General features: G+C 64.0%; 49 protein-coding genes, 1 tRNA gene, 1 pseudogene and 2 riboswitches (2 of these 53 running past the window's edge). Of the genes and pseudogenes, 23 read left to right on the forward strand and 28 right to left on the reverse strand.

What is annotated here, in order from left to right:
• Positions 1-281, forward strand: partial view of a cupin domain-containing protein gene (locus GGD63_RS07690; protein WP_183240478.1) — the 3' portion only. The gene continues 247 nt to the left of window position 1, outside the view; only the last 281 of its 528 coding nucleotides appear in the window; its start codon lies beyond the left edge, outside the window; the stop codon is at positions 279-281.
• Positions 282-430: 149 nt separating this feature from the next.
• Here GGD63_RS07690 and GGD63_RS07695 read toward each other — a convergent pair whose 3' ends face one another.
• Entirely contained in the window at positions 431-1,681 is a 1,251-nt protein-coding gene (locus GGD63_RS07695) for a NupC/NupG family nucleoside CNT transporter (protein ID WP_183240479.1), read from the reverse strand.
• A 159-nt stretch (positions 1,682-1,840) separates the two neighbouring features.
• Here GGD63_RS07695 and GGD63_RS07700 point away from each other — a divergent pair, with 159 nt between their 5' ends.
• Positions 1,841-3,079, forward strand: a complete 1,239-nt coding sequence (locus GGD63_RS07700; protein ID WP_183240481.1) for an MFS transporter — start codon at positions 1,841-1,843, stop codon at positions 3,077-3,079.
• Positions 3,080-3,289: 210 nt separating this feature from the next.
• Here GGD63_RS07700 and GGD63_RS07705 read toward each other — a convergent pair whose 3' ends face one another.
• The 6 genes from GGD63_RS07705 to GGD63_RS07730 form a co-directional block, all read right to left on the reverse strand.
• Positions 3,290-4,048, reverse strand: a complete 759-nt coding sequence (locus GGD63_RS07705; protein ID WP_183240483.1) for an SDR family oxidoreductase — start codon at positions 4,046-4,048, stop codon at positions 3,290-3,292.
• A gap of 25 nt (positions 4,049-4,073) precedes the next feature.
• Complete coding sequence (locus tag GGD63_RS07710; RefSeq protein WP_057740901.1) at positions 4,074-4,832, reverse strand: proteasome-type protease; 759 nt, start codon at positions 4,830-4,832, stop codon at positions 4,074-4,076.
• A gap of 218 nt (positions 4,833-5,050) precedes the next feature.
• Entirely contained in the window at positions 5,051-5,458 is a 408-nt protein-coding gene (locus GGD63_RS07715) for a carboxymuconolactone decarboxylase family protein (RefSeq protein ID WP_183240484.1), read from the reverse strand.
• 91 nt (positions 5,459-5,549) lie between these two features.
• Positions 5,550-6,392, reverse strand: coding sequence for a transglutaminase family protein (locus tag GGD63_RS07720; RefSeq protein ID WP_183240486.1), 843 nt, complete (start codon positions 6,390-6,392; stop codon positions 5,550-5,552).
• Positions 6,393-6,521: 129 nt separating this feature from the next.
• On the reverse strand, positions 6,522-7,466 hold the full coding sequence (locus tag GGD63_RS07725; protein ID WP_183240488.1) for an alpha-E domain-containing protein: 945 nt from the start codon (positions 7,464-7,466) through the stop codon (positions 6,522-6,524).
• A 4-nt stretch (positions 7,467-7,470) separates the two neighbouring features.
• Entirely contained in the window at positions 7,471-8,889 is a 1,419-nt protein-coding gene (locus GGD63_RS07730; RefSeq protein ID WP_183240490.1) for a circularly permuted type 2 ATP-grasp protein, read from the reverse strand.
• Between the two features lie 222 nt (positions 8,890-9,111).
• On the opposite strand from GGD63_RS07730, the gene GGD63_RS07735 reads away from it, so the two are divergent.
• The 3 genes from GGD63_RS07735 to GGD63_RS07745 all read left to right on the forward strand — a co-directional run bounded on the left by GGD63_RS07735 (position 9,112) and on the right by GGD63_RS07745 (position 11,178).
• Positions 9,112-9,849 (forward strand): molybdopterin-binding protein, encoded by a 738-nt coding sequence (locus GGD63_RS07735; RefSeq protein ID WP_183240492.1) that lies wholly within the window; start codon positions 9,112-9,114, stop codon positions 9,847-9,849.
• 27 nt (positions 9,850-9,876) lie between these two features.
• On the forward strand, positions 9,877-10,404 hold the full coding sequence (gene gpt, locus GGD63_RS07740; RefSeq protein ID WP_183240494.1) for a xanthine phosphoribosyltransferase: 528 nt from the start codon (positions 9,877-9,879) through the stop codon (positions 10,402-10,404).
• Positions 10,405-10,560: 156 nt separating this feature from the next.
• A complete protein-coding gene (locus GGD63_RS07745; RefSeq protein WP_183240496.1) occupies positions 10,561-11,178 on the forward strand; it encodes a hypothetical protein in 618 nt (205 codons plus the stop codon).
• A gap of 19 nt (positions 11,179-11,197) precedes the next feature.
• On the opposite strand, the gene GGD63_RS07750 is transcribed toward GGD63_RS07745, so the two are convergent.
• Positions 11,198-12,220, reverse strand: coding sequence for a methionine synthase (locus tag GGD63_RS07750; protein WP_183240497.1), 1,023 nt, complete (start codon positions 12,218-12,220; stop codon positions 11,198-11,200).
• A 146-nt stretch (positions 12,221-12,366) separates the two neighbouring features.
• Here GGD63_RS07750 and GGD63_RS07755 point away from each other — a divergent pair, with 146 nt between their 5' ends.
• The 3 genes from GGD63_RS07755 (at position 12,367) to GGD63_RS07765 (ending at position 14,784) form a co-directional block, all read left to right on the forward strand.
• Complete coding sequence (locus GGD63_RS07755; protein WP_183240499.1) at positions 12,367-13,068, forward strand: glutathione S-transferase N-terminal domain-containing protein; 702 nt, start codon at positions 12,367-12,369, stop codon at positions 13,066-13,068.
• A 130-nt stretch (positions 13,069-13,198) separates the two neighbouring features.
• Positions 13,199-13,807 carry a 2-hydroxychromene-2-carboxylate isomerase gene (locus tag GGD63_RS07760; RefSeq protein ID WP_183240500.1) on the forward strand — a complete coding sequence of 203 codons (609 nt, stop codon included), beginning with the start codon at positions 13,199-13,201 and terminating at the stop codon, positions 13,805-13,807.
• Positions 13,807-14,784, forward strand: a complete 978-nt coding sequence (locus GGD63_RS07765; RefSeq protein ID WP_183240502.1) for an NADPH:quinone oxidoreductase family protein — start codon at positions 13,807-13,809, stop codon at positions 14,782-14,784. The genes GGD63_RS07760 and GGD63_RS07765 overlap by 1 nt, the downstream gene beginning before the upstream one ends.
• A 164-nt stretch (positions 14,785-14,948) precedes the next feature.
• Here the strand turns inward: GGD63_RS07765 and GGD63_RS07770 are convergent, their stop codons facing one another.
• The 9 genes from GGD63_RS07770 to GGD63_RS07810 form a co-directional block, all read right to left on the reverse strand.
• Positions 14,949-15,839 (reverse strand): crotonase/enoyl-CoA hydratase family protein, encoded by an 891-nt coding sequence (locus tag GGD63_RS07770; protein WP_183240504.1) that lies wholly within the window; start codon positions 15,837-15,839, stop codon positions 14,949-14,951.
• Positions 15,840-16,142: 303 nt separating this feature from the next.
• Positions 16,143-17,564, reverse strand: a complete 1,422-nt coding sequence (locus GGD63_RS07775; protein ID WP_183240506.1) for an amidase — start codon at positions 17,562-17,564, stop codon at positions 16,143-16,145.
• The gene (locus GGD63_RS07780) at positions 17,557-18,729 is read right to left on the reverse strand and encodes a M20 aminoacylase family protein (protein ID WP_183240508.1); all 1,173 of its coding nucleotides are present in this window, start codon (positions 18,727-18,729) and stop codon (positions 17,557-17,559) included. Before GGD63_RS07780 ends, GGD63_RS07775 begins: the two co-directional genes overlap by 8 nt.
• A 13-nt stretch (positions 18,730-18,742) precedes the next feature.
• Positions 18,743-20,248 carry a M81 family metallopeptidase gene (locus tag GGD63_RS07785; RefSeq protein WP_183240509.1) on the reverse strand — a complete coding sequence of 502 codons (1,506 nt, stop codon included), beginning with the start codon at positions 20,246-20,248 and terminating at the stop codon, positions 18,743-18,745.
• 253 nt (positions 20,249-20,501) lie between these two features.
• Positions 20,502-22,151 (reverse strand): ABC transporter ATP-binding protein, encoded by a 1,650-nt coding sequence (locus GGD63_RS07790; RefSeq protein WP_183240511.1) that lies wholly within the window; start codon positions 22,149-22,151, stop codon positions 20,502-20,504.
• Positions 22,152-22,307: 156 nt separating this feature from the next.
• Positions 22,308-23,195, reverse strand: a complete 888-nt coding sequence (locus GGD63_RS07795) for an ABC transporter permease (RefSeq protein WP_183240512.1) — start codon at positions 23,193-23,195, stop codon at positions 22,308-22,310.
• 18 nt (positions 23,196-23,213) lie between these two features.
• Positions 23,214-24,155 carry an ABC transporter permease gene (locus GGD63_RS07800; protein ID WP_018647027.1) on the reverse strand — a complete coding sequence of 314 codons (942 nt, stop codon included), beginning with the start codon at positions 24,153-24,155 and terminating at the stop codon, positions 23,214-23,216.
• A gap of 183 nt (positions 24,156-24,338) precedes the next feature.
• Positions 24,339-25,640, reverse strand: a complete 1,302-nt coding sequence (locus GGD63_RS07805) for a D-amino acid dehydrogenase (RefSeq protein WP_183240514.1) — start codon at positions 25,638-25,640, stop codon at positions 24,339-24,341.
• Between the two features lie 68 nt (positions 25,641-25,708).
• Positions 25,709-25,813: riboswitch (glycine riboswitch) on the reverse strand.
• 3 nt (positions 25,814-25,816) lie between these two features.
• Positions 25,817-25,921: riboswitch (glycine riboswitch) on the reverse strand.
• A 95-nt stretch (positions 25,922-26,016) separates the two neighbouring features.
• Positions 26,017-27,147 (reverse strand): M20/M25/M40 family metallo-hydrolase, encoded by a 1,131-nt coding sequence (locus GGD63_RS07810; RefSeq protein ID WP_183240516.1) that lies wholly within the window; start codon positions 27,145-27,147, stop codon positions 26,017-26,019.
• 269 nt (positions 27,148-27,416) lie between these two features.
• Here GGD63_RS07810 and GGD63_RS07815 point away from each other — a divergent pair, with 269 nt between their 5' ends.
• From GGD63_RS07815 to GGD63_RS07825, 3 genes are all read left to right on the forward strand, one after another.
• Complete coding sequence (locus GGD63_RS07815; RefSeq protein WP_183240517.1) at positions 27,417-29,024, forward strand: ABC transporter substrate-binding protein; 1,608 nt, start codon at positions 27,417-27,419, stop codon at positions 29,022-29,024.
• A gap of 224 nt (positions 29,025-29,248) precedes the next feature.
• A complete protein-coding gene (locus GGD63_RS07820) occupies positions 29,249-30,856 on the forward strand; it encodes an ABC transporter substrate-binding protein (RefSeq protein WP_183240519.1) in 1,608 nt (535 codons plus the stop codon).
• Positions 30,857-31,089: 233 nt separating this feature from the next.
• Positions 31,090-32,682: a glycosyltransferase family 39 protein gene (locus tag GGD63_RS07825; protein WP_246785411.1), complete on the forward strand. Its 1,593-nt coding sequence runs from the start codon at positions 31,090-31,092 to the stop codon at positions 32,680-32,682.
• 206 nt (positions 32,683-32,888) lie between these two features.
• Here the strand turns inward: GGD63_RS07825 and GGD63_RS07830 are convergent, their stop codons facing one another.
• Positions 32,889-34,091 carry a multidrug effflux MFS transporter gene (locus GGD63_RS07830; protein WP_409334045.1) on the reverse strand — a complete coding sequence of 401 codons (1,203 nt, stop codon included), beginning with the start codon at positions 34,089-34,091 and terminating at the stop codon, positions 32,889-32,891.
• A 199-nt stretch (positions 34,092-34,290) separates the two neighbouring features.
• Complete coding sequence (locus GGD63_RS07835; protein ID WP_183240523.1) at positions 34,291-34,875, reverse strand: TetR/AcrR family transcriptional regulator; 585 nt, start codon at positions 34,873-34,875, stop codon at positions 34,291-34,293.
• Between the two features lie 88 nt (positions 34,876-34,963).
• Here GGD63_RS07835 and GGD63_RS07840 point away from each other — a divergent pair, with 88 nt between their 5' ends.
• The 3 genes from GGD63_RS07840 to GGD63_RS07850 all read left to right on the forward strand — a co-directional run bounded on the left by GGD63_RS07840 (position 34,964) and on the right by GGD63_RS07850 (position 38,520).
• Positions 34,964-35,743, forward strand: coding sequence for a crotonase/enoyl-CoA hydratase family protein (locus GGD63_RS07840; RefSeq protein WP_183240525.1), 780 nt, complete (start codon positions 34,964-34,966; stop codon positions 35,741-35,743).
• Between the two features lie 210 nt (positions 35,744-35,953).
• Positions 35,954-37,231, forward strand: a complete 1,278-nt coding sequence (locus GGD63_RS07845) for a hypothetical protein (protein ID WP_183240526.1) — start codon at positions 35,954-35,956, stop codon at positions 37,229-37,231.
• Positions 37,228-38,520, forward strand: coding sequence for a hypothetical protein (locus GGD63_RS07850; protein WP_183240528.1), 1,293 nt, complete (start codon positions 37,228-37,230; stop codon positions 38,518-38,520). The genes GGD63_RS07845 and GGD63_RS07850 overlap by 4 nt, the downstream gene beginning before the upstream one ends.
• Positions 38,521-38,522: 2 nt before the next feature.
• Here the strand turns inward: GGD63_RS07850 and GGD63_RS07855 are convergent, their stop codons facing one another.
• The gene (locus GGD63_RS07855) at positions 38,523-40,055 is read right to left on the reverse strand and encodes a hypothetical protein (protein WP_183240530.1); all 1,533 of its coding nucleotides are present in this window, start codon (positions 40,053-40,055) and stop codon (positions 38,523-38,525) included.
• Positions 40,056-40,360: 305 nt separating this feature from the next.
• On the opposite strand from GGD63_RS07855, the gene GGD63_RS07860 reads away from it, so the two are divergent.
• Positions 40,361-41,320, forward strand: coding sequence for a hypothetical protein (locus tag GGD63_RS07860; protein WP_246785382.1), 960 nt, complete (start codon positions 40,361-40,363; stop codon positions 41,318-41,320).
• A 271-nt stretch (positions 41,321-41,591) separates the two neighbouring features.
• Positions 41,592-41,768 (forward strand): hypothetical protein, encoded by a 177-nt coding sequence (locus GGD63_RS07865; RefSeq protein WP_183240531.1) that lies wholly within the window; start codon positions 41,592-41,594, stop codon positions 41,766-41,768.
• Positions 41,769-41,904: 136 nt separating this feature from the next.
• Here GGD63_RS07865 and GGD63_RS07870 read toward each other — a convergent pair whose 3' ends face one another.
• Positions 41,905-43,701: a DUF4209 domain-containing protein gene (locus tag GGD63_RS07870; protein WP_183240533.1), complete on the reverse strand. Its 1,797-nt coding sequence runs from the start codon at positions 43,699-43,701 to the stop codon at positions 41,905-41,907.
• 88 nt (positions 43,702-43,789) lie between these two features.
• A tRNA-Leu gene (locus GGD63_RS07875) sits at positions 43,790-43,878 on the reverse strand.
• Positions 43,879-44,050: 172 nt separating this feature from the next.
• Here GGD63_RS07875 and GGD63_RS07880 point away from each other — a divergent pair.
• Complete coding sequence (locus tag GGD63_RS07880; protein WP_183240535.1) at positions 44,051-44,479, forward strand: twin-arginine translocation pathway signal; 429 nt, start codon at positions 44,051-44,053, stop codon at positions 44,477-44,479.
• A 222-nt stretch (positions 44,480-44,701) separates the two neighbouring features.
• Here the strand turns inward: GGD63_RS07880 and GGD63_RS07885 are convergent, their stop codons facing one another.
• Both GGD63_RS07885 and GGD63_RS07890 read right to left on the reverse strand, forming a co-directional pair.
• The gene (locus GGD63_RS07885; RefSeq protein WP_183240536.1) at positions 44,702-45,904 is read right to left on the reverse strand and encodes an FAD-dependent monooxygenase; all 1,203 of its coding nucleotides are present in this window, start codon (positions 45,902-45,904) and stop codon (positions 44,702-44,704) included.
• A 19-nt stretch (positions 45,905-45,923) separates the two neighbouring features.
• Complete coding sequence (locus GGD63_RS07890) at positions 45,924-46,169, reverse strand: zinc-finger domain-containing protein (protein ID WP_007602543.1); 246 nt, start codon at positions 46,167-46,169, stop codon at positions 45,924-45,926.
• A 307-nt stretch (positions 46,170-46,476) separates the two neighbouring features.
• Here GGD63_RS07890 and GGD63_RS07895 point away from each other — a divergent pair, with 307 nt between their 5' ends.
• Together GGD63_RS07895 and GGD63_RS07900 are read left to right on the forward strand one after the other, a co-directional pair.
• Positions 46,477-47,613, forward strand: a complete 1,137-nt coding sequence (locus GGD63_RS07895; RefSeq protein WP_183240538.1) for a hypothetical protein — start codon at positions 46,477-46,479, stop codon at positions 47,611-47,613.
• A gap of 165 nt (positions 47,614-47,778) precedes the next feature.
• The gene (locus GGD63_RS07900; protein WP_183240787.1) at positions 47,779-48,534 is read left to right on the forward strand and encodes an alpha/beta fold hydrolase; all 756 of its coding nucleotides are present in this window, start codon (positions 47,779-47,781) and stop codon (positions 48,532-48,534) included.
• A gap of 103 nt (positions 48,535-48,637) precedes the next feature.
• Here GGD63_RS07900 and GGD63_RS07905 read toward each other — a convergent pair whose 3' ends face one another.
• A complete protein-coding gene (locus GGD63_RS07905; RefSeq protein ID WP_183240539.1) occupies positions 48,638-49,996 on the reverse strand; it encodes a hypothetical protein in 1,359 nt (452 codons plus the stop codon).
• 275 nt (positions 49,997-50,271) lie between these two features.
• Here GGD63_RS07905 and cysE point away from each other — a divergent pair, with 275 nt between their 5' ends.
• Positions 50,272-51,096, forward strand: coding sequence for a serine O-acetyltransferase (cysE, locus tag GGD63_RS07910; RefSeq protein ID WP_183240541.1), 825 nt, complete (start codon positions 50,272-50,274; stop codon positions 51,094-51,096).
• Between the two features lie 121 nt (positions 51,097-51,217).
• Entirely contained in the window at positions 51,218-51,436 is a 219-nt protein-coding gene (locus tag GGD63_RS07915; protein ID WP_007602550.1) for a DUF3126 family protein, read from the forward strand.
• Between the two features lie 366 nt (positions 51,437-51,802).
• Here the strand turns inward: GGD63_RS07915 and GGD63_RS07920 are convergent, their stop codons facing one another.
• The 3 genes and pseudogenes from GGD63_RS07920 to GGD63_RS07930 all read right to left on the reverse strand — a co-directional run bounded on the left by GGD63_RS07920 (position 51,803) and on the right by GGD63_RS07930 (position 54,689).
• The gene (locus GGD63_RS07920; protein ID WP_183240542.1) at positions 51,803-52,144 is read right to left on the reverse strand and encodes a cupin domain-containing protein; all 342 of its coding nucleotides are present in this window, start codon (positions 52,142-52,144) and stop codon (positions 51,803-51,805) included.
• Between the two features lie 193 nt (positions 52,145-52,337).
• Positions 52,338-54,123: pseudogene (locus tag GGD63_RS07925) on the reverse strand (adenylate/guanylate cyclase domain-containing protein).
• 266 nt (positions 54,124-54,389) lie between these two features.
• On the reverse strand, positions 54,390-54,689 hold the full coding sequence (locus GGD63_RS07930) for a hypothetical protein (protein WP_183240544.1): 300 nt from the start codon (positions 54,687-54,689) through the stop codon (positions 54,390-54,392).
• 813 nt (positions 54,690-55,502) lie between these two features.
• Between GGD63_RS07930 and GGD63_RS07935 the strand changes: the two genes are divergently transcribed.
• Complete coding sequence (locus tag GGD63_RS07935; protein ID WP_183240546.1) at positions 55,503-56,246, forward strand: class I SAM-dependent methyltransferase; 744 nt, start codon at positions 55,503-55,505, stop codon at positions 56,244-56,246.
• 315 nt (positions 56,247-56,561) lie between these two features.
• A protein-coding gene (locus GGD63_RS07940) for an ABC transporter substrate-binding protein (RefSeq protein WP_183240548.1) crosses the window boundary here: on the forward strand, positions 56,562-57,149 show its 5' portion. It continues 297 nt past the right edge of the window; only the first 588 of its 885 coding nucleotides appear in the window; its start codon is at positions 56,562-56,564; its stop codon lies beyond the right edge, outside the window.

Genomic DNA, 57,149 nt, shown 5'->3' on the forward strand with positions numbered 1-57,149 from the left:
ATGGCCTGGCGCAGGCGCATGTGATCCGGCTGCAAGGCCCCTGCGATCCGGCGGAGGTCTCGAAGCTGCATTTCCACGACGTCGAATTCCAGATGGTCTACGTGCTCAAGGGCTGGGTGAAGACCTACATGGACGGGCAGGGTGAGACCTTGATGAAGGAAGGCAGCGCCTGGACCCAGCCGCCGAGGATCAAGCACATGATCCTGGACTATTCGGACGACGTCGAGTTGCTGGAGGTGATCCTGCCGGCGGAGTTCAAGACGGTGGAGCTGAAGGCGTAAGTTGACGCGCGGTCGCGCGTTGTCGTTCTCCGCCGTCATTCCGGGGCGCGCCTCTTGGCGCGAGCCCGGAATCTATTTCACCCCGGGTGCTGCGGCCAGATGGATTCCGGGCTCGCGCTACGCGCGCCCCGGAATGACGGCGGAGAGAGCTAACTCAACACCCCCACCACCGCCCCCATCAGGCACGTCGTCAGCGTCCCCGATACGATCGACTTGAGCCCCAGCGCGTTGATCTCCTCGCGCCGCTCCGGCGCCATCACCCCCAAGCCGCCGATCATGATGCCGAGGCTGGCGAAATTGGCGAAGCCGCACATCGCGTAGAGCATGATCAGGCGCGAGCGCGGATCGAGCGTATCGCCTGGCAGCTTCGAGAGGTCGACATAGGCGATCAATTCGTTGAGCACGGTCTTGGTGCCCATCAGGCTGCCGGCCGTCACCGCCTGGTCCCACGGCAATCCCATCAGCCAGCACACCGGCGCCATGACGAGGCCAAGCAGGCGCTGCAGCGAGATCGCGGCGCCGCCGATGTTTGGCAACAGGCCGAGGATGGCGTTGACGAGATAGACCAGCGCCACCAGCACCAGCAGCATGGCGACGATGTTGAGCAGCAATTCGAGGCCCGCGCTCGTGCCTTTCACGATCGCGTCCATCGTGCTGGCGACGTCCATCTCGGGATCCTCCAGCGTACCGCCGGTGCGCTTGTCGGAGGTTTCGGGCACCATGATCAGGCTGACGAGGATCGCGGCCGGCGCGCCCAGTACGGAGGCGATCACGAAATGCGCGGCCGCATCGGGAATGAGCGGCGCCAGGAGCGTCGCATAGAGCACCAGCACGGTGCCGGCGATGCCGGCCATGCCGCCGGTCATCACCAGAAACAATTCGCTGCGGGTCATCTGCGCCAGATACGGCCGCACGAACAGCGGCGCCTCGACCATGCCGAGGAAAATGTTGGCGGCGGTCGATAGCCCGACCGCGCCGCCGACGCCGAGCGTGCGCTCCAGCAGCCAGGCCATGCCGCGCACGACCGGCGGCAGCACGCGCCAGTAGAACAGCAGCGTCGTCAGCACGCTCATGACCAGCACGATCGGCAGCGCCTGGAATGCGAGGATGAAGTCCGCGCCGGGCACCTTCAGGTCGAAAGGCAGGGTGCCGCCGCCGATATAGCCGAACACGAAGGCGGAGCCGGCGCGCGAGGCCGCCGAGATGGCGCCGACCGCGTCGTTGATGGCACCGAAGCCATGGGCGACGATCGGCAGCTTCAGCAGCACGACCGCGGTGACGAAGGTCGCGGCGAGGCCGATCGCCGCCTGGCGCAGCGAGACCGCGCGGCGATTCTCTGCCAGCGCGAAGGCGATCAGCAGCAATGCGAAAATGCCGAGTGCCGATTGCAGGCGAAGCATGATGTCCCCAAACCCCCAATGATTATGGCCGCGCGTGCGTTGCAAAGGCAATGCCGACAGGCCACGGAAGTGTCCCGTTGTTGACAAGCGGACCCGTCTCAGCCACGCGGAGGCCCATCGAGATCAGGGGGCGGACAGTCCGAGGTGACCGAAGCGGCGATGCCAGAGCAGCCAATATCCCAAAATCCGCCGGTCAGTGCCGGCGCGCTCATCGCCCACCGCGCCTTCCTGTTCTTCGTCCTCTCGCGCAGCCTGTCGCGCTTCTCCAGCCAGATCGCTGCGGTCGCGATCGGCTGGCAGATCTACGATCTCACCGGCTCGGCCTTCGACCTCGGGATGGTCGGCCTGGTGCAGTTCCTGCCCACCGCGCTCCTGGTGTTCGTCGCCGGCCACGCTGCCGACCGTTTCGAGCGCAAGCGCGTGGTCCAGCTCTGCCAGCTCGTGGAAGCGGCGACCGCGCTCTATCTCGCGACCATCACCTATCTCGGCGCGGTCAGCGAGGTGCAGATCTTCATCGCGACTTTCGTGCTCGGCATTGCCGGCGCGTTCGAGAGCCCGACCACCGCGGCGCTGCTGCCGCTGATCGCGCCGCAGGGATCGCTCCAGCGGGCCACCGCGGTCGCGAGCGGTGCGGGGCAGGTCGCGACCATCGCCGGTCCCGCGCTCGGCGGTTTCGCCTACGCGATCGCGCCGCATCTCGCCTACGCCGTGATGCTGCTGTTCTGGATTGTGGGGATGATCCTGACCGGCTTCATCCGGCCGCGGCCGCAGGCGCTCGCCAAGGACATGGACCACGCGGATAATATCTTTGCCGGGGTCCGCTTCATCCGCAGCAATCCCGCCATTCTCGGCACCATCTCGCTCGACCTGTTCGCCGTGCTGTTCGGCGGCGTCACCGCGTTGTTGCCGATCTATGCTCGCGACATCCTGCAGACCGGCCCGGTCGGCCTCGGCGTGCTCCGTGCGGCGCCTGCGGTCGGTGCGCTGCTGATGACCATGGTGCTGGCGCGCCATGCCATCTCGCGCCATGTCGGCCTGCGTATGTTCCAGGCCGTGATCGTGTTCGGCCTCGCCACCATCGTGTTCGCGCTGTCGTCGTGGATGTGGCTGTCGGTGCTGTCGCTGGCGATCCTCGGGGCCGCCGACACGATCAGCGTCGTGATCCGCTTCTCGCTGGTGCAGCTGTCGACGCCCGACGAGATGCGCGGCCGCGTCGGCGCGGTGAACTTCCTGTTCATCAACGCCTCGAACCAGCTCGGTCAGTTCGAGAGCGGCCTCACGGCCGCCCTGTTCGGCACCATGCCCGCCGCCGTGCTCGGCGGCGTCTGCACCGTCGCGGTGGCGCTGCTCTGGATGAAGTTGTTCCCCAGCCTGCGGCAGGTGGAGAGTTTGGAGTAGGGGAAGGTCTCTCCCCCGTCATTGCGAGGAGCCCTTGCGACGAAGCAATCCAGAATCTCGCCGCATTTGACAGCCTGGATTGCGTCGCTGCGCTCCCAATGACGATTGTAGAGGCAGGGCGAGGACTTAACTCGCGTCACCCCCGCAGCCGAGCAACAGCAGGCGCCTCTTGACGCCTACTGTGCATGGGGTTGTTTTCGCAGCTTTTGTTCAGCCGCGTCCGACGAACGGCATCTTGGTCGCCATCACGGTCATGGTCAGCACGTTGGCATCGAGCGGCAGGCCGGCCATGTAGGCGACGGCATCGCCGACCGCCTTGGCGTCCATGCGCGGCTCGTGCTTGGTGGTGCCGTCGGGCTGCAGCACGCCGGGGCCGTTGACCATGCGATCGGTCATCGGGGTTGCGGCGTTGCCGATGTCGACCTGGCCGACTGCGATGTCATACATGCGGCCGTCGAGGTTGCTGGCCTTGGTGAGGCCGGTGATGGCGTGCTTGGTCGAGGTGTAGGCCGCCGAGAACGGCCGCGGCGCGTGCGCCGAGATCGAGCCGTTGTTGATGATGCGGCCGCCGCGCGGGGTCTGGTCCTTCATGATGCGGAAGGCGTGCTGGGTGCACAGGAACGGGCCGGTGAGGTTGGTGTTCACCACCGCCTGCCACTGCTCGAGGCTGAGGTCCTCGAAGTTCACGGCGGGCGCGCCCATGCCGGCATTGTTGAAGAGCACGTCGAGGCGGCCATAGGTCGCCTTCACCTTGTCGAACAGCGCGGCGATCTGGTCCGGCTTGGTCATGTCGGCGGTGACGCACAGGCTCTTTCCCGCGGGGCCGAGCTTTGCGGTCTCCTCGAGCATCTCCATGCGGCGTCCAACCAGCACCACGGTGAAGCCGGTGTTCATCAGTGCCAGCGACGCCGCGCGCCCGACACCAGTGCCGGCGCCCGTCACCACTGCGATCTTTTTCGCTTCACTCATCGTTTCCTGCCTTTTCTCTGAAGCTTCAGGTTTTGGGTTCTTTTTCGTTCTTGTAGGGCGGACGCGGGATGTTCTGGTGCGCGGCGCGTAAGGCCGCCGACCAGCGCGAGCGCAGATCGTGGAAATAGGGCTCGCCCGCCTCGATGCGGTGGTTGAGATCGGCCTCGCAGGCGTCCGTGCGCACCACCAGCACGTCGATCGGCAGGCCGACGCCGAGATTCGACCGCATGGTCGAGTCCATCGAGATCAGGCCGGTCTTCAGCGCCTCGTAGAGTTCGACATCGTAATGCATCGCGCGGTCGAGCACCGGCTTGCCGTATTTATGCTCGCCGATCTGCAGGTAGGGCGTGTCGGTGGTGCATTCGATGAAATTGCCGGCGGTGTAGACCATGAACAGGCGCATGCGCGCGCCCTTGATCTGGCCGCCGAACAGGAACGAGACGTCGAAGGAGACGTCCTCGGATTTCAGCGCCGGCCCTTCGGTCGCATGCACCGCCCGGATCGCCCGGCCGATGCGCTGGGCGGCCTGGAACATGGTCGGCGCGTTCATCAGCGTCTCGATCTCGCCCGTATTGGGGTCTTCGAGGCCTTCGGTCAGCGTCGACAGCACCGACTGGCTGATGGCGAGGTTGCCGGCGCTGGCGATCGCCATGATGCGGTCGCCGGGCTTGGAGAAGATATGCAGCTTGCGGAAGGTCGAGACGTTGTCGAGACCGGCATTGGTGCGGGTATCGGCGATCATCACCAGACCGTCCCGAACCAGGATTCCGCAACAATAGGTCATTTCCAGTCCCCGAACGCGTTTGCGCGGAATTACTAGCGAATTTCAGGGGCCGCTCCAACCCCCGATTCCCGCGGGGGGAGGTGTCATTCCGGGGCGCGACGAAGTCGCGAGCCCGGAATCCATTCATCCACTAACCTTGTCGCCTGATGGATTCCGGGCTCGCGCTGCGCGCGCCCCGGAATGACGGGAGGAAACGGTCTAGCTCTCCCGCTCGGCCCTCAATCCGCGGCATCGGCGAGAAACGCCGCATCGACGGGAACGCCGAGGGCCGTGACCAGCCGGTTCGTTTCCGCGGCCATGCCGACGATGGCGAGCAGCTCGCCATATTCGGCCGCGGTCATGCCCTTGGCCCGGGCGCCCGCGGTGTGCGAATGGATGCAATAGCTGCAGCCATGCGCCACGGAAACCGCGACGTAGAGCATTTCCTTGACCTTGGGGTCGAGTGCGCCCGGCGCCATCACCTCCTTGAGGCTTTCCCAGGTCCGCCGCAGCGTCTTCGGATCATGCGCCAGCGCGCGCCAGAAATTGTTGACGAAATCCGACTGCCGCACCTTGCGGATGTCGTCGAAAACGGCGCGCGCCTCAGCGGAGAGCTCGTCATCTGAAAGCAGCTTTACGGTCGCCATGGGGGGCCTCTCAGGGTCTGATCCGACCCTGCGATTGTAGCACCCACATGGACTCGGCGCGGCATGCGCCTCGTGATGAGCGCCGTTGCGCTCAGCCCTGCCGCTGCGACTGCGATTGCCCGCCGCGGCCGGCCTGCTCGACCTTGACCGCGACCGTCAGCGTTTCCGCGCCGCCGCCATAGCGGGTGCCGCGGACGGGGGCGGCGCCGAGATAGTCGAGGCCGATGGCGACGCGGACATGGGCGTCCGTGGTGCAGATGCAGTTGGCGGGATCGAAGCCGACCCAGCCGAGATCGGGGACATACGCCTCCGCCCAGGCATGGCCGGCATCCTGGTGCACCGTACCGTCGGAGCGCAGGAAATGGCCGGAGACGAAGCGCGCCGGCACGCCGCCGGTGCGGGCGCAGGCGATGAAGATATGCGCATAGTCCTGGCAGACGCCGCGCTTGAGCGTGAACGCTTCCGCCGCCGAGGTGCCGCTGTTGGTCGGGTCCTCGTCGAAGGTCATGTGGTCGCTGATCTCGCTCATCAGCGCGTGCAGGAAGCCGAGCGTGTCGCTCTCGGCCTCGCTGCGCAACTGCCGCGCGACCGCCGCCATCGCCGGATTGACGGAGGTGAGGTCGGTGGCGCGCAAGAACATGCCGGCCGGAAAACGCTCGTCGGCGCCGCGCAGCACGCCGCCGGTGTCGTGGGTCTCGATCAGCCCCTCGGCGGTGATCTTGATGTCGCCGACGGTCCCGCAGGACAGCACATGGGTGACGTTGCCGAAGGCGTCCTCATGGGTGTCGAGCTTGGTGTCCGTGGAGACGTCGATCTGCCACTCCGCCACATATTGTCCGTCATGGCTGCACGGCGTCATGCGCAGGATCTGGATCACGCTGGTGGCCGGCGGCTCGTAGCGATAGGTCGTGGTGTGCAGGATTCGCAGGCGCATGGTGGACCATTGTTCTGGCGTCATTCCGGGGCGATGCGCCGGCATCGAACTCTAGTGCGCAATTGCGCACTTGAGAATCTCGAGATTCCGGGTCTGGTCCTTCGGACCATCCCGGAATGACGGCGTGTATCAGATCAAATACTGCTTCGTGATGATTTCGCCCAGCCTGGAATTGTCCGCGATGAATTCCTGAATGAATTCATGCACGCCATGCTGGAAAATGTCGTTCATGTTGCTGTGTTCCAGCCGGTTGCGGATGCCGCGGGCGTGGCGCTGGGCCGGGCCCTGGCGGCCATAGGCGACGCCGATCTGGTCGAGATTGCGCACGAGATTGCCGTAGCAGCTGGCCAGCGAGCGCGGCAGCGTGTCGTTGAGGATCAAAAGATCCGCGATCAGCCACGGCTTCAGCGTCTCGCGATAGACCCAGTGATAGGCCGTCAGCGCCGAGACCGAGCGCAGGATCGAGCTCCACTGATAGAAGTCGAGCGGGCCGCCGACATGCTCTTCCTCGGGCAGCAGCACATGGTACTTCACATCGAGGATGCGCGCGGTGTTGTCGGCGCGCTCGATGTGCACGCCCATGCGCGAGAACCAGTAGGCGTCGTTGCGCAGCATGGTCCGGTAGGCCGAGCCGTCGAAGCGCAGCGAGGTCTCCTGCACGAAGCGCAGGAATTTGGCGAGATCCTCGCGCGTCGAGGTGCCCTTGCTCCAGACCTCCTGCAACTCGATCCAGGCCGAGTTGATGGTGTCCCACATCTCGCTGGTCAGCGCGGTGCGCACCGAACGCGAGTTCAGCCGCGCCGCCTCGATGCAGTTCCGGATCGAGGAGGGATTGTTCGGCGAGAACGAGAGGTATTCGACGACGTTGTGCTCGTTGGCTTCCTCATAGGTCTGATAGAAGCTTGCGGCGACGCCGGCGGTGAGAAGCGCCGAGTCCCATTCATTGGTTTTGCCGATATAGGCGGCAGGAAGCGCGGTAACGCGCAGCGTCGCATCGATGGTGCGCGCGAGATATTCGGCCCGTTCGACGTAGCGGGCGAGCCAGTAGAGGTTTTCGGCGGTACGCGACAGCATCTCTCTACTCGTCCAGAATCCAGGTGTCTTTGGTGCCGCCGCCCTGGCTCGAATTCACCACCAGGGAGCCTTCCTTCAGCGCGACGCGGGTGAGGCCGCCCGGCACGATCGTGGTGCTCTTGCTGCCGGTGAGCACGAAGGGGCGAAGGTCGACGTGGCGCGGCGCAAGGCCGCTTGCGGTGCAGGTCGGGCAGGTCGAGAGCGCCAGCGTCGGCTGGGCGATAAAACCTTCCGGCTCGCGCTTGAGCTTTTCGCGGAAGGCCTCGATGGTTGCCTTGGTCGCGGCCGGGCCGATCAGCATGCCGTAGCCGCCAGAGCCGTGCACTTCCTTGACGACGAGCTCGCTTAAGTTATCGAGCACATAAGCGAGGTCCTTCGGCTCGCGGCAGCGCCAGGTCGGCACGTTCTTCAGGATCGGCTCCTCGCCGAGATAGAATTTCACGATGTCAGGCATGTAGGAGTAGATCGCCTTGTCATCGGCGATTCCGGTGCCGACGGCGTTGGCGAGCGTGATGTTGCCGGCCGCATAGGCCGACATCAGTCCGGGCACGCCGAGCACGGAGTCGGGGCGGAAGGTGAGGGGATCGAGGAAGTCGTCGTCGACGCGGCGGTAGATCACGTCGACCCGCTTCACGCCCTCGGTCGTCCGCATGAACACTTCGTTGTTCTTGACGATGAGGTCGCGGCCCTCGACCAGCTCGATGCCGAGCTTGTCGGCCAGGAACGAGTGCTCGTAATAGGCGGAGTTGTAGACGCCGGGCGTGAGCAGGGCGACGGTCGGCTCGCCCGAGGCGCTTTGCGGCGCGACCGAGCGCAAGGCCGCGAGCAGCTCGTCCGGATAGCGCTCGACCGGCGCAACCCTGTGGCGGGCGAACAGGTCCGGAAACAGCCGCATCATGATCTCGCGGTTTTCCAGCATGTAGGACACGCCGGAGGGCGTGCGGGCGTTGTCCTCCAGCACGATGAAGTCCTCGGCGTCGACCCGGACGATGTCGATGCCCGCGATGTGCACGTAGACGTCGTGCGGCACCTGCTGGCCGTTCATCTCGGGGCGAAACACCGGGTTCTGGAAGATCAGATCGTCGGGCACGACCTCGGCGCGGAGGATGTCGCGGCCGTGATAGATGTCGCGCAGGAACATGTTGAGCGCGCGCACGCGCTGCTTCAGGCCCCTCTCCAGCAGCGCCCATTCCTTGCCGGACATGATCCGCGGGATCACATCGAAGGGGATCAGGCGCTCGGTGGATTCGGAATCGCCATAGACTGCGAAGGTGATGCCGATCCGGCGGAACAGGAGCTCGGCTTCCTGGCGGCGATATTCGAGCGCCTCGGCAGGCGTCTCCTTGAGCCAGCGCGCCAGCTCCTGATAGGCGGGCCGAAGGTCCCCGCCGGGAATATTCATTTCATCAAACGCGACTGCCATAGATCCCGACTGTTCTCCGTGGCCATGCGTCAACAGTGCATGACTTTCATGTGGTAGCAAGGGCCGGGCCAGCGCGATAAGCATGGACTGGCAGCATTTACCGGGGATGACCGGCGGCTTGCCTGAAAAAATGGCTGAGGACTGCTTATTTCGGCAGCAAAACCGCGTGACTTCAACGCGTTACCTCGGCAAAGTCGGCGCCACAGGTGAGGGACAGAGTTTATGAGCGAGATCGTCACGGCGGGCATTCTGGTCATTGGGGACGAAATCCTGTCCGGCCGGACCAAGGACAAGAATATCGGCTTCATCGCCGAATACCTGACCAATATCGGCATCGACCTCAAGGAAGTCCGGGTCGTCTCCGACGACGAGGATGACATCATCGCTGCCCTGAATGCACTGCGGCAACGCTACACCTACGTCTTCACCACCGGCGGCATCGGGCCGACCCATGACGACATCACCGCCGACAGCGTCGCCAAGGCCTTCGGCGTCGGCATCGATCACCACCCGGAGGTAGTCGCCCGTTTCCGCGAGCGCTGGAGCGAGCAGGATCTCAACGAGGCCCGCCTGCGCATGGCCCGCATCCCCGACGGCGCCGAGCTGATCCAGAGCGCCACCATCCTCGCCCCCGGCTTCAAGATCGGCAATGTCATCGTGATGGCGGGCGTGCCCTCGATCATGCAGGCGATGATGGACATCGTCTCACCCAAGCTGAAATCGGGTGTGCGCATGCTCTCCGAATCGGTTCGCGCCAATGCCCGGGAGGGCGACATCGGCAGCCCGCTGCGGGCCATCGCCGCCGCCCATCCCGACACCATCATCGGCAGCTATCCCTTCATGGACGAAGAGCAGAAGCCGAACACCAACCTGGTCGTGCGCTCGCGCGATGCGGATAAGCTCGCAGCGGCGATGGCGGCGGTGAAGGAAATGCTGGCGGGATTGAACATCACCCGGTAGCACCGGCAGACGAAGCAGGAGACGACAATGGCTGGTGAAGCACCGGAATTGAGCGCGCAGGAGCGGGCGGGCAGGGCCTTCCCGGTGTCGTGGGACCAGTTCCACCGCGACTGCCGGGCGCTGACCTGGCGGCTCAACGAGGTCGGCCCGTTCCATGCGGTGATCGCGATCACCCGCGGCGGCCTGGTGCCGGCCGCGATCGTCGCGCGCGAGCTCGGCGTGCGCGTGATCGATACGGTCTGTATCGCCAGCTACGACCATGACAAGCAGGGCGAGCTGCAGGTCCTCAAGGGCATCTCCGAGGCCGCCATGAAGCTCGGTAACGGCACCGGCAAGGGCCTGTTGATCGTCGACGACCTCGTCGACACTGGCAAGACCGGCAAGCTGGTGCGCGAGATGCTGCCCGATGCGCATTTCGCCACCGTCTACGCCAAGCCGATGGGCCGCCCGCTGGTCGACACTTTCATCACGGAAGTGTCGCAGGACACCTGGATATTCTTCCCCTGGGACACCGCGCTGTCCTACCACCCGCCGCTGCGCGACGGGGCGGCGTGAGGTTTCTTCACCTCGCCCCGCTTGCGGGGAGAGGTCGCGCCGAAGGCGCGGGTGAGGGGGACTCTCCGCGAGTCCCACTGTCACCGAATTTGCGGAAGCAGCCCCTCACCCCAACCCTCTCCCCGTAAGAACGGGGAGAGGGAGTGGACGCGCACCATGCCCCTGCAAAACCGCGTCACGCCCACCGGCGACATCATCGCCACGCCGCACCGGGGCATGTTCACCGGCAACCGCGGCATCATCCACGATCCCGCAACGAAGACGCTTCTGAACAAGCGCTGGTCGACGCCGGCCTGGATCACGTGCCTGTGCGAATTCCGCGGCTGGCGCCGGCCGGTGATGGCGCGGCGGAGCTGGACCGAGCTGTTCTTCCTCGACGAAGCGACGGCCTTCGCGGCGGGACACCGGCCGTGTTTCTTTTGCCGGCGCGACGACGCCAAACGATTTCGCGCGGCGTGGAAGAAGGGCAATGGTGCGAGCGACATCAGCGCCAAGGCGATGGATGCCGTCCTGCATCGGGAGCGTCTCGATCGCGGCCGCAAGCAACTGCACCCGCTCGCGATGCCGCTGGCAGACCTGCCCGACGGCGCGATGGTGCAGCAGGGCGAAGACAGCTTTCTGGTGATGCAAGGACAGACGCTGCTGTGGTCACCGGCGGGCTACGCGTCGCATGCACGCGTGGTCGATCGCCCGATGTTGTTGACGCCGCCTTCCACGTTGCGCGCCATCATGGCCGGCTATCGGCCCGTGCTGCATCCGACGGCGTCGGGCTAAAGCGCCGACGTCCTCGTGATCACCTCAGCCTCTCGCGCGCCAGCGCCGCGCCGGCGCCGAGCGCCATCAGCTTGGCTTCGGCGATCTCGCGCCGCATCGGCGCCATGCCGCAATTGGTGGTGGCGATGATGTTGCTCTTGGGCACGAATTTCGACACCGCCTCGATCACCTTCACGACGTCCTCGGCGGTCTCGACCGTATCGCTGGCGACGTCGATCACGCCGGCCTGCACGATCTTGGTCTTGAGCAGCGCGAGCAGGTCGAGCGGCACCTTCGAATTGCGGCATTCGATCGCGACCTGCTGGATCGGGCTCGCATCGATCGCCGGAAAAATCTGCTCGTATTGCCGCCATTGGCTGCCGAGCGTCTCTTTCCAGTCGGTGTTGGCCTTGATGCCGTAGCCGTAGCAGATGTGCACGGCGGTGGCGCAGGTGAGGCCTTGCGCGGCGCGCTCCAGCGCCTTGATGCCCCAGTCGTTGACCTCGTCCATGTAGACGTTGAAGGCGGGCTCGTCGAACTGCACGAGATCGACGCCATCGGCCTGCAACGCCCTGGCTTCCTCGTTGAGCAGCTCGGCGAAGGCAAAGGCCATCTTGACCCGATCGCCATAGTAGCGGTCGGCAATGGTGTCGATGATGGTCATAGGGCCGGGCAGGGTGAATTTCAGTTGCTTCTTCGTATGCGTGCGCGCGACGCGCGCCTCGAAGGCATGGACGCGGCCCTTCAGCCGGAGCGGCGCGACCACTTGCGGCACCATTGCCTTGTAGCGGTCCTTGCGAATGCCCATCTCGACCTTGTGGGCGAAATCGATGCCCTCGATCTTCTCCAGGAAGCCGTGCACGAAATGCTGCCGCGCCTGCTCGCCTTCGGTGACGATGTCGATACCGGCGTCCTCCTGGATCTTCAGCCAGATCAGCGTCGCGTCGCGCTTGGCGCGGGCGAGCTCGTCGCCTCCGGACTTCCAGGGCGCCCAGAGCATGTTGGGCTCGGCGAGCCATTCGGGCTTCGGCAAGGAGCCGGCGATCGTGGTTGGAAACAGCATGGCGGCCCTCCCGGCAGGTTGAGTTGCGCCCCTTCCTGCCATGTCCTAACGTCGAGGTACAGAACAACGAAAGTCGCTCTCTATTCCAGCGGCGGCGACAGGGAAGGCCCAAGGAAAGGCCCAAAGGGAAGGCCAAGGGAAAGGTCATGATCGACCTCTATTACGCACCGACGCCGAACGGCTGGAAAATCTCGATCATGCTGGAGGAACTCGGGCTTCCCTATAAGGTGATCCCCGTGAATATCCGCGCCGGCGAGCAGTTCGACCCAGAGTTTCTGGCGATCAGTCCAAACAACCGCATTCCCGCGATCGTCGATCACGAGCCCGCCGACGGCGGCGCGCCGTTCTCGGCGTTCGAGACCGGCGCGATCCTGATCTATCTCGCGGAGAAGACCGGCCGCTTGCTGCCGACGGACTTGCGCGGGCGCTCCACCACGATCCAGTGGGTGATGTGGCAGATGGCGGGGCTCGGGCCGATGCTCGGCCAGCACGGCCATTTCGCGCTCTATGCGGCCGAGAAGGTCCCTTACGCGATCGAGCGCTATCGCGACGAGGCGGCGCGGCTCTACGGCGTGCTCGACCGGCAGTTGGAGAAGACCGGTTCCTATGTCGCGGGCGACTATTCCATCGCCGACGTCGCCTGCTTCCCCTGGACCATGACCCACAAGGCGCAAGGCTTTACGCTCGACGACTATCCGAGCGTGAAACGCTGGTACGCTGACGTGCGCGTGCGGCCGCAGGTGCAGGCGGGGCTCGCGATCGGAAAATTCGTGAAGGAGCCGTTCGACGAGGAATCACGCAAGATCATGTTCGGCCAGAGGGCTAAGGAAGTGTTAGGAAGGAGGTAGGCCTCCGCTCTCTCCTCGTCATTGCGAGCGAAGCGAAGCAATCCAGACTTGAGCCTAAGACTCTGGATTGCTTCGCTTCGCTCGCAATGACGGCGGAGAGATCAAGACAAACAAGACGCAAGGATCCACCATGATCGAATTCTTCTTCGACTGTTCCAGCCCCTGGACCTATCTCGCCTTCCACAACATCCAGCCGCTGGCGAAAGAGCTCGGCGCCGAGATCGTCTGGCGGCCGATCCTGGTCGGCGGCATCTTTAACACGGTCAATCCGAGCGTCTACGCCCAGCGCGAAAAGCCGGTGCCGCTGAAGGCGCGCTACATGAAGAAGGACCTTGCCGACTGGGCGCGCTCGGCCGGCCTGTCGATCAAGATGCCGCCGACGGTATTCCCGGTGAACAGCGTCAAGGCCATGCGCGGCTGCATCTGGCTCGGGAAGGACATGATGCCGTTCGCGACCGCCGTGTTCGAGACCTATTGGGGCGAGGACAAGGACATTTCGCAGGACGCGGTGCTTGCCGAGATCTGCAGGAAAGTTGGCATCGACGAGCAGAGATTCTTTGCCGGCATTTCCGAGCAGGGCATCAAGGACCAGCTCAAGGCCAACACCGAAGAGGTCGTCGCGCGCGGCGGCTTCGGCTCCCCGACGATCTTTGTCAACAAGACCGATATGTATTTCGGCAACGATCGCCTGCCGTTGATCCGCGAGGCCCTTCAGCGCAGCAAGGCGAGCGCGGCCTGATGGTGCGCGCTGTCGTCTGCCGCGAGCTTGGTGCGCCCGAGGCACTACGGCTGGAGGAGTTTCCGCCGCGAGCCCTCAAGCAGGGCGAGGTGCGCGTCGCGATCCGCGCGGCTGGCTTGAATTTTCCTGACGTGCTGATGGCCGCCGGCGAATATCAGCTCAAGCCCGAGCTGCCGTTCACGCCCGGCATGGAAGCGGCCGGTGACGTGACCGAGGTTGGCGCTGAGGCGAGGGGCGTTGCCGTCGGCGACAAGGTCATCGTCAAGATGCGCCATGGCGCCTTCACCGATGAAGCCGTCGTGACGTCGTCGCAGCTCACCCCTAAGCCGTCGACGTTCGACTACGCCGAAGCTGCGACCTATCTCGCCGGCCACGGCACCGCCTATCACGCGCTGATCGATCGCGGCCGGGTCGAGCCGGGTGAGGTGCTGCTGGTGCACGGCGCCGGCGGCGGCGTGGGCCTTGCCGCGGTCGAGATTGGCAAGATGCTGGGCGCGACCGTGATTGCGACCGCCTCCAGCGACGAGAAGCTCGCGATTGCCAAGGCGCGCGGCGCCGATCATCTCGTCCGCTACGACCGCGAGCCGTTTCGCGACGCTGTCAAGCGCATCACCGACGGTCGCGGCGCGGACGTTGTGTTCGATCCCGTCGGCGGCCAGGTCTTCGAAGACTCCATGCGCTGCATCGCCTGGGGCGCGCGGCTGCTGGTGATCGGCTTCACCGGTGGCATCGGTTCGGCCAAGACCAATCTCTTGCTGATCAAGGGCGCCAGCGTGCTCGGCGTGCGCGCCGGTGAAGCGGTGCGGAGAAACCCCGCGCTCGGCGAAGTGCGCCTGAAGGCGCTCTTGCAATGGGCGGAAGAGGGCAAGCTGCGCCCCAACGTCTCGCACCGCGTGCCGCTGGAGGATTATGCGAAAGCGATGCGGTTGTTGATCAATCGCAAGGCGATCGGGCGCGTGGCGCTGGTGATGGAGTGACGGTGCCGTAGTGAGGGTGCCGTCGAGACGGTGCCGTAGGGTGGGCAAAGCGACTTGTCCGCCGTAGCTCGAAGAGCGAAGGCGGAAGCGTGCCCACGATCTGTATCCATCACGCAAGGATGGTGGGCACGGCGCAAGAGCGCCTTTGCCCACTCTACGAAGCCTTACTTGTACTCCCGCTCCGTCCACCACGGGAAATAGTCCGGCATATCGCTGGACACCTTGTTCTTGAACTGCGCGGGACGCTTCTCCAGGAACGACACCACGCCTTCCCTCACGTCGTCCGAGCGGCCGCGGGCGTAGATGCCGCGGCTGTCGACCTTGTGGGCTTCCATGGGATCGTCGGCGCCCATCATGCGCCACATCATCTGGCGGATCAGCGCCACCGAGACCGGTGCGGTCTTGGCGGCGAATTCCTTGGCGAGCGCGCGGGCGGTCGGCAGCAGATCGTCGGGGGCGACGACCTTGCTCACGAGGCGGCCGGCGAGGGCTTCCTGCGCCGGGAAGACGCGGCCCGAATAGCACCATTCCAGCGCCTGCGAGATGCCGACGATGCGCGGCAGGAACCAGCTCGAGGCGGCCTCCGGCACGATGCCGCGCTGGGAGAACACGAAGCCGAAGCGCGCAGTCTCGGAGGCGATGCGGATATCCATTGCAAGCTGCATGGTGACGCCGATGCCGACGGCGGGGCCGTTCACCGCGGCGATGACGGGCTTGAGGCATTTGAAGATGCGCAACGTGACCTGGCCGCCGCCGTCGCGCACCTGCGGGTCGCTATAGTCGACCTTGCCGTCGGCGAAGCGCTTGACCGGCCCGCGCCGCGCGTCGCGGTCGAACGTGTCGGCGCCGGAGGAGAGATCGGCGCCCGCGCAAAAGCCGCGGCCGGCTCCGGTGACGATGATGGCACGGACATTGTCGTCCTTGTCGGCGGTGTCGAACGCGTCGATCAGCTCTGCCTGCATCTGCGCGTTGAAGGCGTTGAGCTTGTCGGGCCGGTTCAGCGTGATGGTGAGGATCTGCTCGGCGATCTCATATTTGATCGTCTCATACGCCATGGGTGGTTTCCTTCCTTTAGTTTTTCGCTGCGCAGATGGCAGGGCTTGAGTTTTCTTACCCTCCCCTGGAGGGGGAGGGTCGATCGCGCGTAGCGCGAGCGGGGTGGGGTGATCTCTCCCCTCGGGCAGTGTCGGATGTGGAGAGACCGTCACCCCACCCCGTCTCACATTTCGCTGCGCTCAATGTGAGCCGACCCTCCCCCTCCAGGGGAGGGTAAGCAAGAGGCTCCGCATGCTGCCTGTCCCAAATCATCCGGGCTTGCGCCTAAAGGGCGCGCTGCCCCCGGGATGACGAGAGCGACGCTACTTCGCCGGCGGCTTCGGCCAAGGCCGCTGCGCGCCGCGCAGGCCTTCAAAAGCCTTGGCCATGCCGAGCACGCCGATATCGTCGAAGCGGCGGCCGACGATCTGCACGCCGATGGGAAAACCCTTGGCGTCGAAGCCGCCGTTGACGGACACGGCCGGGTTCTCCGACATATTCCACGGCACGGTATAGGCGATGTGCTCGAACGGCTTCATGGGATCGTTGGTCGGCGAGGCCCATTCCGTCGGGTAGTTCACGTTCGGCGCGGTCGGCGAGATCACATAGTCGAGCTCGCAGAACAGCTTTGACGCCGCCGCGCGGATCGCCATGGTCTGGTTGAAGCCGCGGATGACATCGACGCCAGAGAGCTTCGCGCCGGACTCGCCCCATTTGAAGATATAGGGCAGCACCTTGGCCTGTTCGGCCGGCGTCAGCTTCGACAGATCGTCCCACATCCGCGCGCGCCAGAAATTGTCGAGGCCGTCGAGCATCTCGCGCGTGAGGATGCCGCCGACTTCCGTCACGACGGCGCCCGCGGATTCAAATGCCTTCGCAGCCTTCACCGCGACCTCGCGCACCGGCTTCTCCAGCGCCAGGCCGCAGCCGGGATCGAGCATCAGGCCGATGCGCAGCTTTCGCGGAGACTTCTCCAGCCCCTTCCAGTTCAGCGGCTCGGCCGGCAGACTCATGCCGTCGCGCCGGTCGGGCTTTGCGATCGCGCTCATCATCAGCGCGCAATCATCGACCGTGCGGGTCATGGGACCGGCGACGCGGCCGACATAGGTGGGATCGATCGGCACGCGGCCGAAGCTCGGCTTCAGGCCGACGAGGCCGCACCAGCCGGCGGGCAGGCGCACCGAGCCGCCGATATCGGTGCCGAGATGCAAGGGACCATAGCCGGCCGCGGCCGCGGCGCCTGCGCCGGCGCTGGAGCCGCCGGGATTCTTGCTGAGGTCCCAGGGATTGCGCGCGAGCGCATGGAAGCTGGAGAGCCCGGAGGACAGCATGCCGTAATCGGGCATGGTGGTCTTGGCGAAGATGATCGCACCGGCCTCGCGCAGCCGCGCGGCGGGTGGGGCGTCCTTTTCGGCCGGTACGAGCTTGACGCTTGCCGCGCCGAGCGGCACCGGCACGCCCTTGGTCGCGATGTTGTCCTTCACCGTGACAGGCACGCCGTCGAGCGCGCCGGAAGGCTCGCCGCCGGTCCAGCGCGCGGTCGAGGCCTTTGCAACCTCGCGCGCGCTGTCGGGATCGAATGCATAGAGCGCCTTCAGATGCGGTTCCCACGCCGCGACATGCGCGAGCACGTCCTCCAGCACCTCGCTCGGCGAGAACTGTTTGGCGCGATAGCCCGCGATCAGATCGACCGCGGACAGATCGTGCAGCGAGGTGACCGCTTCCTTGACGCTCCTTTTATGCATTGCCACCCACCGGCATGCGCGTCTCGATGATGCGGGCGAACATGCTGGCGCCGATCGGCAGGATCTTGTCGTCGAGCACAAAGCCGGGATTGTGCACGGGCACCGAGCCGTCATGGCCGACCCAGAAATAGGCGCCGGGAATGGTATGCAGCATGTCGGCGAAATCCTCGCTGCCCATCTTCGGCTGGGCGCGGGTGATCACCTTGGCGGGATCGACGATCGTGCGTGCGACCTCCTCGACCACCTTGGACTGCTCGACCTGGTTGACCAGAACACCGAAGGTGTCGCGGATGTCGGCTTCGATCGTGCACTGATACGCGGCCGCGATGCCGGCGCAGATCGTGCGGATGCGTTCGGCGATCAGGGCGCGGACTTCATTCGAGAAAGTACGGATGGTGCCGCACAGATGCGCATCGCCCGGAATGACGTTGTAGGCGGAACCCGCATGGATCTGGGTGATCGAGATGACGGCGGCCTGCAGCGGCTCGACGTTGCGGCTGACGATGGTCTGGATCGCCTGCGCCAGCGTGGTCGCAATGACCACCGCGTCCTTGGAGCGCTCGGGCATCGCGCCATGCGCGCCGTAGCCGGTGATGCGGAGGTCGAAGAAGTCGGCGCTGGCCATTGCAGGTCCCGGCAGGATCGCGATCTCGCCGTGGTTGAGGTCGGGCGCGTTGTGCAGGCCGTAAAGCTCGTCGCAGGGGAACTTCTCGAACAGGCCGTCCTTGATCATCGCGCGGGCGCCGCCGAGGCCTTCCTCGGCCGGCTGGAAGATCAGATGCACGGTGCCGTCGAAATTCCGGGTCTCGGCGAGATAGCGCGCGGTGCCGAGCAGCATGGTGGTGTGACCGTCATGGCCGCAGCCGTGGAAGCGGCCGGGGATTTTCGAGCTCCATTTCAGATTGGTGTTCTCTTCCATTGGCAGCGCGTCCATGTCGGCGCGCAGGCCGATGCGCTTGCCGCTCGAACCCTTGCCCTTGATGATGCCGATCACGCCGGTGCCGCCGAGACCGCGATGCACCTCGATGCCCCAGCCCTTCAGCTTGTCGGCGACGATGCCGGAGGTGCGCACTTCCTCGAAGCCGATCTCGGGATGAGCGTGGAGGTCGCGCCTGATAGCGGTGAGTTCGTCGGCGTAGCCGTCGATGCGGTCGATCGTGGGCATGTGTCCTGTCCGGTTAGCGTGAAGGAGGATTGAAAACGGGGCCGTTCGGCTTGATGCGGATGCCCGGCCGCAGGCGCGTCCAGGGTAGCGAAGCGGTGTCGGCCGGCATCGCGCCGGGCGCGGCGCAGATCATCAGCTTTTCCGCGATCGGCTCGAAATCGGCACGGAAATGCACCGAGCTCTTGTTGACGAGGATCTTCTCTTGCGTCGGCTCGATGCCGACATAGCGGTACATCGCCTGGTCGGCGAGCTGCGCCTTGTGCGAGGAGACGACGACGCGGACATCGCCGATACGCAGGCACGCGGAGGGACCCATCTCCATCTCGCGGCCGCCATAGTAGGGACCGGGCGCGATGAAGCGGCCGTTGGAGAGCTTTTCGACCACAAAAGTCTCGCGATAGGGCTCGTCGCCGGGAATGCCGGACTTGCCGCCGAGCGACAGCGTCACGGTGGCGCCGATGCCGGCCGCATGTGCGGCCTTCGCCGATTCCGGATCGTAGATCGCGCCGGTTGCGGCGCTGGCCTTGTTGCGCACCAGCGCGCGCAGCATGCCCGTGGTATCGGAATCGCCGCCGGCGCCCGGATTGTCCTGGGTGTCGGCAATGATGATCGGCTTGCTCGCGCTCTTCGAAAGTTCCATGGCGTGGCGCACGCCATCGTCGGGCAGCCAGATCTCGCCGTCGAAATCGTCCTCGTGGCTTTCGATCAGCTTGACGATGGCATCGGCCGCGCGATCGGCGTCTTCTTGCGTCTTGCCATAGGCGAACACGCTCGGTCCGCAATCGCGGAAATCGGCGGCGGGGAAGCCCGGTGCGAAAGAAAGAGTTGGAACCGCATCGCTCTCCAGTGCGGCGAGCTTTTCGTAAATGCCCTTGGTGGGAAAGTCGTTGGTGCATTGCCAGCTGATCGCGATCAGGAACGGCAATTGCCGGAACGACTTTGCAAAGCCCTGCCTGGTCTTCAGCAGCAGCGCCAGATGCTTTGCGCAGGCGCGGCCGGTGTCGGCCATGTCGACATGCGGATAGGTGCGGTAGGCGATCAGCGCATCCGCGTGTTCCATCATCGCGGGGGTGACGTTGGCGTGGAGGTCGAGGCTTGCGACCAGCGGAACGTCCTTGCCGATGACGCGGCGCACGCGCGCCAGAATCTCGCCTTCACCGTCGTCGAGATGCTCTGTGACCATCGCGCCGTGCAGGTCGAGGTAGACCGCATCGATCGGGCCGGCGGCTGCAATGCCGTCGACCATGACCTTCACGATGCGCTCGAAGGCGTCCTTGGTGACATGCGCCGACGGGCTCGCTCCGCAGGCGATGGTCGGGATGAGTTCCCAGCCGTTGGCTTCGGCGCTGTCGACGAAGCCGGCGAGGCCGACATTGATGCGGCGCATCACCTTCAAGACGTCGGCACCTTCAGTCATCGCCGGCCAGCCGCCGCCGTGCTGGAAGTCGGCAAAGGTCGCCTTGGTCGGGGCGAAAGTGTTGGTCTCGTGCAGGAAGCCGCCGACGGCGATACGTGTCATCAATTCCAGTCCAGTCAATCAAGAGTGCGCGACGTTAGCCCCGGCTTTGCGAGGAGAGCAAGGCGGGAAGCAATCGCGCCGTGCATAGGGTCAAGACGTTTTGGGAATGCTGCGGATGCGGTCCATACTCCGTCGTCATTCCGGGGCGCGCCCGCTTGGGCGCGAACCCGGAATCCATTGTGCGACAGAGTTCGGCGGCCAGATGGATTCCGGGCTCATCGCTTCGCGATGCCCCGGAATGACGATGGAGAGACTACGCGCTCGCCGCCACGCCTTCCGCCACCGGCCGGAAGTTCGCAAAATCCCAGTCGCGGCCCGGTGCCGCATCCAGCAGCGCCCTGGTGTAGGCCTCCTTCGGATGCGTCAGCACTTCGGCGGCGGGGCCCTGTTCGACCACGCGGCCGTGCTGCATCACCACGACCTCGTCGCAGATCTGCGCTGCGACGCGCAAATCGTGGGTGATGAACAGGATGGCGATGCCGAGCCGCTTCTGGATCTCGTCGAGCAGTTCCAGCACCTGCGCCTGCACCGAGACGTCGAGCGCGGAGACCGCCTCGTCCGCGACCAGCACGTCCGGATCAAGCGCGAGCGCCCGCGCGATCGCGATGCGCTGGCGCTGGCCGCCGGAGAACTGGTGCGGATAGCGCGTCACCGCATCGGCCGGCAGGCCGACGAGCTCGAGCAGCTCGCGGGCGCGCTTCATCGCGTCGGCATGCGAGACGCCGTAATTGATCGGCCCTTCCGCGATGCTCTCACCGACGCTGACGCGCGGGTTGAGCGAGCGGTAGGGATCCTGGAACACGATCTGGATCTTCTGCCGGTGCGGCTGCAGCAGGCGGCGCGAGATGTCCGATATCTCGCGGCCGGCGAGGCGCACGCCGCCGGAGGTCGGATCGATCAGTCGGACGATGCAGCGCGCCACCGTCGACTTGCCCGAGCCGCTCTCGCCGACGATGCCGAGGGTACGGCCCTTGCGCAGGGTGAGCGTGACTTTGTCGGCGGCAACGACCTCGCGGCCTTTGCCGAAGAACGCGCGTTCCTTGTAGACCTTGCTGAGGTCGTTGGCCTCCAGCACCACGGGCTCGCGGCTCTCCTCGCGCGGCGGCCGCGGCACCAGGCTCGGCACCGACGCCAGCAGATTGCGGGTGTACTCCATGGTCGGATTGCGCAGCACGGTCTCGAGCGGGCCGGTCTCGACGAGGCGACCCTGCCGCATCACCGCGACGCGGTCGGCGATCTCGGCCACCACGCCCATGTCATGCGTGATGAACAGCACGGCGGTGCCGTGATCGCGCTGCAGGTCGCGGATCAGGGTCAGGATCTGTTTCTGCGTGGTGACGTCGAGCGCGGTGGTCGGCTCGTCCGCAATCAGCAGCTTCGGCTCCAGCACCAGCGCCATCGCGATCATGATGCGCTGGCGCTGGCCGCCGGAGAGGCGATGCGGGTAGGAGGCGAAGATGCGCTCGACCTGGGGCAGGCGGACCTGCTCCATCATGTCGAGGATGCGCTTCTTTCGCGCCTTCGCGTCGAGCCTGGTGTGGGCGCGCAGCACCTCGTCGATCTGGCGGCCGACCGGCACCACCGGATTGAGCGCGGTCATCGGCTCCTGGAAGATCATCGCCATCTGCGTCGCGCGGAGCTGGCGCAGGCGGCGGTCGGTCGCGGTGAGCAGCTCTTCGCCGACCAGCTTGACGCTGCCGGAGGTCGGAACCAGCGTCCCCTTCGGCAGGAGGCCCATGGTCGTGAGTGAGGTCACCGACTTACCTGAGCCGCTTTCGCCGACGAGGCACAGCGTCTCGCGCTCGCGCACCTGGATCGAGATGCCGTCGATGATGTTGGCGCCTTTCGGCTTCTTGCCGACGGAGACGACGAGGTTGTTGATGTCGAGGATGGTGTTGGTCATCAGGTCACTCCGTCGTCATTGCGAGGAGCCCGCGACAAAATTGCAAAGCAATTTTGCGCTGGCGACGAAGCAATCCAGAATCTTTCCGCGGAGGCAGACTGGATTGCTTCGCTTCGCTCGCAATGACGGAACAAGGGGATGGGCCGGCGAAACAAATTACTTCCCCTCCCGCTGCTTCATGCGGGGATCGAGGGCGTCACGGGCGGCGTCGCCGATCAGGTTGATGCTGAGGATGGCGATCGAGAGCAGCAGGCCCGGCCAGAAGATCAGCGAGGGCTTGATCTGGAAGTACTGGCGGCCCTCGGCCATGATGTTGCCCCAGGTCGGCGTTTCCGGCGAGATGCCGGCGCCGAGGAAGGAGAGGATCGCCTCGGTGAGGATCGCGGAGGCGCAGACATAGGTGCCCTGGACGATCAGCGGCGCGATCGTGTTCGGCATCAGATGGCGCCACATAATCTTCGGCAGGCTCGAGCCGACCGAGATCGCGGCCTCGACGTAAGGCTCCTCGCGTGCCGACAGCACGACCGAGCGGACCAGGCGCGCCACGCGCGGAATCTCAGGGATCGTGATCGCGATCAGCACGGTCCAGATGCTGGCACCGGAGAGCGACACCACAGCGATCGCGAGCAGGATGCTCGGCATCGCCATCAGGCCGTCCATGATGCGCATCATCACGGAATCGACCAGCTTGAAGAAGCCGGAGACGAGGCCGATCGAAAGCCCGATGGCGATCGACAGGATCGCCGAGCCGATGCCGATCAGCAGCGAGATGCGGCCGCCATAGATCACGCGCGACAAGAGGTCGCGTCCGTAAGCGTCGGTGCCGAGCAGGAATTGCGCCGAGGCCGGCTTCAGCCGCTGCGACGGCGCGAGCTGGATCGGATCATGCGGCGCGAGCAGCGGCGCGAGGATCGAGATCACCACGATCAGGGCGAGCAGGACCGTCGCCGTCGCGATGATCGGCGTCGAGGTGAGGAATCCGAAGCGCGGCCGCAGCGGCGACGTGATCGGAATGGACGACTGGGGAAGGGTATCAACCGACATTTTGTTCTTGTCCTTGCCTCAGTACCGGATCCGGGGATCGAGCAGGGTGTAGGCGACGTCGATGAGAAGATTGACGACGACATAGATCAGCGACGTCAGCAGGATCATGGCCTGGATCACCGGATAATCGCGCGCCAGCACCGCATCGACGGTGAGGCGCCCGATGCCGGGGATGTTGAACACGCTCTCGGTGACGACGACGCCGGAGATCAGCAGCGCGAAGCCGGTGCCGATCACGGTGATCACGGGCACGGCGGCATTGCGCAGCGCATGCCGCATCATCACGGCAACCTCGTTGATGCCTTTGGCGCGCGCGGTGCGGACATAGTCCTCGCCGAGCACGTCGAGCATCGCCGCGCGCGTCATGCGCGCGATCAGCGCGATATAGATGAAGGACAGGGCGCAGGTCGGCAGGATCATGCGCTCGAAGAACGGCCCGAAGCCGTTGAAGATGCTGCGGAAGCCCTGCACCGGCACCAAGCGCAGATCGATCGCGAAGACCTCGATCAGGACATAGCCGACCACGAACACCGGCACCGAGAAGCCTAACACCGACAGGCCCATCACGAAACGGTCGATCCAGGTGCCGTGCTTCCACGCCGCGATCACGCCCAAGGGGACTGCGACGATGACGGCGAGGATGATGGTGCACAGCGCGATCGAGATCGACGGCTCGACGCGCTGGCCGATCATCTTCATGACCGGCAGGTTGGAGATCAGCGAGGTTCCGAGGTCGCCGTGCAGCAGCTTGTTCACCCAGGTGATGAACTGCACGATCAGGGGCTCGTTGAGACCGAGCGATTCTCGGATGCGCTCGAGCCGCTCCGGCGTCGCGTTGTCGCCGGCGAGGATCGCTGCGGGATCGCCCGGGGTCAGCCGGAGCAGCAGGAACACGAACAGCGCGACGACGCCCATCACGGGCACCGCGGCCAGAACGCGGCGAATGAGATAACCTAGCATATGCACCTATCTCCGGCTGCGGAACTTGTGGGGCCCCGGGGCGCCCGTGGATTCGATCGTGTCTATCATGCGCGCCTGTCACTCGGGCTGGAGAGCCGGCCGGAGATGCCGGTCTTTCGGGGCAAATTGTGTGCCAAGGGCAGGGCGGTCGCAAGAGGCCGCCCCGCGCCCGATCCAAACCACTCAGGATGCATGACGCAGCTCACGCTCAACCCCAAGTGAAGGCACGGTCGGCGGCGCATTGAGCCCGCGCCAGCCGTCGATCGTCCCGGCGATCATCTGCGCCGTGGCGGCCGACAGGGTCCAGCCGAGATGGCCGTGGCCGGTGTTGAAGAACACGCCCGGCATCCGTCCTGCGCGCACCACCGGCATCATGTTCGGCATCATCGGACGCAACCCGGCCCAGGGCACGACGCGCGACGTTTCGATGGCGGGGAAGTTGCTGCGGACCCAGTCGACCAGCGGCTGCACGCGGTCGGCGCGGATGTCGCGGTTGAAGTCGTTGAACTCGGCCGTGCCGGCCACACGAAAACGATCGGCGCCGAGCCGGCTGGTGACGATCTTGGCGGCTTCGTCGAGCAAGCTCACGGTCGGCGTCGCGTTGCGGCTCTCGGCGGTGTCGAGTTGCACGGTGATCGAGTAGCCCTTCACGGGGTAGACGTTGATGCGATCGTCGAGGAGGGCGGCGAAATGGCGGCTGGCGACGCCGGCGCAGACCACGACACCGTCCGCCTTCAGCATGCCGCGCACGGGGGCGGCGGCATCGCTTGCAGCAAGATCGGCCCAGCCGAGCACGAAGCCGCTGCCGGCGCGCGCAATTGAATCGATATCGGCTTCGTGGATGAAGGTCGCGCCACGCCGCTTGCAGGCGTCCGCAAGCCCGCGGGTGAACTTGTGGATATCGCCGGTCGCATCCGACGGCGTGTAGAAGCCGCCATAATACGCCTTGCGCAGCGTCGGCTCGATCGCGCGGATCTCTTCCGGCGTCACCGGGCGGCGATCGAGGCCGCCTTCCTGCAGCAGCGCGTTGACGCGCAGGCCGGATTCGAAACCCTTCTTGTCGTGATAGATGTGGAGGATGCCGCGGCGCTCGAGATCGAAGTCGATGCCTTCGCGATCCGCGATCTCGAACAGATGCTTGCGGGCTTCGATCGCAAGCCGCGTGGTCTCGATGGTATTGGCGCGGTAGTTGCCGATGTTGGCGACGAACTCGCTCATCCACGAATATTTGTGCCAGTTCGGCCGCGGGTTCATCAGCAGCGGCGCATCGCGCCTGAACATCCAGCGCAAGCCTTTCAGGATCGTCGCGGTGCTGTTCCACACTTCGGCATTGCTGGCGGAGAGCTGTCCGCCATTGGCGAACGATGTCTCCATCGCGGCGTAACGGTGCTTGTCGAGCACCGTCACTTTGTAGCCGCGTTCGAGCAGGGCATAGGCAGTCGTCACGCCGGTGATGCCGGCGCCGATGATGGCGATATGGGTCATGGCAGGTTTCGGGGCTCCCGTGAGTTAGGATAGGCCGACCGCCGGCCAAAGGCCGTTGGCGGCGCCCCATCTGTCACGGTACCTGAGAGCTTGATCCGCTGCGGATCTTGCAACGGACTATCCCCTTCGGTGGACGCCACGATTGCCTGAAATCGCGCCGTCTCTCTCCAGATCGTCCTGACGATACAGTCCTTTTGCCTGAGAGTTTCCGGGGCGGTTGCTCCGTCGGCGCCGCAACGAAAGCTGAAAACCTTCGTTGCGATCTCTCCCGCATCGTCGCGTGGACAATCGAGCAGTACGATACGCCTCATTTTTAGACAAGGCTAAATTTAGACCGCGACTGCCAACGCATTGTGCAGTGCGAAGTTGATTCAATTTACTCCAGCGTCGCCAGCAATCCCGCCATCAGGCGCCCGCGTTCGACGAGACTATCAACCTCGATGAACTCCTCCAGCGTGTGGCCGTTGCCGCCGCGCACACCGAGGCCGTCGAGAGTCGGAATACCCATCGCACCGGTGAAGTTGCCGTCGGAGCCGCCGCCGGAGCTCGCATGCGGTAATTCCGCGCCGAGGGATTTGGCGATGTCGCGCGCCTTCTTATACAGCGCCATGGTGCCCGCATCCGGCTCCCAAACAGGCCGCGTCACGCCGCGCGTGACGTTGAAGGTGACGTCGTTGTTGGTGCCCGACAGCGCCAGCATCCTCTCGACACCGCGGTCGAGATCGGCCTGGCGCTTGGCCATCGACAGCGCTTCGCCGGTCGCGGTCGTGGCAACGCAATTGACCCACTGGCCGCCATGCACGACGCCGACCGAGAAGGTGCAGTCCTCCGTCGTCATCGCGTCGATCGCGAGAATCTGCCGCGCCATTTCGCGGATCGCCGAGCGTCCCGCCGATAGCGTCGCACCCGCATGGCTCGGCCGTCCCGTCGCCTCAAGATTGAAGCGTGCGATGGCGTAACGTCCGGTGGTGACGCCGTTGTCGGCACGGCCGGGCTCGGGCACCAGCACGTATTTGTTGCGCGCGGCTTCCGCCTCGATGATATCCCGCGTCGAAGGCGTGCCGACCTCTTCGTCCGGCGTGAACAGCACGGTGATCGGCAGCGGCGTCGTGAACGAGGCGCGCGCCAGCTGCCGGATCGCTTCCAGCGAGAGATAATTGCCGCCCTTCATGTCGTAGATGCCGGGGCCGTAGCACCTGTTGCCCTCGCGCCGCCATTTCAGCTTCTCGATGGTGCCGACCGGGTGGACGGTATCCATGTGGCCGGCGATCAGGATTCCCGGTTCGCCCTGCTTCGGATGCGGAAAGCGCGCGCGGATCACGCCGCCAAACCCCTGACGGCCGGCGATGCGCTCGATCGTCGCACCCATGATCGCCATATCCCGCGCCGCGATATCGAGCATGCGGTTGACCGCATTCGCATCCCAGGTCGGGCTCTCGCATTCCACCCAGGTGCGCAGGCCCTCGAGCATGGTCTCGGAATCGAAGGGAAGATTGGCTGGATTCATCTTAATGTCTCTCAAGCTGCGAAAGATGGAACGCGCATTGCATTGGCGCGGACAGGACAAGCGGAGAGCGTTGTAGAGCCAAACCGATCTTTGTGGAGCCCGTGCGCGCGCCGCGAGGGGCTGCAGCGAAACCGGATTGACGCGCTCAACACTGTCTGCAAGTCTCGAAAAGATAAAGGCATTGCATGAGGTTAGTTCGCCCAAGGAACGAACCGGATGCTCAACCAATAATCTGCCTTTGAACAGTTTCACGTCAGGAGAAACTTTTTATGTCCAACTTCATGCGCCGGGGGCCTCGCGCGTTCGCCTCCAAACTCGCGCTGTCGGTCGTCGCGCTTTCAACGGCGCTGGCCTCGCCAGTGCTTGCGGCCGGCAAGACCATTACCGCGGTGATGCATTCCGACCTTCGCATCATCGACCCGATCTTCACCACCGCCTACATCACGCGTGACCATGGCTACATGGTCTACGACACGCTGGTGGCCCCCGATTCGAGCTTCAAGATCCAGCCGCAGATGGCGGACTGGAAGATCTCCGACGACAAGCTGACCTACACTTTCACGCTGCGCGACGGCCTGAAGTGGCATGACGGCGCGCCCGTAACGGCGGAAGACTGCGTCGCCTCGCTCAAGCGCTGGGCCGCGGTCGACGGCATGGGCCAGAAGCTCATGGACTTCACGGCGAGCATCGAGGCGACCGATGCCAAGACCATCACGCTGAAGCTGAAGGAGCCCTACGGCCTCGTCCTCGACTCCATCGGCAAGCCATCCTCGCGCGTCGCCTTCATGATGCCGAAGCGTCTCGCCGAGACGCCGCCGGACAAGCAGATCCCCGAGCAGATCGGCTCGGGTCCGTTCAAGTTCGTGCAGGGCGAATTCCAGCCCGGCGTGAAGGCGGTCTACGTCAAGAACACCGATTACGTGCCGCGCAAGGAGCCGGCGAGCTGGACCTCGGGCGGCAAGGTGGTGAAGGTGGACCGCGTCGAGTGGATCACCATGCCGGACTCGCAGACCGCGGTGAACGCGCTGCAGTCGGGCGACATCGACTTCATGGAAAACCTGCCGTATGACATGCTACCGGTGCTGGAAGCGAACAAGGAGCTCACGATCGAGGTCCTGAACAAGTTCGGCTATCAGACGCTCGGCCGGATGAACTTCCTCTATCCGCCGTTCGACAACGTGAAAGTGCGACGTGCTGCCTTGCTGGCCATGAACCAGAAGGACGTGCTCGACGCGCTGGTCGGCAATACCAAGTATCAGAAGATCTGCGGCGCGTTCTTCGTTTGCGATACGCCGTTTGCGACCGAGGTCGGCGCCGATACGCTGGTCAAGGGCAATGGCATGGCGGAAGCCAAGAAAGCGCTGGCCGAGTCCGGCTACGACGGCACCCCGATCGTGATCATGGCGCCCGGCGACGTCACGACCCTGAAGGCGCAGCCGATCGTCGCGGCCCAGCTGCTGCGCGAGGCCGGCTTCAAGGTCGATCTGCAAGCGACCGACTGGCAGACCGTGGTGAGCCGCCGCGCCAGCCAGAAGCCGCCGAAGGAGGGCGGCTGGAACATGTTCTTCACCAACTGGGTCGCGCCCGACGTGTCCAACCCGATCGCCAACCTCTCGATCGGCGGCCAGGGCAAGAAGGGCTGGTTCGGCTGGGCGGAAGACGCCAAGATCGAGCAGCTCAAGGACACCTTCGTCCGCGCGTCCTCGGTCGACGAGCAGAAGAAGATCGCAGCCGACATCCAGAAGGAAGCCTACGAGCAGGTCATCTACATCCCGCTCGGGCAGTACCTGCTGCCGAGCGGCTGGCGCAAATCGCTCTCCGGCGTGCTCGACGGCCCCGCAACGCCGCTGTTCTGGAGCGTCGACAAGTCGGAGTAAGGCCTAAAGCATGATCCGGAAAAGTGCGAAGCGGTTTTCCGAAAAGATCATGCGTAAACAACAACCTAAAGCGCGATGACGATTCATCCAATTCTCATCGCGCTTTAGTCCAAGTAGGGAAAGACGCTTCTCGCGCCTTTCGTCCCGAACGTTACGCGGCGCCGCTGTCATCAGCGGCGCCGCTTGCCAGGAGAACTGCCAACAGAACTTCCAGGAGAACTTCGATGTTCCAACTCATCCGCCGGGGACGTCTCGCGTTCGCCTCCAGACTTGCGCTTTCGATCGTGGCGCTTTCGGCACTGGCCTCGCCAGTTCTTGCCGTAGGCAAGACCATCACTGCCGTGATGCATTCGGATCTGCGCATCCTCGATCCGATCTTCACCAGCGCCTATATCTCGCGCGACCATGGCTACATGGTCTATGACACGCTGATCTCGACGGATTCGAACTTCAAGATCCAGCCGCAGATGGCGGATTGGAAGATCTCCGACGACAAGCTGACCTACACTTTCACGCTCCGCGATGGTCTGAAGTGGCATGACGGCACGCCCGTCACCGCGGAAGATTGCGTCGCCTCCCTGAAGCGCTGGGCCGCTGTCGACGGGATGGGCCAGCAGATGATGCTGTTCACCGCGAGCATCGAGGCGACCGATCCCAGGACCATCACGCTGAAGCTGAAGGAGCCCTACGCGCTCGTGCTGGAATCGATCGGCAAGCCGTCCTCACGGGTCGCTTTCATGATGCCGAAGCGTCTCGCCGAGACGCCGGTGGACAAGCAGATCCCCGAGCAGATCGGCTCCGGCCCCTTCAAGTTCGTGCAGGGCGAATTCCAGCCGGGGGTGAAGTCGGTCTATGTCAAGAACACCGACTACGTGCCGCGCAAGGAGCCGGCGAACTGGACCACCGGCGGCAAGGTGGTGAAGGTCGACCGCGTCGAGTGGATCACCATGCCGGACGCGCAGACGGCGTTGAACGCGCTTCAGTCGGGTGACGTCGATTTCATGGAAATTCCTGCCATCGAAATGTTGCCCACCATCGAAGCCGACAAGGAGCTCAAGCTCGAGATCCTGAACAAGTTCGGCTACCAGACGGGCGCACGGATGAACTTCCTCCATCCGCCATTCGATAACGTCAAGGTCCGCCGCGCAGCATTCCTGGCGATGAAGCAGAAGGACGTGCTCGATGCGCTGATCGGCAATCCCAAGTACTACAAGACTTGCGCCGCGGCCTTCATCTGCGACACGCCGTACGCGACGGAGGTTGGCGGTGAGACCCTCGCGAAGGGCGGGGACATTGCTGCGGCCAGGAAAGCGCTCGCCGAATCCGGTTACGACGGGACGCCGGTTGTGCTCATGGCGCCGGGCGACGTGCTGACGCTGAAGGCCCAGCCGATCGTGGTGGCTCAGCAGCTGCGCGAAGCCGGCTTCAAGGTCGACCTGCAGGCGACCGACTGGCAGACGGTGGTGAGCCGGCGTGCCAGCCAGAAGCCCCCGAAGGAGGGCGGCTGGAACATGTTCATCACCAACTGGGTCAGCGCCGACGTGGACAATCCGATCTCCAACGTCGCTGTCGGCGGACAGGGCAAGAAGGGCGGCTGGTTCGGCTGGGCGGAGGACGCCAAGATCGAGCAGCTCAAGGACGCCTTCGTTCGCGCGACCTCGGCGGAGGATCGGAAGAAGATCGCGACCGAGATCCAGAAGGAGGCCTATGACCAGGTGCTCTACATGCCGCTCGGCCAGTATCAGGCGCCGAGCGCATGGCGGAAGTCGCTCACCGGCGTTATCGACGGCCCGGCAACGCCGGTGTTCTGGAACATCGACAAGTCGGAATAGGGCGAGGGCGCATCTCGCGCCTTTCGGTTCAACCATTGCGCGGCGCCGCTGTCATCAGCGGCGCCGTTTCGTTTATTGGTCTTGCGTTGGTTGAGGAGGCGAGCCGCTTTTTAACCTTTCCAGTTTCCAATTGTTGCTATTTGTTTCTGTTCTGAAATAGATGTGACGTCTTCCGCGCATCGTTTTCCTTGTCCCATTTGCTTCCCGTGCCGTTCGATTTTGCATTCCAGGCGATGGCCGAACGGTCCGATCGTGCGCCGGCGCGCTGGCGCCGGCCCTTCCTGCGCTGGCTCGATGGCGTCGAGGCGGGCTGGGCTGTGCCGCTCCTCATCGCCTGCTTTGTCTTGGTCTGGACCCTCTATCTCGCCATCGCCTATGCCGGCGGCGGACTGCATCCCGATACGCTCGAAGCCTGGACGCTGGGACGGAATTTTGCCTTCGGCTACCACAAGCATCCGCCGCTGATGGGGTGGATTACGGCGGCGTGGACCTCAGTGTTTCCGCTCAGCGACTGGTCGCTGCAATTGATGGCGATGGCCAATGCCGGGCTCGCGCTGTTCTTTGTCGATCTGATCTCGCGGCAGTTCGTGACCGGGCACAAGCGCGTCCTGGTGCTGCTGCTGTTGATGCTGACGCCGGCCTATCAATTCCACGCCCAGCGTTTCAACGCCAATGCGGTGCTGCTTGCGACCTGGCCGCTGGCGACCTGGTGCTTCCTGCGCGCGTTCGAGACGCGCACCGCGCCATGGGCGGTCGCGGTGGGATTCACGACGGCGCTGGCGATGGTCGGCAAATATTACTCGATCTTCCTCGTCGCGAGCTTCGCCTTTGCCGCGCTGGCGCACCCGGGGCGGCGCGCCTATTTCTGCTCGGCATCGCCCTGGATCTCGGTCGCCGTCGGGCTCGCGGCGCTGTCGCCGCATCTGTATTGGCTCGCGACGACGGGCGCATCGACCTTCACCTATGCGTTGGCTCACGCCAACGGCAATGTTGTGAGCTCGCTCGGCGAGGTCAGAAACTTCCTGCTGGGGTTGGCGGCGGCGATCAGCGTGTCGGCCGTGTTCTGGGCGTTGATCGCCGGCACGCGGGTGAAGCAGTTTCCGGCCGACTTTGCCGCGATGAGCCCGGCCCTGCGACTTCTCTTCTACGTTGCGATCGGAACGATCGCGCTGCCGGTGCTGATTTCGCTCGCGATGGGAACGGATTTGCCGTCGCTGTGGGCGTTGCAGGGGCTGTTCCTGTTCGCGGTTCTCGTGGTCTGCGGCACGCGCTATCCGATCGAGCGCTTCTACACCGTCAACGTCACTGTGATCGTGGCCGGCGTCGCGCTCGCCGCGGTTCTGGTCGCGGCCCCGATCCATGCCGTCTATCGCAACGGCCACGGCTATGAAGAAGGGCGGAATTTCTACGCGCAGGCGGCGAGCGAGTTGACCCGCGAATGGCGCGAGCTGACCGGCGAGCCGTTGAGCGCCGTCAGCGGCGACGATTCGCTGGCGTTTGCCACCGCATTCTACAGCCCCGACCATCCGCGTTATGCACGGCCGTTCGTGTATCAGTACAATTGGGGCTTGCCGCGCAAAACGACGCTGGACCGCGGCTGGGCCGCGCTCTGTTTCCGCGACCAGGACCATTGCAGCCGCTGGATGGAGGGGGTGTCTTCGCGCGCCGAGCATTTCGTCAAGCGCGAGTTCACGGTGCAGGCAATGCTTTGGGGCAAGCCCGGCCTGACGCGGGAGGTGGTGGTGCTGATGGTGCCGCCGCGTGGACGAAGCTCGGCACCGGAGAGCGCTGAAGATTTCAGCGCGAGCAGGCGGGCTGCGGAGTAGTGCCCGCGCTCAGCAGTGGCTGTCGCGCACTTGCTCGAGCCCTTCACTCGCGAAAGGCAGGCTTGTGTCTTGCCGTTCCTCGGAATGCCCTTGCTGTGGGGCGGGTTGCTTCACTTCCCACGCGGGCTGATCCGGCTTCTTCTTTGGTTCCATCTCGCCATCCTCTCGATTGCTGCAGGACAACATGGAGGCGACGGGGAAGTTCCTTAACTGACGGGACGATGATGCGGCTTGAACAGCCGTCCCTTCTCCACCACCAGCACGATTGCGAGCGCAGCCAGTGTCGACAGGAAGAAGCCGACCGAGAACGGCAGCAGCGTGCCGTCGAAGCTCTGGCCGATCGCCATGCCGACCACGATGCCGATCAGGGTCGTGATCGAGCCGTAGAGCGACGAAGCGGTGCCGGCGATGTGGCCCTGCGGCTCCATGGCGAGCGCGGTGAAGTTGGCGACCATCATGCCGAACGAGAACATCATCAGCGCCGAAAGCGCCATGAACAAAGCGAGCGGCAGCACACCGAGGAGCTCGGTCAGCAGCATCACGCCTGCCACAACGGTGTAGAGCGTCAGCGCGCCGTGCGAGATCACGCGCATGCCAAGCCGTCCGACCAGCCTCGCGTTGAGGAAGCCTGCGATGGCGGTGCCGGCCGCAATCGCCGCGAAGGCGAGCGGGAAGTAATGGCCGAGATGATAGATGCCGGTGAAGACCTGCTGGGCGCAGAACACATAGGCAAACAGTGCGCCGATGACGCTGCCGGCAGCCGTCGCATAGCCGATGGTCTGGCGGTTGGTCACGGTCTGGCGGAAGGCCGAGAGCACGTCGGCCGGCGCGAGCGACCTGCGTTCCGATTCGGGAAGGGTTTCGGGCAGCCGCAGCACGCACCATGCGAGCGCGAGCAGGCCGTAGAGCATCAGCACGAAGAAGATGCCGCGCCAGGCCGTCACCAGCAGCACGGCCTGTCCGAATGACGGCGCGATCACCGGCACCGCGATGAACACCATCATCGCGAGCGACATCACGCTCGCCATGCGGCGGCCGACATAGCAGTCGCGCACGATCGAGGTCGCGATCACGCGCGTTGCCGAGGTGCCGAGGCCCTGCAGCGCGCGCGCCAGCAGCAGCGTCTCGAACGAGGGCGCGGCGACCGCCAGCACGCTCGCGACCGCGTAGACCGCCATGCCGCCGAGTAGCACCGGGCGACGGCCGAAGCGGTCCGACAACGGGCCCATGACGAACTGGCCCGCGCCGAAGCCGATCAGGAAGGTCGACAGCACCAGCTGGAGATGATTGGCGACGGGAATTTCGAAAGCCGCCCCGATATTGGGCAGCGCCGGCAGCATCATGTCCATCGCAAGCGGATTGAGCGCCATGATGGACGCGATCACGATGACGAATTCGGGAAAACCCATGGGCCGGTGTCCCGAGGACACCCAACCGTCGGCATTGACGTCGGACAAGAAGCTCACCTCTGAAATTCAGGGCTTCTTCTAACGTCCATGCTGCGGCGCACAACCCATGTTTCGGGATGGCTGTCAGGCGGGACGGCGGCGGACACGAGTTGGTGAGGTAGCCCGTCACTCCGCGGCGGCGTCGAGGGTTAAAGACGCATTAAGCCCGGCGGTCCTGAGCTGATTCGACCAGGCCGAGCGCCAATTGCCCCGCGGTCTCGACATAGTCGAGATCGCGATGGATCAGCATCACGGTCGTGGCGCCGTCGAGCAGGATCACGATCTGGCGCGCGAGCGCCGTCGCACCGGCAACGCCGTGCTCGCTCAATTCCGTTGCGAGCCAGGCTTCGAAGCGTTTCTTGTGCGCCGCGCCGGCCTTGACCGCAGGATGTGCCGGGGTGTTTGCGAGCTCGGCAATCGTGCGGAGAAATCCGCAGCCGCGCCAGCGCGGCGTGTTCACGGAGTGGCCAAGCTTGGTGAAGAGGCCGCGGACCTTGTCGGCCACACTGCCGTCGGTCTCCGCGAACCAGCGCATGTAAAGCTCCAGTGTCGGCTGGTCCCGGGCTGCGATGGTTTCGGCGATGAGTTCGTCCTTGCTGGTGAAATGATAATAGAGCGTCTTCTTGGTCACGCCGGCCTTCTCGGCGACGGCATCCATGCTCACCGCCCTGATGCCTTCACCATAGAACAGGCGTGTCGCAGCAACGACGATCTGCTCCCGCGTGCTGTCACCCTGTTTCGACATCGATCCAATGTATACCGCCTAGTGAGTATACACAATGAAGCCGCTGTGGCTGACTTCCGCGCCTGTTCGACCTGGAAGGAGCCTGCACTTGTCTGATCTCGTCCTCTCGGAAACGCGCGGCGCCGTCGCGCTGCTGACGTTCAATCGCCCGAACAAGCTCAACGCGCTGAGCTACGCGCTCATCGATCGCCTGATGACGATCCTCGACCGCGTCGAGGACGATGCCAATATTCGTGCCGTCGTCCTGACCGGGGCGGGCGAGCGGGCGTTCTCGGCCGGCGCCGACATCGCCGAATTCTCCGAGAGCGTGAAAGCTGGGCCTGACGCCGCGGTGAAGGCGTTCGTGCGGCGCGGCCAGGCGATGACGGCGCGCCTCGAGGCGTTTCCGAAGCCGGTCATCGCCGCAGTCAACGGCATCGCCTTCGGCGGCGGCTGCGAGATCACGGAAGCCGTGCATCTTGCCGTCGCGAGCGAGCGGGCAAGCTTCGCCAAGCCCGAGATTGCAATCGGCATCACGCCGACGTTTGGCGGCACCCAGCGCCTGCCGCGGCTCGCGGGCCGGAAGCGGGCGCTGGAATACCTGCTGACGGGAGATTCCTTTTCACCACAGCGAGCGCTCGAGATGGGATTGGTCAACCGCATCGTGCCGCACGAGCAGCTCATGGACGCCGCCTTCACGCTGGCGGGTCGCATCATCAGGCATTCGCAGCTGGCCGTCGCCCGGGTCATCACCGCCGCCACGCGCGGCCTCAACGTCTCCATCTCCGAAGGCCTTGCCATCGAGGGAGAGCAGTTCGCGCGCATGGCGGCAACACAGGATACGCGCGAAGCGCTCGATGCCTGGCTGGCCGCCCGCGCGTTGCGATAGGCAGGCGAGGAGTTCCGCTCGCATCCCGGCCGCGCGCCGGAAACCGATCATTCACCATAAGATCGCGAACGCCGCACCGGGGAGATGAATCCGCAACTCATCCTGTCCATTGTGGCCTGACGGCGCGCCGCAGGCGTCCCTGAGGAACCCGGCAAGACAAGGTATCTCGCAGTGTCCGACGTTGCACGATGGTTGGGCCCCTCGGTCGACATGACCGAAAGGCGAAACACCTGGCTTGCCTGGCTGATCGGGCTGACCGCGCTGCTGGTGCTCGGCAATCTCGTCAGCGACGCCACGCTTCCCCTGAATTACGGCTGGGACGTTCGCGTCAATTGCGCCGCGGTCGATGCCTATGCCGACGGGCTCGATCCCTATTTCGTCAGGAATTTGAAGGGCACCAGGTTCTCCTACCCCTATCTGCCTGTGACGCTCGACGTGTTTCGCCCGGTGTGCGCGGGCGGCGTCCTCGTTGCTCACCACATGGGCGTCTATCTCGTGCTTGCCGTGCTCTGCGGCCTGCTCTTGCCGGGTCTTGGCCGGATGCGAACCAGCCCGCGCGACATTGCTCTCAGGCTGCTCTGTGCGTTCGGCGCGTTCATCGGCTTCGAATGGGTCTGGGCGTCCGGGAATTTCGCGATTTTGGGCGGCGTGCTGACCGCGGTCGCGCTGAGGCTCCTGCTTCCGCCGGCATCTGGCGCATGGGACCGCGGCTTTGCCTTGCGCGTCGGCGGCGCCGCGCTGCTCGGCCTCGTGACCTCGTTCAAGCTGGTGTTCTGTCCCGTGATCGCCGCGCTCTATTTCCTGCCGCTGCCGCGCGCGCGCAAGCTGGTGCTGATCGCGGTGGCCGCGTTCGGCTTCGCATTGCCGATCCTGATTTCGAGGGTGTTCTACGCCGACCTGTTCGCGAGCTGGCTGGGTGTGATGACGAAGCAGATCCCCGATCAGCATGCCGTCGAGCTCATGGAAACCAATCCGTCGCTGCTGCTGCTGGCGCGCGGCCTCTTGGACCAGGTCGGGCTCGGCGACAGCAAGCCGGCGATGTTTGCGACCTATGCGCTCGCAGCACTCGCGCTCGTGCTGGTGCCGTTCGTCTTGTCCGTCCTGCGCGCGGTCGGCAGCGAGCCGGTGCGGGCAGGGGAATCGCTTCTGGTGCGGCTGGATCGCTGGCTGATCGACCATCCGCGCGTGGCCGCGCGCGTCACCGTGCTCGCGATGTTTGCGCTCTATGTCAGCTCGCCGCGTCTCAAGGAATATGCCTTCTTCGAGCTCGCGGTCTATGCCGCGGTTCTCATCGCCGATCTTCCGGCCCTGGCACTCGCGGCCATGCTCACCGTTGGCTTCCTCGCTCCCGGCCTGGTCTCGATCACGGGGCACACGGTCGAGGGCGGCTTTATCCTCCTCATTGTCGCGCTGGCATGCTTGTGGATCCTGCTGCTCGATTTTCGCGCGGAGCCGATGCGACTTGAGGCGCAGGACCTGCGTTCATGACGAGCCTCGCCTCGTCCGCAGATGCCGAATCCTTGACCGCGAACGCGCCAGCGAGCCGCTGGCTGACCTGGTTGATCCTGCTCGCGGCGGCGCTTGTCGCCATGTCCGTCACCGTCGACCTCGCCGAGGAAAATACCTTCGGCTGGGACGTGCGGATCAATTGTGCTGCGGTGGACGCTCACCTGCAGGGGCTCGATCCCTATTTCGTCAAGAACCTGAAGGACACGAAACTCTCTTACCCGTATCTTCCGGTCACGCTCGATGCCTTTCGGCCACTCTGCACCGGCGGTCTTCTCGTCGCCCATTACAAGCCGATCTATCTTGTCCTTGCGGTGATCTGCGCGCTGCTGCTGCATGGTCTCGGCACGACCAAACGGCGCTGGCAGGACGCCGTGCTGCGGGGCGTCATCGTGCTCGGTGGTTTCCTCGGTTTCGATTGGGTCGTTGCGACCGGTAATTTCGAGATCTTGAGCGGGCTGCTGACGGCGGCCTCGCTCGCATTGCTGTTGCGTCCCGTGCAGTCCGACGAGCGGGGCGAGGTGAGCCTCGTGCCTGAGCTCGCCGGTGCGGCCGTGCTCGGCCTCGTCACCGCGTTCAAGCTGGTGTTCCTGCCGATCCTCGCCGCGCTCTATTTCCTGCCACAGCCACGACGTCGCAAGCTCCTTCTGATTGCTGTGGCGGCGGGCATGTTCGCCCTGCCGATTCTGATTTCGCTGGCGTTCTACCCGGATCTGTCCCGGAGCTGGCTCAGCGCGATCACCGGCCAGATCCCCGGACAGCATTCGCCCGCAAGCGAGGTCAATCCGTCGCTGCTGCTGCTTGCCTCGACACTTGCTGGCCAAATTGGACTTGCGGGCAGCAAGCTGTTCGTCATCGGCCTCTACGGGCTCATCGCGATCACGCTCGTGCTCGCGCCGTTCGCGGTCTCGGTGTGGCGTATGGTCAAGCGGCAGGGCCGCGCCGGCAAGGCCTCGCTGCTCCAGGCGCTGGACGACTGGCTGGTCGATCATCCAGGCGCGGCGATGCGCATCACCGTGCTCGCGATGTACGCGCTCTATCTCTGCACGCCCAGACCGAAGGAGTACACCTTCTTCCAGGTGGCGCTCTATGCGGCCGTTCTCGTCGTCGACCTGCCTGCGGTGGTGATGGTCGCCGCGTTGTCGGTTGCGGTCGCCATTCCGATCCTGGCGTCAGCCTCGGTCACCGCGTTCATGGGCGGCTACGGCCAGCTCACGCTGGCGCTGATCTGTTTCTGGATCCTGCTTGCGCACGAACCGCAGAGGACGTGATCCTATTTTGACGCGGCCGCGTTCGGCCCCTCGGGCGAGGAGGCCGGCGGCGCAGTGTAGAGGCTCATATAGGCGCCGGTGTAGTCCTCTCTCCAGCCTCTCTGGCCGACGAGGAACTGCCGGAGCTGTTCATGCCCTCTGACCCAGAGCACCGCATCGATCCTGTATTTCCTGATCACCGAGTCCCAGGCGGCCTCGTCGATGTCCCAGCGTACCAGCTTGAGATAGTCGCGCAGCAGCTCGTCCGGATAGGCGGTCGCGGCACGGCCGTCCACGAACATCGGCACCGAGCCGTGGGTGCGGAAGATCAGGAGCCCGCCGGAATTCCAGTGGTTCAGCAGGCGCGAATGCGTGGAATGCGCGAGCAGATAGGCGGCATCCTCATCCGAGAGCATCTCCGGCAGCGCCAGCGACGGTCGCACCTGAAGGAAGCTGAGCGGCAGCACGAAGACGCCGACGATCCCGGCCGCCAGCATCGCGCGGCGGATGTCGAGCCTCGACAGGCGCTCGGGCAGCAGCCGGTCGACGTGCAGCGCCATCGGCACCGCCGAGAAGATGAAGAAGAATGCGATGTACCTGAACTGGTAGAGGCCCAGAACCAGGAACAGCCATGCCAAGAGGCGCGGCTCCACCGGAATGGGCTTTGAGTTTCGGTAGCGCAGCTCGAGCGCAATGAACGTCAACGCATAAGCGATGGCGGGAATGCTTCCGGGCAGCTCCATATTGTGGAAGTAGGGACGCCACTCGCCGATATTGGCCTGGATGAAATGGCCGAGCGTCGCCATCACGCCGTCATAGATGTGCCAGCCCAGCGGATTGACGAAGATCGCGGCGAAACACCCGATGCCCGCGAGGCAATAATTCCTGAAATTCGTCCAATCCCGGCGAAGCAAAGCGACGCCGGCGAAGACGCCGATGATCGGAAAGGCGAGCATGAAGCCGCCGTGCAGATTGACCCACAGGATCATCATCACCGGCAACAGGAACCATCTGCGCCGCTGCAGGCATTCCCCGTAGAAGATCACCGCGAACAGCATGGTCGCGATATTCGGCGATGCCGCCAGATACGTGTTGGGCGCCGCCTCGTAGCAGGGGTAGAGCAGGCATGCGGCGAAGACGGTGATACAAACCGCCGGGACCGACGCGCCGCTGCGCAAGCCGCATGAGGTGAGATATCCGACGATGACCGCGCCGCAGGCGACGACCAGCAGGACGATCCCGGCAAGCCCCGCGTGCTGATAAAGCACGCTGGCAATCACGTCCCAGAGCCACGACAGGTTATACCATCGCTTGTCTCCGAGCGTGAACGCCCACGGATCCTGAAACGGGATCTCGCCACGCTCCCTGATCAGGTCTCCCGCGGCGATATGCCAGCCGAGGTCATAGTGGCTGAGCTGCACCGGTCCGTTCGAAATGTAGAACACCGACAGGAACGCGATCAGAACGAGGTAGATCTCGCGCCCGTGCAGGAAGCGTCCGAACGCCGTGGGCGCCCCGCCAATCCCGGACCGGGACCAATTCTCGCGCGCGTCCATGAGAGCTCTCACCATCGAAGCCGGCGGTGCAGGCCTTAGCGTTTCCCCAGAAGTCTGCGGCGACGGCGGCAGACCTCGTTTGCTTTAGGGGAAGACGATCTAAGGTCGAGTAAAGGCTGGTTGTATCCGGCGGGTTCCGCAAGGCGAAGGGCGGGTTGGTAAATCAATGGTTTGCGCCGCGCGTGGGCACGGACCTGCTTCCGGATGCGGTGGCAAGCGCACGTCCCCCAGAACGGCGCGATAATACCACCTGAGGTGGCAGGATTCTTGCTACGCAGTCTTCGCTCGTCTGGCTGCGGAGACCTATGATGCTCTCGACGCAACGCTCGCTCGCGACGGCCCAGCTTGGCCGTAATAGTTTTGAGGAGATCTTCGAATCCCGGACGCCGTTGCGCGAGGCCGCCCTGGAGTCATTTCGCCGCAGGAATGCGGTTCTCGACGCAATCTTCTACGACATCGGCAAGGTGACCCATGAGGAGGCCCGCGAAACGGCTCCCTGGCTGGCGCGCGAGGGCGCCATCCTCATCGTCCCGCCATCCGGCGCCGGAACGCTCAAGCTCTGCAACACCGTGGAAGACTTCGCCAATGCCGGCGGCGCGAATGTCCGCATCCTCGCGGTGGCCGGCGTCGGCAGCTCGGCGCTGGGGGCGGCGGCCTTCGCGCGAAACGTCGCGGATGCGTTTGGCGTCGCGGTCGCTGCCGTGGTGTCGGGCTACGGGCTTGCCGATCTCCTGACCGAGGCGCTCGGCGGCTGGTTCTGGTTCGGCACCCTCAACCGCCTGCGCCATCAGTTCGAGGAGCTCGACGACATGAGCCGGGCGCTCAACCGTCCCGAAACTCTAAGCCCGCCGACGTCACCGCTCGAACTCGGCCGCATCAGCCTGGATACAAGGACGGTCATGGCTTTGCTGAGCGATGGCCGCTTCAGCTTCTCGCTGGTGACCGGGCACTCCAAGGGCAACCTCGTGATCTCGGAAGCGCTGTACGAGCTGAAGGAAACCCCGGCGGTCGAAGAGACTATTCCCGCCGACAAGTTCTGGATCGTCACGGTGTCCGCGGCAGTCGCGATGCCGCCGCGATACAGGAAGATCATCGACGTGATGGGCACGATCGACGGCTTCGGCGCGCTCAACTCGACGCTCGGAATCTCGATCGAGAAGACGTGTCCGTTCTGCTGGCACCACACGAACACGGATTTGCCGTTTCACCTGCCCGTGACGAAGGTCTTCAGGGAGCTGAGGGGCGAGCGGAATGTCGCCGTCTGAGCACGCCGGGACTCGAAATAACGCCGGCGCACCAGGACGAAGCGATGCGATTGCCGACGGCACCATCCGCCATCCTCGCCCCGTCAGCTCTCGTGGTGCGGGCAGCCGGGGTCGAACCGGCACAGCGCTTGCGTGGCGAGGGATTTTATGCGGTCCCAGGAAAGAGCCACGAATTGGCGGTTACGGTCGCTACAGCGGTAGATAGCGAAGGAATGCCGACCGTGACAGGTATCTACGTTGGTGGTCGGGACGTGATGCGTATCGAGGAGGAATGGAGGAGGATGACGCCGTTCAATATACCCAGACGCGGCGCACCCCCTTTCTCCGCAATCTTTCAAGCGAACTCATCGCTCCTGAGCGGCTTCTTAAGGTGACGTTCACACCAAAGGCCGCAGCCTCGACCGAGAAATTGGGTGTTCCCATGGGCTGGACTGCCAAGAAAGCTTGAAGGGCACAGCCAGTCATCCAGTGTGTTGGTGGTGCGGGCAGCCGGACTTGAATCGGCACGGGATTGCTCCCGAGGGATTTTCTTACCATCTACGGCTTTCGCCGCCCGCCGTCGCGCGTTCGCGCCGTCGGCATCACTAACCCTCACGCTTCTTGCCGATTTGCCCGAATTCCTTCCACAAGCCGAGCATCAAGATCGAATGAACGATCAGGTTGCCGAGGTGCCAGTGAAACTGGTCGCCCTCCATCAAGCCGTGGGCGATCTCGTTCCGTAGGTTCATGCCGCGTGGATCGGCATAGAGCGCCTGAAAGTGCAAGGTGGCGTCGCGGCCGAGCGCATCCGCTACCTTTTGATGGTAGAGGATTTCGCCCATGCCAATCGCGACGCTTGTTCCCGGAACGGTCGGGTGCGCTTTGGTAACCGGTACGCCCAACTCGTCAGCGATCTTGCGCAAGGCGCGCTCGACTTGTGGGACGAGAACATGCGCGGCCTTCACATGGTCCTCTCGGGCCCACGCGCTCGTTCCCTCCACCAAAAGGCTCATATCGTCAAAGAGCCCATGGCGGTTGGCCCACCCCGCGAAATGCTGCGGCACGACCGCATGCTTTTCGAACAAGCGCTGAAAGGCCTGCACGAGCCAAGGCCGTTCGAACTGGAACGCGAGCTTGGCTTGGTGAAAAAGCCGACCAAACGAATCTTCGTCTACGCCCCCGATCTTCGCGGCGACACGGTCGTCCGCATAGATCATTTGCGTGATATGCGCCATCAGCGGCGCTTCCTTCAGCGTCTTTTGGACCTGGTCTTCCAAATGAGGGCGCTTCAGCATGAATTCACGGGCGATGCGCACAAAACTCTCGCCAATGTCGTCAACAACAACGAGGTCCAAGAACTTCTCCATGTCGTCCTTGGTGATTTCGATCTTGTGCTCGAACGATTGAAGGTTCTCGCCTGCCGCACCGATTTGTTTCTGCATCAATATGCGGGTGCGGTCGCGGTCCTCTTTCGAGCCAGCATTCCGGTATTCATCCGTTGCCGTTTGCAGAAGCGCGGCGGCAAGCATGGGATCGGCATTGCTGGCGAACTGCTCGAAAGCTTCGGCGACCGCCATGTGAAGTCGCCTGGCGTCGTCGTGCTTGCTTAGGCGGCGGTAGTACGGAACTAGCCGCTCGGCGGCACTCTGCGCCTCATGCGGGTCGCAGTTCGCGGGATCTCCGCTATTGGACCGCATCGCGATGATGCTTTCCAAATCGGCGACCAGCTCGGCTCGTTCGTCATCGGTGACGCCTGCTTTCTTGTCGTCGAGCAGCCGATCGACCGTGTACCACCACGTGCGGCTGTGGGATTTCATGAGCCCGCGATGGACATCCATCAATTTTTTTCGGGCCCGTTCCGTGCGCTCCGCATCACCGATCAGTACGGCGAGGTCGAGCGCACGAATTGCAAATTGAAAATGTTCATGTTCCTCGGCCATGCGCGGTATCGCGTCGAGGTAGGAATCGACCGCAATTCGTGCATCTTCAGGATCGCGCTTGCGCTTTCCGATAGGACCGCTCATCTCCCAGGCAAGATCGGCGTAACGCGCTCTTAGAAAAGGATGCTTGAGCGTCCGCGTACGGTTGGCCCAATGGGTTATAGCTTCAGAGGAGGTGCCTACAATGTCTGGGAAATACACCGTATTGCCTGCACCATCCACGCCGGAACCCATCGGTCCGAAATAGCTATTCCACGGGTTTTGGTGTTGGCCAGTCGCTAAAGCGAAAGCAAGGTACTCTGCCCAAGCGCCATGCCCTTCAGCTTCAGAAGGTTCGTTCAAAGCGCCGCTTGCCGTCCTGAGCGCACTTGCAACATCGTGTTCAGTAAACGGCTCCGTTGTGACATCGAAGCGCTGAACGATTTCTTCCAAGGAGGTCGGCACGGTCAATGCGTTTGACATGAAAACCCGATCGTGATTCGGAACGGCAATAGAAACTAGCGCACCCCGATCGTCCGGGTTGCAGAAAAAGTCAGAACGTTACTTGTAATGGTGCGGGCAGCCGGGGTCGAACCGGCACAGCGCTTGCGCGCCGAGGGATTTTAAGTCCCTTGCGTCTACCAATTCCGCCATGCCCGCTTGAACCAACGAGATCAAACACTTAAGTCCACCTGCGGCCGTCTGGAATTGGCGTTTTGCCGGCCGGGCGGGTGTCCTTCCTTAAGCGAGCCGGGCGCACAAGGCAAAGCCTCAATCCGGACATCTGTTGCTGCTTTAGGCATTCTCAATCCACGGGGACTATCCATCCGGCATGGCTGCTTCGCTTTCCGCTTCCCTGCGCTGTTGCGGCGCGCTTCTTGTGCTGCTCGCGGGCGGCGCGGTCCTGGCCGGCTGCGCCGGCATCAGCGAGACGGTCGCGCCGGCCTTTGCCGATCCCGCCAGGTACGAATTGTACGATTGCAAGCAGCTCGAAGCCGAGCGCAAGTCGCTCGCCAATCGCACGAGCGATTTGCAGAGACTGATGGACAAGGCGGAGACCGGCGCCGGCGGAGCCGTCGTGTCCGAGCTCGCCTATCGCAACGACTACGTTGCGGTGCGCGGGCAGGCGCAGCTCGTTGACGACGCCTGGCGTCGCAACAGGTGCCGGGAGACGCCGCCCGATGCAAAACCGCAGGCCTCCGCCCCGCAGCCGCCGGTGATCAAGCCCGCCCCGACGAGATCGGGCAGCGCCGCGCGCTGAGCCGGAGCATGATCCGGAAAAGTGCGAAGCGGTTTTCCGAAAAGATCATGCGCAAACAACAACCTAAAGCGCGATGACGATTCATCCAAATCTCATCGCGCTTTAGAGCATGATCCGGACCCGAAGGGCCGCGCCAGCGCAAAGTGCGAAGCGTTTTTTCCTCGCGACAAACGTGGAACGCGTTTGCGCGGAGATCATGCTCAAACAATAACTGCACCAGCCTCAGGGCCGCCAGCCGTAGATCCAGTCCTGCCGCGCCAGCATGCGGTCCGGGCCGAGCGCGCGGATCGCAAGATCGCGCGCGATCGCGAGCGGCCCGCTGAAATGATAGATGCGGCCCTGCTGCCGTGCGGTCCGCTGCACCCGCCGCACGCGGCCCTGGCGCGCAGCTCCATATTGCTTCAGCGCGGCGGTGATGCCCGCGGTGCTCTCGGCCGCCTCGAGGCTCACGTGCTGCGCGAGCACGGCGGCATCCTCGATCGCCATGCCGGCGCCTTGCGCGGCGAAGGGCAGCATCGCATGCACGGCGTCGCCGAGCAGCGCGACCGGGCCTTTGCTCCAGGGGCAGCCGTCGGGCACGCCGAACAGCGCCCATTTCCGCCAGCTGTCGACCGCGGCGAGCATCATCCGCGCCGCCGGCGGCCAGCGCGGCGCGCCGAACGCGTCCATCACCTCGCGCGGATCGCCGGGCGTGCTCCAGCCAGGCCTGTTCCAGGTGCCCGGCAGCACCGCGACCACGTTGATCTGACGTCCGCCTGCGATCGGATAGGCGACGAGATGAGCGTTCGCGCCCATCCACAGCTGCACCCGCCGGGCGGTGTAGTCCTTCGGCAGCTGCGTCACATCGAACGTGCCGCGCCAGGCGATCAACTCGGAGAAGCGCGGCTGCACCTCGGGAAACAGATGCTGGCGTACCGTCGACCAGATGCCGTCGGCGCCGATCAGGGCGCTGGCGAGGTCGCTGCGGCGGATCGTGCCGCTGCGATGGACCACGGTCAGTCCCTTGGCATGAGGCGCGACGTCTTCGAAGGTTGCCCCTAACTTCAGGTCGATATCGGGATGATCGGCGACTGCGCCGGCGAGCGCGGACTGCAGGTCGGCACGGTGCACCACCCAATAGGGGGCGCCGGCGCGCATGGAGGCGGCTTCGCCGAGCGGCATGCGCAACAGCTCGCCACCGGCCCGCGCGCTCATGATCGAGACCGCCTCGGGGACGACGGCGCGCAGCTTGAGGCGCTCGGTGAGGCCGAGCTCGACCAGCACGCGGCTGGCATTGGGGGAAAGCTGCAGGCCGGCGCCGACTTCCTCGAGACGCTCGGCCTTTTCCAGCAAGACGATGCGGAAACCGCGCCCGGCCAGCGCAAGCGCGGCCGTCAGTCCACCGATGCCGGCACCGGCGATGACAATCGTTCGGGAGAGCGCCACCCCTGACCGATGGACGCGGTCAGGCCACCTTGTCCTTCAGCACGCATTCCGGCGGGCGGGCTTCGCCCGCCTTCAGGTCGGCCGCGAAACGGTACAGCGTCGAGCAGTAAGGGCAGATGATCTCGTTGTCGTTGCCGAGGTCGAGGAAGACGTGCGGATGATCGAACGGAGGGTTGGCGCCCACGCACATGAACTCTTGCGAGCCGATCTCGATGACGGGGACACCGGCATCGTTATGGAAGTGCGGGACGACATGGTCGGACATCGTAGTTCATCCTGGAGTGGCAATGGCGGCAGACACAATCAACAACTGACGCGGCATCTTTGAGGCGCCGCGGACCATAAAGGCGGGTGCAGATGATTGCTAGTCCAGCGGAACCGAAAGCTCCGCAATTGCCCCATGCTCATTTGCTCATGCAAATTCGACACAATCTTGCCGCCTGAGAGAAGCCCTTCTTTCGTCGGGGACGTTGTGTCGCAATTTTGGCATACTATGTCTGGGGACGTGCGCAATTGAGGCAAAAGTCGAATCATCAGGCGCCGATGATCAAGGACAGTCCGGGCTTTTCCGCATGAAATGGCTGCGAATCAGCACAGCGTTGACCGGTATTGCGGCTTGCAGCCTTCTGCTCGCGCAGGCAGCGCCGCATGCCCGCGACGCCGGCGCGATCCTCGCCGCCCAGGACGATCCGCACCTGCTCTCCGAGCTCAGGCTCGACGCGCTGCTGCGGCAGAACGACCACCTGGTCCAGGACAACATCGAGGCCGCGCTCGCATCAGGCGACGCCGATCTCGCCGACAGTTTTGTGGCGCTGGCGCGTGACCGCAACATCGCGCTTCCGGACGACCTCCTCAATCGCGTGAGCGATGCGGTCAAGGCGGAGAATTCCAGCTCGTATTTCGCGAAACGTTTCGCCACCGGCCTCGTCACCGGCAACGCCGACGACGTCGCGAGCCTGTCCGGAACCGTTGCGGGCGATCTCTTCGTGATCGGCGACGTCAGGGACGTCGTGCGCGAGGGCAAGCATCTGGCGATGGGCGAGGAGACCGACCGCCTGGTGCTGGGCCTTGCGACCGCGGGCCTCGCGGTGACGGCGGCAACCTACGTCTCCGTCGGCGGCGCCGCCCCGGTGCGGGCCGGGCTGACGCTGGTGAAGGATGCGCGGAAGGTAGGACGGCTTGGCAAAGGGTTAGCTGCATGGGCCGGCCGTTCCGCGCGCGAGATCGTCGACACCCCGGTGCTTCAGAACGCGGTCGCCAGGGGTTCCGTGTTCCGCCCGGGCGAAACCGTGAGCGCGATCAGGGCCGCGTTCCGTGCCGAGAAGGCCGGTGCGCTGGTCCGGCTCGGCAAGGACGTCACGCGCGTGGCTGAGAAGACCGGCACGCGCGGTGCCATGGACACGCTGCGGATTGCCGAAGGTCCCAAGGACGTCGCGCGCGCGGCGCGGCTGGCCGAAGCGCAAGGCAGCAAGACCCGCGCGATCATGAAGCTGCTCGGCCGCGGCGCGCTGCTGCTCGTCGGCGGCGCATTCGATCTGACGCTCTGGCTTTTTGGTGCGGCAATGACATTGTTCGGCCTGTTGTCCTCGATCAAGGCCACCACCGAGCGCCTGACCCAGGCCTGGTGCGATCGCAAGAGGGCGCGCCGGCTCCGGCGGGCGCAGATCGCAGCCGAAGCCGCTCTGGCCGATGCGGCCCTTAAGGCCTAAAGCGCGACGAGATTGAGGTCATTCGTCGTCGCACTGTGGGCTATTGTTTGGGCATGATCTCCGCGCAAGCGCGTTCCGCGTTTGTCGCGAGGAAAAACCGCTGCACACTTTTCCGGATCATGCTCTAAGATCAATCGTCCCCCCTCAAGACCTCTGGAACTGATGATGCCGAGCTTTCACAACGGCGCCGTTGAAATTGCCTATCTCGACGAAGGCGAGGGCGATCCGATCATCCTGGTGCACGGCTTTGCCTCGAGCAAGAACGTGAACTGGGTCTATCCGACCTGGGTTTCGGAGCTGCGCAAGAACGGCCGCCGTGTCATCGCGCTCGACAATCGCGGCCATGGCGAAAGCGCAAAGCTCTACGAGCCGGCGCAATATTCGATTCCGACCATGGCCGGCGACGTGCTGGCGCTGATGGATTATCTCGCCATCCCGCAGGCCGATATCATGGGCTATTCCATGGGCGGGCGGATGACGGCCTGGCTCGGCCTCAACGAGCCGCAGCGCCTGCGCTCGGCGATCCTCGGCGGTATCGGCATCGGCGGTCTGATCGAGGGCACCGGCCCCGGCGAGAACGTGGCGAAGGCGCTGGAAGCGCCCTCGCTCGACGACGTCGCCGATCCCGTCGGGCGCACGTTTCGGGCCTTCGCCGATCAGACCCGGTCCGACCACCGGGCGCTCGCCGCGTGCCTGCGCGGCACGCGCGATCTCATGACGAAGGACGAGGCTGCACGCATCGACGTACCCGTGCTGATCGCGGTTGGCTCGACCGACGACGTCGCGGGCTCCGCCAGCGCGCTCGGCGCCATCATCCCCGGCTCGGAAGTGCTCGACATTCCCAATCGCGACCACATGCGCGCGGTCGGCGACAAGGTCTACAAGACCGGCGTGCTGGATTTCCTCTCACGCCGCGGCTGAGGCTTTGTCCCGAGGAGCATGATCCGGAAAAGTGCGCAGCGGTTTTCCGAAAAGATCATGCTTAAAACAACAACCTAAAGCGCGATGACGATTCATCCTAACCTCATCGCGCTTTAGGCTCGTCGCCGAACGCGCGGAAGAGCGCCATCAACACCACGAAGGTCGCGACCCACGCCATCCGCGCGCCGTAGCGGTCGTGCGGGCCGGAGATGGCGGCGCAGATGAAGGCGTTGCCGAGCAGCGCCAGCGTCACGGTCGCCGCCAGCAGCGTCAGCTCGTCGAGCCGGCGGTTCGCGAGCGCGCGGCCGAGCAGCGCGACCAGCGCCAGCATCGAGGCCAGCGCGACGGGGACATGGAGCCAGTTGACGTAGTCGAAATCGACGGCCCAGTGCTGCTGGCGCGCGGCGCGCATCGGCGCGACCTGCGCGGGGATGTAGCGCTCGATGATGCCATAGGTGTGCGGGATCCAGCCGCTGGTGCCTTCACCGGTCGCCACATGCAGCAATTGCTGGCCCATCGCCCGCAAGGCCGCGCCGGCCTGCCAGGCCGGATAGTCGGCGAGCGACTGCACGACGATGGTGCTCATCTCATCGTTCATGCCTTCGAAACGGCCGAGCGTGTTGAACATGCTCTTGCCCCACAGGAACTCGTCGGCGGTCGCCGGCAATTGGTTGCGATAGGGGCAGAGCTTGAAGTTTTCGCGCGGGCAATGGTCGTTGAGGAAGCGCGCGACGATGCCGTCCTGCATCATGCGGCCGAAGGCGACGCCGTAGCCGCCGGGCGTCCAGGCCCATTTCCCCGACAGCGCGTGGTTCGCGGACACCAGCGTCAGGCCGCCGGCGACGATGGTCATGCTGGCCTGCGCCAGTCCTGCGACCGGAAGCCTGCGGCCCAGGAACGGTCGCGCCATCCAGCCGGCGACGCAGAGGCCGAGCAGCACGCCGAGCGTGGCGCTGTGGGTCGCGGCGGCAAAGGCGGTGAAGCCGAACAGCGAGATCTTTTCGAGCGTTGAGGTCCGTTTCCCGCCGATGACCAGCAGGAACAGCGACAGGATCGAGAGCCCGGCGAAGATGTCCGTGAGCAGCATGCTGGCGAGCCAGGGCAGCGCCGTCGACACGATCAGGAGCAGGCTGATCGCGACGAAGCGGGATGTCTGCATCAGGCCGAGCACGCGTAAGGTGAGCTGCAACAGCCAGAGCGCCGCCAGCGACTGGACCGCGAGGTTGACCCAGAAGCCGAAGCTTTCGCCGTAGTGCAGATAGAGGCCGAACACGGTGGATCGGCTGGGGACGAGATAGCCTTCGTACCAGCGCGCCAGATAGCCGCCGGTATCCCATTGCAACAGCGGATAGCCGTTCCAGAACGCCGGAGCGATCATCAGCAGGGGCAGGGCCATCGCGGCCAGCCGCAGCCAGGATGAGCTCGCGGCGCGCGCGCGCAAATGGTCAGTGGTGGTCGTCAATTCCGCTCCGTCGTCGCCGGGACCATGCCCGCAATAAGGCTTGGGAGAGAATTCACCAATAGTTTGACGCTGCCTGACTTGAATTTGGCAAAAGCCTGACCACTTTGAGCCGACCTTGCCGCCTGGGGGCGTCAAAATAAGTTGTTGTATTTCAATGCGTTGGCGTGCTCTCCTGGGGCAAGGTGCTGTTCACTCTCAGGCAAGCGCGTCAGGACTTTGTCGCCTAGACTGTGCTATAGAGCCCGCAAAACGAGCAATTCGAAAGAGCAAATCCCATGGCAGTGCATCAGGTCAATCCGGGAGGAAAGCTCGCATCGCTCGATCCGATCTGGGACCGGATCCGGGGCGAAGCGGAGGACATCGTCCATCGCGAGCCCGAGCTTGCGACCTTCATCTATTCGACGGTGCTGCATCACAGCCGCCTGGAAGATTCGGTCATTCATCGTCTCGCCGACCGGCTCGATCATTCCGCGCTGTCGGGCGATCTCGTACGCCAGACCTATGACGAGGCGCTGCGCGACGATCCCGATCTCGGCAACGCCTTCCGCGCCGATCTCGTCGCCGTCTACGACCGCGACCCCGCGACCTCGCGCTTCATCGATCCCTTGCTCTACTTCAAGGGCTTTCACGCCATCCAGACCCATCGCCTGGCGCACTGGCTCTATCTGAAGGGCCGCAAGGATTTCGCGTACTATCTCCAGAGCCGCGCCTCCGCGGTGTTCCAGACCGACATCAATCCGGCCGCGCGCATCGGCCGCGGCATCTTCCTCGATCACGCCACCGGCTTCGTCTGCGGCGAGACGGCGGTGATCGAGGACGACGTCTCGATCCTGCACGGCGTCACGCTCGGCGGCACCGGCAAGGAGAACGAGGACCGTCATCCCAAGATCCGCCATGGCGTGCTGATCGGCGCCGGCGCAAAAATTCTCGGCAACATCGAGATCGGCCATTGCGCGCGCATCGCCGCCGGCTCGGTCGTGGTGAAACCCGTGCCGCACAATGTCACGGTCGCGGGCGTGCCGGCCAAGATCGTCGGCGAAGCCGGCTGCGCCGAGCCGTCGCGCACCATGGATCAGATGATCAACGCCATGGGGCTCTAAGCTCGTAACAAGGGCGGGATTCTCCGGCCTTTCTCGTCCCCAAATTCTTTGGCAATTCATGCTGGCGGTTCGTCGCATCTCGTCCTAAAACCCGCCGACCAATTTTGATCGGAGACTTGCCGTGGACGTCAAAGAAGTCAGAAAGCTGGACGCGTATCTGAAGCGCGTATTCGGCAATCCCAAGATCCGCGTCGTGCCGCGGCCGAAGAAGGATGATTCCGCCGAGGTCTATATCGGCGAGGAGTTCATCGGCGTGCTGTTCGTCGACGACGAGGACGACGATCGCTCGTTCCAGTTCCAGATGGCGATCCTCGAGGACGATCTCGTCGATCAGGAATAGGTGTTGGCACGCCGTCGTCGCGGGCGAAGCGGAGTCTTCGCCCTGCGCGGCGTTCTCTCGTGTCCCGGATGCGTGGCGTCCGGGACCGCGCGTCGAAGATCGAGGCGCGCTCTTTCCACATCGTCATTGCGAGCGCAGCGAAGCAATCCAGAGTCTTTCCAAGGAGGGATTCTGGATTGCTTCGCGGAGCCTGTCATCGGGCCGCGCGCTGCGCGGACCCGTTGGCTCGCAATGACGAACGCAAGCGTTATGGCTCCATAACTCTATTTCTTCGCAAGAATGCGCAGCCGCGCCTGGCGGCGGCGCGGATGCGGACCAATAGACTGGTCGATCTCCGCACTCGGCTGATCCGATTGCGATAAGCGCTCACTCGAAATGGACGGCGAGCCAGACCGTTGGCTGTTGCGGCTCCGTCCACTCGACGCGATGGCGTTTCCCTGCGGGGATGAAGACGTAATCCCCCACGCCCAGAGATCGTGCAGCAAGCTCATGTTCGAACTGCAATGTGGCGCGCCCTTTCAGCACGATCACCCACTCGTTCCACGCCTGATCGTACCAGAAGCCCGGCGGACTAGTTTGCCCCTGCGATACAATGCGCTCGATCTTCAAGCCAGGCCGCGCGAGGATTTCGCTGAACGCCTCTTCCCCTGTGTTGGCGGCCGAAACATCCGCCACATCCGCGAATAGATTGCCTGGCTGGATTGTCATCGATATTCCCACGCGTTTCCAGAGCCGAATGACCTACAAGCCCACGTAGCGCCCCATTCAGGTCCGTTCAACGGAGCATAGCGGACTGGATTTGCTCACGTTGAGTTCTTCGCATTTTGACCCGGAGGCGACATCAGGGGTCCGCGGAATGATGGGCATGACGACCGGCTGAATCGGTCTCGAATGGGCGACATCATCCCTCCGGCACCCCGGCCAGGCGCATGCCCTCGCAGACGCGCTCTCGTTCGGCGAGATATGTCGGATTGTTGCTTGCTTTGCTGACAAGCAAGCGGCTGATGGTAAAGCCTGGATCGAGCTTAAGTCCCACCTTTGCGGCGCTTCGCGCCTCATCTCTTTCGCCAAGCAGGCCCAAGGCCGCGGCGAGCCAGAAATGGGCCGCAGGAAAGTTACGATTGGCCTCAATGCTTCGCCGTAGCCAAGCGACGGCTTCTGTATCTGCGCCGATCAGTATCTTGGCCATGCCAGCAATATGCATCCAGCGGTGGGCAAAGATATCGCGAGGGGAGAGACGGAGAGCCTCGACGATATGGCCTTCTGTCTCAGCACCGCGACCCATGAAGAACTTTGCGATACCGATGGCGCTGTGAGCACCGACCAGATTGCGATCAATCTCCAATGCCCGCTCACATTCAGCGATGCCTTGCGCGGCCCGGTTTGTAAAAATGTAAGCCCCTCCCAGGATCCTGTGGGCTACTGCGTGGTCCGGCGCCAATGCCAGCGCCTTGATCGCATTTGCTTCGGCTGCCGAAAGATACGCGGCTCGGTTATCAGCCAGCAGGGAAGCTCCGATCGTTAGATCAACGAGCGCCAAGCCGACCAATGCTCCGACGCTTCCGTGATCGATTGCCAAGGCGCGTTCGAAAAAGCTGCGCGCCTCGCTCATGTGCTCCACGCCCCTGTATGACGAGGCATAACCTTGAAAGTTCAAGTCCATCGCGTCGGGATTTGCAGAGCGTTCTGCCCGGCGCGCCTCAGCTGCAATCATTTGGGCATTCAGCGCGTTAGCCAGTCGCGCCACGATTTCGTCCTGCATGTCAAAGAGATCGGCGACCGGCTTGTCGAACCGCTCGGCCCAAAGGTGATTTTCCGTTTCGGCATCAATCAGCTGTACGTTGAGCCGGAGTCGCTTGCCGCTCCGCTGTACAGAGCCTTCGAGCACGTAGCGGACGTTTAGCTCACGCCCGACCTTCTTAAGGTCAACCGCTTTTCCCTTTGTAGGTAAATGCCGTATGGCGGCCGATCACGAACGAGCCGCTGATCCGCGACAAGTCAGTGGTCAAACTGTCGGTCACGCCATCGACGAAATGGTCTTGCTCGGGATCACCGCTGAGATTGGCGAAAGGCAGCACGACGATAGAAAGACGAGGGGGAGACGGCAGGTCGAGCTTCGCTCGCGGCGGCTCTGGCGCTGAGCTGAGCCCCTCTCGGACCACCGCATAGGCCCGAACCGAAAGCGCGATATTCTTGAGGTCCTGGACGCCCAGATCGGCGAATTCGACCCCTACCTTGTCCCGGACATGATCGTAGGCGGACGACGAGATGCAGATGCCGCCTGGTTCTGCGATGCTTTCAAGCCGTGCAGCGATATTTACGCCGTCGCCAAAAACGTCATGCGGCTCGACAATCACATCGCCGACATTGATGCCGACCCGGAAAGCAATCCGCCTGTCTTGCGCATCGGCGATTGTAAGTTCCTTGGTGCGGGTCTGGAAGTGCACAGCAGCGCGAACCGCCCGCACCGCGCTCGGAAATTCCGCCAAGAACCCGTCGCCGGTGTTCTTCACGATGCGGCCGCCGTGTTCAGTAATCGCCGGGTGGACAGCCTCTATCAGAAGGGAAGTCAGTTTAACGTGGGTCGCCTCTTCGTCGCGATGCATGAGCCGCGAATAGCCAGCCACGTCGGCGGCCAATATAGCCGCTAACTTGCGCTCAACTCGGACTGGCCGCTCCTGCACCATGGCCCGCAATCCAACAGGCTGCTATTCTACAGTGGGTTGCAAGGATTTCCCATCTCCTATGTCGCCATTTGGCCCGTGGCTGACTTCCCCTCTTGGCCTCGCGCGGTCCGCTTCTAACGGCTTAACGGAACGCCGTCGCGGAGCTCCCAAGGGCAGCCTTTGACGCGAAGCCGACATTGGTCGGCGAGGGCGCCCAAAATTGAAAAAAGGCCGCTGGCAATATGTCCAGCGGCCTCCGCGCTCTTTGCCGCCGGGTGGCGCCCGGACTAGAGATCGATGCTAACAGCGATGTTACGGCCCTGTAGTTCGGCAATCTTCAACCCGTCAGCCATCACCTGCGCGAACTCCGGGTCCTTTGCCACGGCCTCCTGCACTTTGCCGTAGACCTCCCAATTGGCGTAGCGCGTCGCAACCAGCAACTCTCCTGCCCAATGGCCAGTGTGGAAACGGGACAGCCGAAGAAATTCGGCGCCGTGTTTTTCGAAGATTTTCTTCGCCCGCCCGACTACCTTGGTCATTTCCTCGGGCTTGTCGGTTTTGAAGCGAGTGAATTGAACGATCGGCATGGGACTACCTCCTTAGCGATGTAAAATGTCCAAGAGGCATGTATCGAGTGACCCTTGGGAGCGAACCCCAATGCAATCTCGATGAAGGTTTGTCTTCATCGATTGATTTTGGTTCAGGGTTCGCAAGAGACCAGTAACGCTGCCGTATCTCGGCACATCGTTACTGGCTAAAACCGGTGGGCCGATATCAAGACCTGAGCTGTTCGGGGGTGTACCCGCGAAGGACCGCGCTCGCGTCGAGCGCGAAGGCAATCTGCTCTCGCGAGCAGAGTATGAAAAGTACCTCAGTGACGTTGGGAGCCGCGAGACTTAAGCCGCGTGACTGACGATACGAGAACGTTGGGCACGACCGCCGATGAGAGATGATCGAGTAAAGGCATTTTGCTGCACTGCATGAGTCCGAAAATGGCCCTTCTGCGAAGTTGCGCCTCGTCTGCCGAAGGTCCGCTAATTGCGCCCGAGCGGACCAGATTTGGTCAACCTGAGTTCTTCGCAGGTTGACCCTAAGCTGCCGTTGAAATCTGTCGGACTGTCTCGCGCGTCGGCGATCGCAGGGGGTTCGACGTTTATCCAGTACTATAATCGCGTTCCGGCTCATCGTCCGCATTCGGCAATTAGCCCATATGCGAACCGGGTCGCGTCGCATCGGACGTCCGCTTCTAGGGGCAGAGCAGGCCTGTAAGGTCGGCAGGCCAAGGTCTCGCGAATGACGCCATAGCGATCCTCGTGGGTTGCAGACGTCGATAATACAGGTGACCTCTACCTGCGACTTCGATATGTTGCAGTTGCTGCCAGGTTGAGGGGAGTCCAGCCATGGCGACGTCAACTGCCGCCGGCTATTCGAGCAGAGTGAGCGAGTATGTCTCCGGGCGTCCCGAATATCCGGTGGCCTTGCTCTCTGACCTGCCGCAGTCCGACACGATCATCGATCTTGGCGCTGGCACCGGGAAATTTACTGAGCTGTTGGCACTGAGCGGAAAGCACATTCTGGCGGTGGAACCGATCGCTGAGATGGCGGCGCGCATTCCGGTCGATCGTCTGGCGGCAGTTGAAGTCCTCATCGGTAGTGCCGAGAGCATTCCGGCGCCTGATAGAGTTGCGGGTCTGGTTTGTTGCGCTACCGCCTTTCATTGGTTCGACTATGAAAAGGCGACACGGGAGATTTTTCGAGTTCTGAAGCCGAACGGCGCGCTCGCTTTGATCTGGAATGTACGGGACGAGCGCGTACCCTGGGTCGCGGCGTTTTCTAGGATCATGGATGGCTATGCGAGTGATACACCGCGGCAGTCTACCGGCAAATGGCGCGTGATCTTCGACGATGCCCGCTTCCGCCACTTGGAGAGCAAAAGCTATCCATTCAGTCAATCTATGCCGCCCAGCGGAATCATGGACCGCGCCCTGTCGACCAGTTTCATCGCTGTTTTGCCGAGTGAGGAACAGGACCGCGTTCGCACCGCGGTTGATAGCATCATCCAAAATGATCCCGCGCTGATCGGGCACCACATCGTCGCGTTTCCTTACGTGACGGAGCTGCACCTATTCGTAAAACAGGGCTGACCGCAATACTCGGCCCGTCGGTCGTATCCCATTCACTTGTTGCGGTGCATGAAGTCCGCTTTTGGCCCTTAGCTGACTTTCTGCGGCCCTCGGGCCAACGTCGGCATGTGATCCATTTCAGAAGTCGTGGAGGTCCCAATCGTCCGGCCTGGCCCCTTCCGAGGGGTAAGTCTACGCGGTTACAGTGGCGTTCTAGTCGAAAGGACCGACATGCGGCGGCGCGAGTTCATTGGATTGATCGCAGGTACGATTGTCTTGCGTCCGGAACCAGCTGTCGCACGGCGACCGCAACGGCCGCGGCTCATCGGTGTGCTCATGCCGCTTGCCGCCGATGATCCGATTGCGCGCGCCCGCGTGGGAGCCTTCGTGGAAGGTCTGCGGCAACTAGGTTGGATCGACGGCGGAAATGTGCGGATCGAGTATCGCTGGGCTGTGGGTGATGCTGAACGCACAGGGACCGATGCCGCGGACCTGGTCGCGCTTGCGCCGGACGTCATCATGGTCACTAGCAGTCTGCCTACCGTCTCGGTGCAACGGGCCACGCGCACATTGCCGATTGTGTTCGTCCTGGTTGCCGATCCCGTTGGGGCTGGTGTCACGGATAGCATGGCCCGGCCGAGCGGCAACGCAACGGGGTTCACCCCGTTCGAATTCACGACGGCGGTAAAGTATCTTGAACTACTGAGGGAAATTGCGCCGCGTTTGACGCGGGTCGCGGTCACCATCGACAATAATGCGGTAGGTGCGATTGGCCAATTAGAAGCGATCCGATCCGTGGCGCCGTCAATGGGGGTCGAGGTGAGCCCGTTCGACGTGCGCGATGCAGTGCAGGTAGAGCGGGCACTGGCAGCATTCGTGCGCGGCTCGGGTGACGGCTTGATCGTTACGGCCATTGCGGCCGCT

Source organism: Bradyrhizobium sp. cir1, from assembly GCF_014198245.1.
Taxonomy (GTDB): Bacteria; Pseudomonadota; Alphaproteobacteria; order Rhizobiales; family Xanthobacteraceae; genus Bradyrhizobium.

Bases quoted from the DNA above. Each gene is read 5' to 3' on its own strand.
- GGD63_RS07890 (WP_007602543.1), bottom strand. From the start codon at position 46,169: ATGTCCGACCATGTCGTCCCGCACTTCCATAACGATGCCGGTGTCCCC.
- GGD63_RS07930 (WP_183240544.1), bottom strand. From the start codon at position 54,689: ATGCCGATCGTTCAATTCACTCGCTTCAAAACCGACAAGCCCGAGGAA.
- GGD63_RS07850 (WP_183240528.1), top strand. From the start codon at position 37,228: ATGACGAGCCTCGCCTCGTCCGCAGATGCCGAATCCTTGACCGCGAAC.
- GGD63_RS07710 (WP_057740901.1), bottom strand. From the start codon at position 4,832: ATGACCTATTGTTGCGGAATCCTGGTTCGGGACGGTCTGGTGATGATC.
- GGD63_RS07750 (WP_183240497.1), bottom strand. From the start codon at position 12,220: ATGCTGTTTCCAACCACGATCGCCGGCTCCTTGCCGAAGCCCGAATGG.
- GGD63_RS07935 (WP_183240546.1), top strand. From the start codon at position 55,503: ATGGCGACGTCAACTGCCGCCGGCTATTCGAGCAGAGTGAGCGAGTAT.
- GGD63_RS07785 (WP_183240509.1), bottom strand. From the start codon at position 20,248: ATGACACGTATCGCCGTCGGCGGCTTCCTGCACGAGACCAACACTTTC.
- GGD63_RS07860 (WP_246785382.1), top strand. From the start codon at position 40,361: ATGATGCTCTCGACGCAACGCTCGCTCGCGACGGCCCAGCTTGGCCGT.
- GGD63_RS07735 (WP_183240492.1), top strand. From the start codon at position 9,112: ATGAGCGAGATCGTCACGGCGGGCATTCTGGTCATTGGGGACGAAATC.
- GGD63_RS07770 (WP_183240504.1), bottom strand. From the start codon at position 15,839: ATGGCGTATGAGACGATCAAATATGAGATCGCCGAGCAGATCCTCACC.
- GGD63_RS07820 (WP_183240519.1), top strand. From the start codon at position 29,249: ATGTTCCAACTCATCCGCCGGGGACGTCTCGCGTTCGCCTCCAGACTT.
- GGD63_RS07765 (WP_183240502.1), top strand. From the start codon at position 13,807: ATGGTGCGCGCTGTCGTCTGCCGCGAGCTTGGTGCGCCCGAGGCACTA.
- GGD63_RS07810 (WP_183240516.1), bottom strand. From the start codon at position 27,147: ATGAATCCAGCCAATCTTCCCTTCGATTCCGAGACCATGCTCGAGGGC.
- GGD63_RS07760 (WP_183240500.1), top strand. From the start codon at position 13,199: ATGATCGAATTCTTCTTCGACTGTTCCAGCCCCTGGACCTATCTCGCC.
- GGD63_RS07755 (WP_183240499.1), top strand. From the start codon at position 12,367: ATGATCGACCTCTATTACGCACCGACGCCGAACGGCTGGAAAATCTCG.
- GGD63_RS07895 (WP_183240538.1), top strand. From the start codon at position 46,477: ATGAAATGGCTGCGAATCAGCACAGCGTTGACCGGTATTGCGGCTTGC.
- GGD63_RS07745 (WP_183240496.1), top strand. From the start codon at position 10,561: ATGCCCCTGCAAAACCGCGTCACGCCCACCGGCGACATCATCGCCACG.
- GGD63_RS07830 (WP_409334045.1), bottom strand. From the start codon at position 34,091: ATGGGTTTTCCCGAATTCGTCATCGTGATCGCGTCCATCATGGCGCTC.
- GGD63_RS07795 (WP_183240512.1), bottom strand. From the start codon at position 23,195: ATGTCGGTTGATACCCTTCCCCAGTCGTCCATTCCGATCACGTCGCCG.
- GGD63_RS07730 (WP_183240490.1), bottom strand. From the start codon at position 8,889: ATGGCAGTCGCGTTTGATGAAATGAATATTCCCGGCGGGGACCTTCGG.
- GGD63_RS07920 (WP_183240542.1), bottom strand. From the start codon at position 52,144: ATGACAATCCAGCCAGGCAATCTATTCGCGGATGTGGCGGATGTTTCG.
- GGD63_RS07870 (WP_183240533.1), bottom strand. From the start codon at position 43,701: ATGTCAAACGCATTGACCGTGCCGACCTCCTTGGAAGAAATCGTTCAG.
- GGD63_RS07815 (WP_183240517.1), top strand. From the start codon at position 27,417: ATGTCCAACTTCATGCGCCGGGGGCCTCGCGCGTTCGCCTCCAAACTC.
- GGD63_RS07790 (WP_183240511.1), bottom strand. From the start codon at position 22,151: ATGACCAACACCATCCTCGACATCAACAACCTCGTCGTCTCCGTCGGC.
- GGD63_RS07720 (WP_183240486.1), bottom strand. From the start codon at position 6,392: ATGCGCCTGCGAATCCTGCACACCACGACCTATCGCTACGAGCCGCCG.
- GGD63_RS07855 (WP_183240530.1), bottom strand. From the start codon at position 40,055: ATGGACGCGCGCGAGAATTGGTCCCGGTCCGGGATTGGCGGGGCGCCC.
- GGD63_RS07780 (WP_183240508.1), bottom strand. From the start codon at position 18,729: ATGCCCACGATCGACCGCATCGACGGCTACGCCGACGAACTCACCGCT.
- GGD63_RS07805 (WP_183240514.1), bottom strand. From the start codon at position 25,640: ATGACCCATATCGCCATCATCGGCGCCGGCATCACCGGCGTGACGACT.
- GGD63_RS07865 (WP_183240531.1), top strand. From the start codon at position 41,592: ATGGAGGAGGATGACGCCGTTCAATATACCCAGACGCGGCGCACCCCC.
- GGD63_RS07695 (WP_183240479.1), bottom strand. From the start codon at position 1,681: ATGCTTCGCCTGCAATCGGCACTCGGCATTTTCGCATTGCTGCTGATC.
- GGD63_RS07900 (WP_183240787.1), top strand. From the start codon at position 47,779: ATGCCGAGCTTTCACAACGGCGCCGTTGAAATTGCCTATCTCGACGAA.
- GGD63_RS07725 (WP_183240488.1), bottom strand. From the start codon at position 7,466: ATGCTGTCGCGTACCGCCGAAAACCTCTACTGGCTCGCCCGCTACGTC.
- gpt (WP_183240494.1), top strand. From the start codon at position 9,877: ATGGCTGGTGAAGCACCGGAATTGAGCGCGCAGGAGCGGGCGGGCAGG.
- GGD63_RS07700 (WP_183240481.1), top strand. From the start codon at position 1,841: ATGCCAGAGCAGCCAATATCCCAAAATCCGCCGGTCAGTGCCGGCGCG.
- GGD63_RS07800 (WP_018647027.1), bottom strand. From the start codon at position 24,155: ATGCTAGGTTATCTCATTCGCCGCGTTCTGGCCGCGGTGCCCGTGATG.
- GGD63_RS07835 (WP_183240523.1), bottom strand. From the start codon at position 34,875: ATGTCGAAACAGGGTGACAGCACGCGGGAGCAGATCGTCGTTGCTGCG.
- GGD63_RS07705 (WP_183240483.1), bottom strand. From the start codon at position 4,048: ATGAGTGAAGCGAAAAAGATCGCAGTGGTGACGGGCGCCGGCACTGGT.
- GGD63_RS07825 (WP_246785411.1), top strand. From the start codon at position 31,090: ATGGCCGAACGGTCCGATCGTGCGCCGGCGCGCTGGCGCCGGCCCTTC.
- GGD63_RS07880 (WP_183240535.1), top strand. From the start codon at position 44,051: ATGGCTGCTTCGCTTTCCGCTTCCCTGCGCTGTTGCGGCGCGCTTCTT.
- GGD63_RS07715 (WP_183240484.1), bottom strand. From the start codon at position 5,458: ATGGCGACCGTAAAGCTGCTTTCAGATGACGAGCTCTCCGCTGAGGCG.
- cysE (WP_183240541.1), top strand. From the start codon at position 50,272: ATGGCAGTGCATCAGGTCAATCCGGGAGGAAAGCTCGCATCGCTCGAT.
- GGD63_RS07775 (WP_183240506.1), bottom strand. From the start codon at position 17,564: ATGCATAAAAGGAGCGTCAAGGAAGCGGTCACCTCGCTGCACGATCTG.
- GGD63_RS07845 (WP_183240526.1), top strand. From the start codon at position 35,954: ATGACCGAAAGGCGAAACACCTGGCTTGCCTGGCTGATCGGGCTGACC.